Here is a 55,663-nt window from a genome sequence, read left to right as displayed (position 1 = left end):
GCCGCGTGACCCGATGGGTGACGCGGCCCGTTCGTGTGTTCTTGCGCTGAGGCGTTCTTGCGCAGAGGCGTACATCCGAGATACGGCGTACGGGGGAGCACGTACGGGAACGGACGTAGGAGAAGTGGGGCGGGAGCTGGTGGCTGAGCCGGACGCGGAGGACCGTAAGCCGCAGTCGGACGAGGCGAGGAGCGCGTTCGCGCCGCCGAGCGGGGTGGCAGCGGCGTTCGAGGACGAGTCGCATACGACGTCGGAGTTCGCGATCCCTGAAGGGCTCGCGCCGCCCGAGCCGCCGTCCGCCGAGCGGGAGGGCTCGGCGTTCAACGCCCCGCGTACGTACCGGGCCCCCGCCTTCACCCCGCCGACCGGCATCCCCGTGGTCAGGCTGACCAAGGAGGTGCCCTGGCAGGACCGAATGCGCACGATGCTGCGTATGCCGGTGTCCGACCGGCCCGTCGCCGAGCCCGCCCAGCGCACGGAGGAGGACGACGGCCCGGCCGTCCCGCGGGTGCTCGACCTGACGCTGCGTATCGGCGAACTGCTGCTCGCGGGCGGCGAGGGCGCCGAGGACGTGGAGGCGGCGATGCTCGCCGTCTGCCGTTCGTACGGCCTGGACCGCTGTGAGCCGAACGTCACCTTCACCTTGCTGTCCATGTCGTACCAGCCGTCCCTGGTGGACGACCCGATCACGGCCTCGCGGACGGTACGCCGCCGGGCCACCGACTACACGCGGCTCGCGGCCGTGTACCGCCTCGTCGACGACATCAGTGACGACGAGACCGAGGTCTCCCTGGAGGAGGCCTACCGGCGGCTCGCGGAGATACGACGCAACCGGCACCCCTATCCCGGCTGGGTACTGACCGGTGCCGCCGGGCTGCTCGCGGGCGCGGCCTCCGTGCTCGTCGGCGGTGACGCCATCGTGTTCGTCGCCGCCGCGCTCGGCGCGATGCTCGGCGACCGGCTGGCGTGGCTGTGCGCGGGGCGCGGGCTGCCCGAGTTCTACCAGTTCACGGTGGCCGCGATGCCTCCGGCCGCGATCGGCATCGCGCTGACACTGGCGAACGTCGACGTGGCGTCGTCCGCGGTGGTCACCGGTGGGCTCTTCGCGCTGCTGCCCGGGCGGGCGCTGGTCGCGGGCGTCCAGGACGGGCTGACCGGCTTCTACATCACCGCCGCCGCGCGCCTGCTGGAGGTCATGTACTTCTACGTGGGCATCGTCACCGGGGTTCTGCTGGCGCTGTACTTCGGAGTGAAGCTGGGCGCGGAGCTGGATCCGGATATCGCCGTGAGCAGCTCCCAGCAGCCCGTGGTGGCGATCGTCGCCTCGATGCTGCTGGCGCTGGCCTTCGCCGTACTGCTCCAGCAGGAACGATCCACCGTCCTGATGGTGACCCTCAACGGTGGGGTGGCCTGGTCGGTGTACGGCGCGATGCACTACCCGGGCGGGCTCTCGCCGGTCGCCTCCACGGCTGTCGCGGCGGGCGTGGTGGGCCTGTTCGGACAGTTGCTGTCCCGCTTCCGGTTCGCCTCCGCCCTGCCGTACACGACGGCGGCGATCGGGCCGCTGCTGCCCGGTTCGGCGACGTACTTCGGGCTGCTGTCCATCGCCCAGAACGACGTCGACGCCGGCCTTGTCAACCTGTCCAAGGCCGCCGCTCTCGCGATGGCCATCGCGATCGGTGTGAACCTCGGCTCGGAGATCTCCCGGCTGTTCATGCGGCTGCCGGGGGTTTCGACGGAGGGGCGGCGTGCGGCCAAGCGGACACGTGGTTTCTGAGGGCGCCTTATAGCTCGGGGCTACTGGTTCGCTGGCGGCTGCGGGTTGTTTGTGGCTGGTCGCGCCGTTCCCCGCGCCCCTTGGGGGCCTCCGGCCCCCTCGGGGTCGCGGGACTGCCCAGGCCCGCTCAGCCTTGCGGGTAGTCCTGGCCCTGGCCGTACGGGTAGCCGCCCTGGCCGCCCTGCGGGTATTGCTGGCCCTGCGGGTACTGGGCGGCGTAGGGCGGCTGGCCCTGCTGCTGTCCGTAACCCTGGTCCGAGCCGTACGGGGGCTGCTGTTGCGGTTGCTGCTGCGGGTAGCCCTGGCCGCCCTGGTGGCCGTATCCCTGGTCCTGGCGGCCCTGGTGGCCGTATGCGCCCTGGTCCTGGCCCTGGTGGCCGTACGTCTGGTCCTGGTGGGCCGGTGGCACGGCGCGCAGCTGGGTCGTCGCGTCGTCCATGGCGGGCGGTGCCTCCGGAGCCTGTTGCGGGCTCTTCTTCGACTTGCCGCGGGCTTTCAGGATCTCGATGATGATCGGCAGCACGGAGAGGAAGACGATCAGGATGAGGATCGCCTCGATGTTCTTCTTCACGAAGTCGATCTGGCCCAGCCAATGGCCGAGCAGCGTGACGCCCGCGCCCCAGAGGATGCCGCCGAGGATGTTGAACGTGAGGAACGAGCGGTACCGCATGCCGCTGACGCCCGCGATGATCGGCGTGAACGTCCGCACGATGGGCACGAAGCGGGCCAGCACAAGGGACTTGGGCCCGTACTTCTCGAAGAAGTCGTGGGCCTTGACCACGTTCTCCTGTTTGAAGAGGCGGGAGTCCGGGCGCTTGAACAGCGCGGGCCCCACTTTCTTGCCGAACATGTAGCCCGCCTGGTCGCCGAGGATCGCGGCGATACAGATCAGGATGACGGCCGCCCACAGCGGGAAGTCCAGCGTGCCCTCGGCGATCAGCAGCCCCGCCGTGAACAGCAGCGAGTCACCCGGCAGGAAGAAGCCGATGAGCAGGCCGGACTCGGCGAAGACGATGACCAGCAGTCCCCAGATGCCGAATGTGTCGAGCAGGTAGTCCGGATCCAACCAGCTTGGTCCAAGGGCAAGCGTCATGGTTCCGGGCTCCTGAGGGTGAAGTGAGGCGCAGACGATCGTCTTTTCTGCTTCGGACAACCAAAGCTATCAACGCCGAGTGACGCCTCCAGGTTCCATGGCCTCCTTGTGCGCCCCCTGTACACCGATGAGAGCCACCCTGTGAGTAACTCATCACCTCCAGTCGCTATGCAACCTTTACCCGGTTATGACACCCCTGTGATCCATCATGGAAGCCCGACCTGACCGACCGGAGGCACCATGCCGCTCCACACTGGCCCCGAGAAGCCCGACGAGCGCCCCCGGGCCGCCAACCCCTTCTACGGCGAGGCCAATCCGGTCGGAGGCATGACCGAGGCTCCACCCCAGCACCGGCTGCCGGACGGGCCGCTGCCACCGGCCACGGCCTATCAGCTCGTCCACGACGAGCTGATGCTGGACGGGAACTCTCGCCTCAACCTCGCCACCTTCGTCACCACCTGGATGGAACCGCAGGCCGACGTGCTGATGGCGGAGTGCCGGGACAAGAACATGATCGACAAGGACGAGTATCCGCGAACGGCAGAGCTGGAGCGGCGGTGCGTGGCGATGCTCGCCGACCTGTGGAACGCGCCGGATCCGTCCGCCGCCGTGGGCTGCTCGACGACCGGGTCGAGCGAGGCATGCATGCTCGCGGGCATGGCGCTCAAGCGCCGCTGGGCCAAGAAGAATGCCGACCGGTATCCCGGAGCTCGCCCGAACCTCGTCATGGGCGTCAACGTCCAGGTCTGCTGGGAGAAGTTCTGCACCTTCTGGGAGGTCGAGGCGCGCCAAGTGCCCATGGAGGGCGACCGGTTCCACCTCGATCCGCAGGCGGCTGCCGAGTTGTGCGACGAGAACACCATCGGTGTCGTCGGCATCCTGGGGTCCACCTTCGACGGGTCGTACGAGCCGATCGCCGAACTCTGCACCGCCCTGGACGAGTTGCAGGAGCGAACAGGTCTCGACATTCCCGTCCATGTCGACGGGGCGTCCGGAGCGATGGTCGCTCCCTTCCTCGACGCGGACCTGCTCTGGGACTTCCGGCTGCCGCGCGTGGCCTCCATCAACACCTCGGGGCACAAGTACGGGCTCGTGTACCCCGGTGTCGGCTGGGCCCTGTGGCGGTCCGCCGCCGAGCTGCCCGAGGAACTGGTCTTCAGGGTGAACTACCTCGGCGGCGACATGCCCACCTTCGCACTCAACTTCTCCCGGCCGGGCGCCCAGGTCGTCGCGCAGTACTACACGTTCCTGCGGCTGGGCCGCGAGGGCTTCCGGGCGGTCCAGCAGGCGACGCGGGACGTGGCCATGGGGCTCGCCGACCGCGTCGAGGGGCTGGGAGACTTCCGACTCCTCACTCGTGGCGACCAGTTGCCGGTCTTCGCCTTCACGACAGCAACCGATGTGACGGCGTACGACGTCTTCGACGTGTCCCGGAGGATGCGCGAGCGAGGCTGGCTCGTCCCCGCGTACACCTTCCCGGCGAACCGCGAGGACCTCTCCGCGCTGCGCGTCGTGTGCCGCAACGGCTTCTCGTCCGACCTCGCCGAACTGTTCATCGAGGACCTGGGGCGCCTGCTGCCCGAGCTTCGCCGCCAGCCGAATCCGCTGACGCACGACACGGAGGCGGCGACCGGGTTCCATCACTGAGCCGCGGCTACTTGCTCAGCGCCCCGAACCTCCGCACCGCCAGCGGGAAGAAGACCGTCAGCAGGGCGAGCGGCCAGATGATCGCCGCCCAGACGTGGCCGGGCTCGCCGCCGGGGCTGCCGAGCAGGTCCCGTACCGCTGTTGCCGTGTGTGACATCGGGTTCCACTCGACCACCGTGCCCAGCCAGTCCGGCATGGACTTCGGGACCGCGAACGCGTTGGACAGGAAGCCGACCGGCCAGACCAGGATCTGCACGGCCTGTACCAGCTCCGGCTTTCCGGCCACCATCGCCAGCTGGATGCCGATCCACAGCATCGCGAACCGGAACAGCAGCAGCAGCCCCACGGCCCCCAGGAAGGACCCGAACGTGCCGTGCGCCCGCCAGCCGAGCGCATACGCGACGCCGATCAGCACGGCCAGACCCACCGCCGACTGGAGCATGTCGGCGGCCGAACGACCCACCAGGACCGCCCCATTGGTCATCGGCATCGACCGGAAGCGGTCGATCACCCCCTTGTTGAGGTCCTGGGTGACGGCGATCATCGTGGCCTCCAGACCGAAGGCCATGGTCAGCGCCAGCATCCCGGGCACCAGGAAGTCGATGTAGTCGCCCTCGACGCCCCGTCCGCCGCCGACCAGATAGCCGAACATCACCAGCAGCATCACGGGGAACACGAGCCCGACGACCATCTGCACCGGCTGCCGCGCCCAGTGGGCGAGTTCGCGCCGGGTCATGGTCCAGCAGTCGGTGAGGACGTACGCCCACCCACCGTCATGGCTCGTCTCGTACGTCGCCACGCGGCTCTCTTCGTACGTCGTACTCACACGGCCTCCTTCACAGCGTGATCGCGGTGGTCGTCTCCTGTGGATCCCGTGGGGTCGCCTCCCGTGAGGTGCAGGAACACCTCGTCCAGCGTCGGCCGCCGCAGGGCGATGTCCTCCGCCTCGATCCCGGCCTCCTCCAGGGCGCGTACGGCCCCGGCGAGCGCCGCCATGCGGTCGGTGACCGGGGCGCTGAGGAGGCGGCGGTCGGCGTCCACGGAGATGTCGTCCTTGTCGAACGGCAACAGGGCTACGGCGGCACCCAGTTGGCCGCCGTCCCGCAGGACCACGTCGATCCGGTCGCCGCCCGTCTTCGTCTTCAGTTCGTCCGCCGTGCCGTCCGCGATGACCCGGCCCCGGTCGACGACCGAGATGTGGTCGGCGAGCTGGTCGGCCTCTTCCAGGTACTGCGTGGTGAGCAGTACGGTCGTGCCGCCGCCGACCAGGGAGCGCACCGCGCCCCACACCTCGGCGCGGCCACGCGGGTCGAGCCCTGTGGTCGGTTCGTCCAGGAAGAGCACCTCCGGCTCGGTGATGAGGGAGGCTGCGAGGTCCAGTCGGCGCCGCATGCCGCCGCTGTACTGCTTCACCGCCTTGCGGCCCGTGTCCGCGAGACCGAAGCGCTCCAGGAGCTCGTCGGCCCGCACGCGCGCGTGGCGGGCGCCCAGGTGGTAGAGGCGCCCGAACATCTCCAGGTTCTGCCGTCCGCCGAGTTCCTCGTCGAGCGCGGCGTGCTGGCCGAGCAGGCCGATGCGTCGCCGCACCCGGCCGGCCTCCCGCACGACGTCGTACCCGGCGACCTCCGCGCGCCCCTCGTCCGGCCGCAGCAGCGTGGTCAGCACGCGTACCGCGGTGGTCTTGCCGGCGCCGTTCGGCCCGAGCAGACCGTGCACGGTGCCGCTCCGCACCGCCAGATCCAGCCCGTTCAGGGCCGCCTTGTCCCCGTATCTCTTCCGTACGCCCTCGACGACGATCGCGTCGGTCATCCGGCTCCCTCCGGTACAGCTTAGTCAAACTTGACTAGTAGCTTGCCCGTGAAGGGTATGCCCACCGAGTCAATTAGTCAAACTTGATTAACCCCAGCCGACCGAGCGCGCTCGACCCCACACGCCCGACTCGCCGACTCAGCGCGCGTCCCCCGCATGCCGCTCCCCCGTCGCGTACGGATTCTCCTGGCCCTCCGCGAGCACCCCCACGAACGGTTCCCCCTCGCCCGCGAAGGTGTACGCCCCGCCTCGGATCCGCTCGATCAGGCCGCGGGTCCACTCGGCGCCCGTGTCGGCCGAGTGGACCCAGAAGTTCATGATCTCGCCGATGTGGCCGAGCTGTTCGGGGCCGTCCTCGGGCGTGTAGTACTCGGTGACGGCTTTGCGCCACTCCTCTATGGCGAGCACTCGCTCCTCGAGGAGTTCGAGGACCTCCTCACGGTCCAGGTCGACCATGAAGCCGAGCGCGGCCGAGAGCACGTCCGGCCTCTGGTCGTACGCGGTCAGGGATCCGCGAAGCAGCGTGAGGAACTCCTCGGTGCCCTTCTCCGTGATCTCGTACTCGGTGCGCGGCGGGCCGCCGGCCGTGGAGGGCGCGATCTCGTGCGCGTGCAGCAGGCCTTGCTTCGCCATCTGCTTGAGCGCGTGGTAGATCGAGCCCGGCTTGGCGTTGGACCACTCGTGCGCGCCCCAGTACTCCAGGTCGTTGCGCACCTGGTAGCCGTGGGCCCGGCCGTGCTGACGGACGGCACCGAGAACGAGAAGACGGATCGCTGACATGGGGCCAGCGTAGAACCGCACGGGTCAGCCCCAGCTCGTGCCCTGCTCCAGAGCGACGAGCTCGAAGGCCGTCTTCCCGTCCAGGGACTCGCGGATGATGTCGGCGTGACCGGCATGCCGGGCCGTCTCGCGGATCAGGTGCAGGCACAGCCAGCGCATGGAGAGCCATTCATCCTTCGGATTCCAGGACGTCTTCGGCAGCAAGAAGGTGTCGTCGAGGCTGGGCACCGACCGGATGAACGCTTCCGTCTCGGCCGCGACCTTCTCCCAGTACGCGAGCTGCGACTCAAGCGTCTCGTCACCCGCGAGCCGGAAACACTCGTGCCAGTTCGACTCGTCCCGGTGGACCGCGGGGGCCTCCCGCCTGGCCCGCGCGATCCACCCCTGCTCGATCTCGGCAACATGCTTGACCAGCCCCGCGAGCGACAACTCACTGACACTGGGCCGCGAAGCCGCCTGCTCCTCCGTCAACCCGAGCACCGCCCGCCGGATGCCTCCGCGCTGCTCCTCCAGAAAGGAGAGCAGCGCCCCACGCTCATCACCGTGCGCCTCAGGGGAAACGTGAGCAACCATGACCGGCCGCCTTTCGTCGGTATGCCTCTGGTCTGACACCGACGAAGCTATGGGCCATATAGGTCAGATTCTGTCCGCAAGGCCCGACGAATTTCACATGGCCTCGACAGCCCTGACGGCCAGATCACATGGGCGCACGGCCAATCTGCTCGCTCCTCCCCGCCGCTTCGAGCAGGGCGCGGCGGGCATCGCCATGCGGTACGGGGGGCTCGGTGCGACCGAGAGCGCGGTCACGCTCCAGACGGGCGAGAGCCAGCGCGTCCTCGAGGTCCTCCAGCGCAGCAGTCATGCACCCAGTGTGCACCTGGGTGCATGACTGTCGATCATCGAAGCCGGGCCTCAGAACGGAAAGAAGCTCCGCCCATGCTGCACAGAGATCCACTTCTGCGTCGTGAACGCCTCGACCGTCGCCTCGCCGTTCAGGCGGCCGATGCCGGAGGACTTCTCGCCGCCGAAGGCGACCAGCGGCTCGTCGTGGACCGTGCCGTCGTTCACGTGGAACATGCCTGTGTCGATCTGCTTGGCGAAGGAGACGCCGCGCTCGATGTTGGCGGTGTGCACGGCGCCGCTCAGGCCGTACGGGGTGTCGTTGACGAGGCGTACAGCCTCCTCCTCGCCGTCGAACGGGATGAGGAGCGCGACCGGGCCGAAGACCTCCTGCTGGAGGATCGCCGCGTCGGCGGGCAGGCCCGTCAGGACGCTCGGCTCGACGAGGTTGTCGGTGGTGGAGCCGTGCACGAGCGCGGTGGCGCCCTCGGCGATCGCCTGGTCGACGGCGCCCGAAATGGCGTCCGCCTGCGAGGAGTTGATGACCGGGCCGATGACTGTCTGCGGGTCGCGCGGGTCGCCCGCCTTCAGGGTCTTCACCTTGGCGACGAACTTCTCGGTGAACTCCGCCTCGATCGAGCGGTCCACCAGCACACGGTTGGCGGCCATGCAGACCTGGCCCTGGTGCACGTACCGGCTGAAGACGGCCGCGTCGACCGCGTAGTCGATGTCGGCGTCGTCGAGAACCACCAGCGCGCTGTTGCCGCCGAGTTCGAGGACGGCGCGCTTGAACTGCGAGGCGCAGACCGTGGCGACGTGGCGGCCCACCTTGTCGGAGCCGGTGAAGGAGATGACCTTGGGGATCGGGTGCTCGATGAATGCGTCGCCGATCTCCGCGATGTCGGTGATCACGACGTTCAGCAGGCCGGCCGGCAGCCCCGCGTCCTCGAAGATCTTCGCGACCAGGGAACCACCGCAGATCGGGGTGTTCTGGTGCGGCTTGAGGACCACGGCGTTGCCCAGCGCCAGGGCGGGCGCCACGGACTTCAGCGACAGCAGGAAGGGGAAGTTGAAGGGGCTGATCACACCGACGACGCCGACCGGAACGCGGTAGACGCGGTTCTCCTTGCCGTCGACCGGCGACGGAATGATCCGGCCCTCGGGACGCAGCGCCACATGGATCGCCTCGCGCAGGAACTCCTTGGCGAGGTGGAGTTCGAAGCCCGCCTTCAGATGCGTACCGCCGAGCTCGGCGATGATCGTCTCGGCGATCTCCTGCTCGCGGTCCTCGATGATCCGCAGGGCCTTCTCGAACACCCCGCGCCGCGCGTACGCGTTGGTCGCCGCCCACTCCTTCTGGACACGGGCGGCGGCCTTGTAGGCCTGATCCACCTCGTCGACCGTGGCTATGGTGATCGACGCCAGCTTCTCACCGTCGTACGGGTTGAAGTCGATGATGTCCCAGGACCCCGTCCCCGGACGCCACTCTCCGTCGATGTACTGCTGAGCCAGGTCCGTGAAGTAGGACGACATGTGACCCTCATATCCCTTACTGCCGGGGCGGGTCCCGCCCATGGCAGGCACCCGCAGAAACCCGATCCGTGTCAAGGTCTGATCACGCGTCATCGTACTTGTGTTTCAAAGGACTTGAAGGGACTTGGAAAACCCTCCGGGGAGAAGCTGGAGAACCTGTGAAGGCTTTCAGGACAGTTGCAGCAGACCCCGCAGCACGTCCCGGCTCTCGTTCGGCCCCGGGCTGTCGTCCTGGAGCTGCTGCATCGCCTTCCCGTACTGCGTGACGTCCTCCTGCTTGTCCAGATACAGCGCGCTGGTGAGCTGCTCCAGATAGACCACGTCGGACAGATCGGACTCGGGGAAGGTGAGCACCGTGAAGGCGCCGCTCTCGCCGGCGTGTCCGCCGAAGCTGAACGGCATGACCTGAAGCCGTACGTTCGGCCGCTCGGACACCTTGATCAGATGCTGGAGCTGTCCCCGCATCACTTCCCGGTCGCCGTACGGACGTCGCAGTGCCGCTTCGTCGAGTACGACATGGAAGTCCGGGGCGTTGTCGGACAGCAGGTACTTCTGGCGCTCCATGCGCAGCGCCACGCGCTTGTCGATGTCGGCCACGCTCGCGTTCTTCATGCCGCGCTCGACGACCGCGTGCGCGTACTCCTCGGTCTGCAGCAGGCCGTGCACGAACTGCACTTCGTACGACCGGATCAGGGACGCGGCGCCCTCCAGGCCGACGTAGGTCGGGAACCAGGTGGGCAGCACGTCCGAGTAGCTGTGCCACCAGCCCGCGACGTTGGCCTCCTTGGCGAGGGAGAGCAGTGAGTTGCGCTCCGTCTCGTCGGTGATGCCGTACAGCGTCAGCAGATCCTCGACGTCACGCGTTTTGAAGCTCACCCTCCCCAATTCCATGCGGCTGATCTTCGACTCGGAGGCCCGGATCGAGTATCCGGCTGCCTCTCGCGTGATCCCCCGCGACTCCCGCAGTCGCCTGAGTTGCGAGCCGAGCAGCATACGTCGTACCACCGATCCCGACTCTTGCGCACTCACGTTCGTCAGCCTCCCCAACTGTCTTCAGGGGCCGCAGTCTGCCACTAAAACACTCCACGGTGTACTCGTTCGGTTACACAAACGGCAAGACCTCCAGGGCAGTTGCACAGGAAATTGCAAGGAGAAGACCAGCCAGAGAGAGGTCGGAGGGAAGCCAGGGGTAAGAAAACTGCAAGAAGTTGGCGGAAAAAATGAGCAAGAAGTGGTACGTCAAGGTCCAATTCAGGCACGTGCACGTGCATCTGCCCTTGCATCTGCCGAAAGCATTCGGAACCATGGTCTCGCGCCACCGCTGCATCGCAACGACCGCGAATCCCGGGAGTGCCTCGCATGGGGACGAATGGATCGACCATGCTCGAGCCGTTACGGCAGGGGCTTCCGCCACTGGATCCCGCGGCCGTGTCCAACGCCGCTTCTTGTGCTCTGCCCGCCCGCTACGAAGCGGTGCGCGACGCACGGAAGTTCACGCGCGGAACTCTGGACGAGTGGGACATAGGCGACCGCTTCGACGACGTGTGCCTGGTCGTCTCCGAACTCGTCACCAACGCGCTGCGGCATGCGCTGCCCGCGGACACCCCACGCGGGTCCGAGTTCGGTCCGCCCGTGCGGCTGCACTTGATGCACTGGACCGGGAGACTCGTGTGCGCCGTGCGCGATCCCAGTCACGACAGTCCGGTGGCGCGCGACTCGGACGACTTCTCGGCGGAGTCGGGACGCGGCCTGTTCCTGGTGGACTCGTTCGCCGACAGCTGGGGGTGGCACCCGCTCGCGGGCACGCTCAACGGCAAGGTCGTGTGGGCGCTGTTCCGGCTCCAGTCGGCCGGCTGAGGAACCGCGGCGCTTTTTCGCGCCGCGGTTCTACGCGCGTTACGGTGCGCAAGAGGGCGATCGCCCTCAGTTGCCCACCAGGTGGTCGAACTCGCCGTCCTTGATGCCCAGGAGCATGGCCTCGATCTCGGCGCGCGTGTAGACGAGCGCGGGCCCGTCCGGGAAGCGCGAGTTGCGCACCGCCACCTCGCCTCCGGGCAGCCGGGCGAACTCCACACAGGAGCCCTGGGAATTGCTGTGCCTGCTCTTCTGCCAGGCCGCCCCATTCAGCTCCGTGGCAGCCATGCCGTTGTACACGTCGTGGTCCACAGGTCGCTCCCCAGTGGCGCAGTTGGCGTTTTGGTGCCAGTGATGCGGTGGTCAACTGACCCGGATCATAGCCCTCTTCATGTGCGGATGCATGGGCAGATGCACGTGCACGCGCGGTGGTCCTGCGGTTACAGCACTCACTCGCGCCTCACACGTTGACAGCTGTCCCAGCGCCTGCCCCGGAGATCGCATCGCATGCGGCCTCCGGCCCCGTGCCGGTCGAACCCCTCGTACGTAGGAACAGACGTATCCCGCACGGTTTGTGTTCCATTGAACGGCCGCCGAACTGACTGCCCGTCAACGACAGCGGCCCTCCACCGACGGCATGAACACCGCTGGTGGAGGGCCGATGGGGTGGCGCGTGGCTACCGTGACGCGTACGGCAACAGTGCCATCTCCCGTGCGTTCTTGATCGCGCGGGCCAGCCGCCGCTGCTGCTGGGAAGAAACCCGGGTGACGCGGCGGCTGCGGATCTTGCCCCGGTCCGAGATGAACTTCCGTAGCAGGTCGGTGTCCTTGTAGTCGATGTACGTGATCCCGGCCACGTCCAGGGGGTTGGGGCGGGACTTCTGGGGCTTGCGTTCGGGCTTGCGGGGCATGGGTCAGATCTCCAGGAGGGTGTCGAAGGCGGGCGGGAGCTGTTTCCAGGCGGTGCGGCCCGCCGCGTACTCCGCGTCGGTCAACAGGCAGGATTCGAGGAGCCGTTCAAGGCCGTCGCGGTCCAGCCCCGGAGACGTGAAGACCAGGTGCTGGCAGCAGTCGCCGTGCTCCGGGTCCCAGTCGAGGGCCGCCGCGGCGCGGCGTACCGGCGGCACCATCTCCCAGGCCGCGTCCGGCAGGGAGGCCAGCCAGGGGCCCGCGTTCTCGACGCACAGGGCGCCCCCGGCCGCGTCCCAGTGCAGCAGCGTGTCGGGCCGGTCGGCGAGCCAGAACCGGCCGCGGCTACGGGCCGCGGCGCAGGTCACGTCCTCCAGCGCCGCGTACAGCCGCTCCGGGTGGAAGGGACGCCGACGGTGCCATACGAGGGTGGAGACGCCGCACTCGTCCGCCTCGGCCGGCAGCAGTGCACAGGCCGGGTGCTGGGCGGCAGCGGCGGCTTCCACGTCGAAGCCGGCCAGTGCGGCACCCGCCAAGTCACCGTGGCCGAGCGGGACTTGGCGGGCGGTCGGATGGAGTTGCGCCAGCAGCGCCCGGTCCTCGTCGTCGGCCTCGTCGGACTCGGCGACGGCGAGCACGGGCGCGTACTCCAGCTGACGCGCGAACGTGTCGGCGATGGTGCGCTGGTCGGTGGCGGCAGCGGCGAGGCCCGCCTCCGCGAGGTCGTCGCCGTTGCCGAGATACGGCAGCACCAGCGCGGGGTCGACCGCCGTGATCACGCAGGTCAGCCGGAGCCCGGCGCCCGCGACCACCTCGGCCATCGCCTTGGGCTCGACCGACTCCCACAGCTCCACGACCGCGAGCCGCGTCGTCCCGTCCTCCGCGAGCCGCTCCAACTCCGGCACCAGGTCCTCGCGCAGCGCACAGCACGCACAGTCGTTGACGAGCGGCGCCTCACCGGTCGACACCGGGCCGCCGCTGTCGCGGATCGTGCGAACGACCGTGCCCTGCACGGCCGTCGCGAGGTCATGGTGCAGCGCGACGGCCCCCGGTACGTCCGTGAGCAGCCGGTCGACGGCCGCTCTGCGGGCATCGGCGTGCAGTCCGCCGACGATGGCGACGGACAGCATCAGCCGGCCTCGCGCTTGCCGTACCGCTTCTCGAAGCGCTCCACACGGCCCGCCGTGTCCAGCACGCGGGCCGTCCCCGTATAGAAGGGATGGCTCACGTTCGAGATCTCGACGTCGACGACCGGGTAGGTGTTGCCGTCCTCCCACTCGATCGTCTTCTCGCTCGTCATGGTCGAGCGGGTCAGAAAGGCGTAGTCGGCGGCACGGTCGCGGAAGACGACAGGGCCGTACGCCGGGTGGGTCCCCTCACGCATCGGGATCAGCGCTCCTCTCGGAAGTCGACGTGGCGGCCCACGGCGGGGTCGTACTTGCGCAGGGTCAGCCGGTCGGGGTCGTTACGCCGGTTCTTGCGCGTGACGTACGTGTAGCCGGTCCCGGCCGTGGACCGGAGCTTGATGACTGGACGGAGTTCGTTGCGTGCCATGCGACTAGTATATGAAAACGGATCCCGTTTCCAATAACGCGAGTCAGCGAGAAACCAGAGAGGTACGTCACCATGTCCGCCCACTGCATGCTGACCGGAGCCCAACCACGCTTCGGCAACACCATTTCCCACTCCCATCGGCGTACGTCCCGCCGCTTCGACCCCAACATCCAGAGCAAGCGCTACTGGCTGCCGAGCGAGGGCAGGCACGTACGGCTGAAGCTCAGCACGAAGGGGATCAAGACCGTCGACACGATCGGCGTCGAGGCGGCCGTGGCCAGGATTCGTGCCCGTGGGGTGAAGGTCTGATGGCAAAGAAGAGCAAGATCGCGAAGAACGAGAAGCGCCAGGAGATCGTCGCGCGGTACGCGGCCCGCCGTGCCGAGCTGAAGGAGATCATCCGCCGGCCGTCCTCCTCGGAGGCCGAAAAGCTCGCCGCCCGGGAGGAACTGCGCAGGCAGCCGCGCGACGCCAGCGCCACGCGCGTACGCAACCGGGACAGTGTGGACGGACGGCCGCGCGGGTACCTGCGCACCTTCGGGCTCTCGCGGGTGAATCTGCGCAAGCAGGCGCACGCGGGTTTTCTGCCCGGTGTGCGCAAATCGTCCTGGTAGACGGGCCTGCTGTACGCACTGGTAGCTTGCGGTCGACCAGCTTCTTCTGGCCCGACCCTTGGGGGCTTCAGTGACTTCGGCGACCTTCTCGCGCAGGCAGGCGCGGTTCGCGTCCGTGGCGGCGGGGCTGGCTGCCGCGCTCGTCCTGACCGGGTGCAGCGGCAGCGAGGACGGGGGTGGGGACGAGGCCTCGTCGCCTCAGCCGAGCGCTGTGGCGAGCTCGGCTGACGCCGACGGAGGCTCCGGTGGGGGTGCGGCCGGGGCCGACGGGGTGGAAGGCAGCTGGGTCACCACGAAGAACGGCAAGCTCGTCGCGTTGATGTTCGACGGTGCGAAGGTCGCGCTGTTCTCGACGGCCGGGTCCTGGTGCAGCGGGACCGCCGGGGAGACGTCGGGCACCCAGAAGATCACCCTGAAGTGCAACGACGGCAGCAAGGACCGGGCCGAGGGCGTGATCGACTCCGTCAACTCCTCGACCATGAAGGTCACATGGGAGGGGTCCGGCGAGGAGACGTACACGCGGTCGGAGGACGGGAAGTGGCCTGAGGGGTTGCCGACGGCCGGCTTGGGCTCCTGAGCCCGGGCCTTCTTCTTCCGGGCCTGCCTTCTTCCGGGTCTGCTTCCGATGTCGCTGACGGTCCGTGGAATCCGATCCTTCGGGTTCCACGGGCCGTTCGGTTTTCCGGGTGCGGTCAGGGGAGTTGCTGGTGCGGTTCGACCTGGGCCCGGTCCGCCGCCTCGGCGCCCTGGGTCCAGCCCGCCGCGTCGTTGACTCCGCGCACGCGGGTCATGGTCGTCTCCGGGAACATGCGGTCCGTTCGGTCGCTGACCGCGGCCTCGCGGGTGGCGAGGACCGGAAGGAGGTCCTCGGTCACCTGGGTCTCGGTGGCGGACGTCAGGCGGGTGGCGATGCGGTGGGCGTACGCCGCGAGGAACGACTGGCGGAAGGTCTTCGTACGGCGGCGGCCGGACGCGCGGGCGGCTGCCTCCGCCTTCGTCATCGCGGCGGTGGCCTGCACGAGCAGTGAGGTGTGGAGGAGTTCGACCGCCTCCAGATCCGGCTCGAAGCCGACCACCGTGGAGAAGCCGAGGGGTTCGTTCCATACGGCGCGGCAGCGGTTCGCGGCGGCGACCGCGTCGAGGAGGGTGGCCTTGGCCGTCTCGTACGGCGGGTCGATCCCTATCCGGCACGCGCCGGGCGCGTCCGCGGCGGGCGTACGCGCCGCGAGCAGGGCCTCGTCGATGCTGTGCCGCGCCATCAGCTCCTGCGCCTTGCCGGTGAGCGCCTCGGCCTCCTCCGGGAAGCCGGTCGCCTCCGCCTTGGCGAGCAGGGCGCGGATACGGGGGAGCATGCGGGACTCGGGCGTTTTGTGGGGCGCCTTGTGGGGTGGCTTTGCGATCGGGTCGTCGAGCGGTTCGAGGGGTGGCAGGCGGAGGAGCAGCCGGTAGAGCTCCAGTGCGGCGGTCGCGTACGAGAAGCGGTCAGTACGTTCTGTTCGTACGGTGCTGGGGTCCAGGTCTTCGAGTTGGGCCGCCCATCGGCGTCCGCGTGGCTGCTTGTGGCGGGCCTCCGCACCGAGGATCAGGCCCGACACCAGGCGTACGTGTGTCTCGTCCAGCTCGCGTCGCACGATCCGTACGACGTCTGCGGGCTGCCAGCCGCGCCGCCAAGCTGTGGTGATGAACTCCTCGCCGCGCAGGGTGAGTTCGGCGTCGGCCGAGGGGTCGGCGGCGAGCAGGGATGCGGCCGTGTCGAGGGTCGTGTCGGTGTCGGCGTAGAGGGCGGTTTTGAAGGCGCGGTCCACGGTGCCGGGTGTACTCGTACTCACGTGTTCGATCGTGTCACGGCTCTTCGGGGTGGAGGGCGCCTCGCAGGAGCAGCGCGTGTACGAGGTGGTCGCGGGTCGTCGGCCGGTAGCGCCAGGTCAGGGGCCAGGTGAGGCCGCCCAGGGCGGGGACCGGGATGTACGAGACGCGGTTCGGGCCTGCGGTGAGACGGGTGACGCCGTCGGGCCAGGAGCGGTAGGAGGTGCTGCCGATTGGCACCAGGAAGTAGACGGCGCGTCTGCCGTTGGCCTCCTCGACCACTGGGCCGGGGGTGCCGCCCGTCATCCGCGCGAGGCGGTCGGCGAGGGCTCGGCCTTCGTCGCCGTCCACGCGTACGGCGTCGAACTGGACGCCTGCTTTGCGGAGTTGGATGCCGCGGGTGGGGATCCAGTCGGGGACTTCGGGGTTGAGTGGGGGTTCGTCGAGGTTTGACTCGTCACTTTGCGTATTCATGCGGACAGTTTGCGTAGGCGCGGCTAGCGTTTTCATGACTTTGCGTTGCCGGTCGGGAGCGAGTCGTGGTGAGTCGGTACCGGTTGGGTTCGGTTGAGTGCGGAGGTGACCGCGATGGCGCGGGCGGAGAACAAGACGGAAGCGGGCGGTACGGCGCGCATGGTGGCCGCCCTGGCGAAGGCGTTGCGCGAGCAACAGGGGCTTTCGCAGGAGCAGTTGGGGAAGCTGATCGGGTACACGGCGGCGGCGATCAGCGCGATGGAGACGTGCGCGCAGCCCGCGAGTGATCAGATGCTCGTCAAGCTGGAGGAGGTGCTCGGGGGCGGGTTGGGGGTGTTCGAGAAGGCACGGGCGTTGATGCGGTTGGAGAAGTACCCGGCGCAGTTCAAGAACTTCGCGCTGATGGAGGCGGAAGCAGTGACGCTGTGCGCGTACGAGTCCTACGTGGTCAACGGGCTCTTTCAGACAGAGGGGTACGCACGGTCCCTGATCGGTGGCGGTTTTCCGAGGCTCACCGAGGACAAGGTGGAGGAGCTGGTCGAGGCACGTATGGCACGCAAGGCGCTCTTCGACCGCGACCCGACCGCGATGATCGAGTTGCTCCTCGACGAGTCGGTGCTGAAGCGGCCGTTCGGCCCCTGGGATGTGCATCGCGAGCAGCTGCACTCGCTCACAGAGGACGCCGAGCGGGACAATGTCAGCATCCAAGTGATGCCTCTGGAGCGCGGCTTGCGGGGCAGTCATGCGGGTGCCCGTGGCGACATGATCCAGGTGGAGACCAAGGAGCACCACCACGTGGTCTACATGGAGATCGAGGACGAGAGCATCCTGGTCAGCGATCTCGCCAAGGTCGCCCAACTCTCGCACCGCTATGCGAAGATCCGCTCACAGGCTCTGAGCCCGGACGACTCCCTGAGCCTCATCCAGCGGTTGGCAGGAGAAGAGCGTCAATGAACAGCACACCGCAGTGGTTCAAGTCGAGCTACAGCAATGACAGCGGCGGCGCTTGCCTCGAAGTCGCGTACGACTGGCGCAAGTCGACGCACAGCGACGGCGGCGGCGGGAACTGCGTCGAGGTCGCCACCTGCCCCCACGCCACCACCGTCCACATCCGCGACTCCAAGAACCCGGGCGGGCCCACTCTCTCCATGACCGCCGGTTCCTGGACCACCCTCCTCACCACCTTGCGCGCGAAAATGTGACACTCGCACCCCCATGTGTCACATTTTCGTGCGCACCCCCTCCCCCTCCGGGTGAGCCGCAGCCAGTCCGGGCGCGGGCCCGCCACCGTCACGGCAGGCTGCCCACATGAGCATCCACGCGCCGCCGGGAATGGGCACCGTCTACCGAGCCGTGCTCGCCACGCTGGCCGAGCACGGGCCGCGCCGTCCGCCCATCGCGGAGATCGCGCGCCGGGCCGCCACCAGCCGCCAGTACCTCTACCGGAACTGGCCGGACTTCCAGGTCCTCATCCAGAAAGCATGCAAAGCGGAGCTGGACCGTCTGCTGGATGTGGCGAGCTGCACCGGCGGCACGCTGCCGCAGCCCTGCCGCTTGCCGGCGCAACTCGTGCGCGCGGCCCGGCTGCTGCGCGAGCACCCCGTAACCCGCGCGACCGCCCGTACCAGCCCTGATCTCCTCCTCACCGCCTTGACGAGACCGACCACTGCACTGCACACACGAGCCCTGTACTGGGTGCAAGCAGGCCTCTGCATATCGCAACCCAGCGCGGATCACTCGACCACGGCCCGCACCCTGTTCACCGTGACGGCACCGTTCGCCCTCGTACCGCCCCCATGGGACGACCCTTCCGACCGGGAACTCCTCAACACCCGCCTGAGTACAGCCCTGCACGCTTGTCTGGGTCTCACCCCGGCCTGCTCGGACTGTTCCCACAAGGCCGAGCGGATCCCGTACACGCTTGGATACGCTGAGTAGCGCATGGCCTGCTTCGCAAGAAAGGCGCATCATGACGGTGATGCTGGAACGACCGACGATAAGCGGCACGGAGCCCCCCAGCTTCGAGGGCATGCTGGACGCCCTCGACGAGCTGCACGTGCCCGACGGCTACAAGGCCGAGATCATCAAGGGGAACATCGTCTTGTCGCCGTGGTCGAAGGGGTACTACCTCGACGTGATGGATCTGATCTGCGATCAGCTGCGTCCTCACCTGCCCGACGGGCATCGGATCAGCTCGTCGCCTGCGCTGTTCGTGTTCCCCGGAATCGAGCGCGCGTACGGCCCTGACATCCATGTGGCTCACCGGAAGGCCCGCCGGACCGAGAGCAACAAACTGGACGGGGAGGCCCTCTCCTTGGTCGCCGAACTGACCTCGCCCTCCACCCGAGACGACGACCTGACCGACAAGGTCGAGACCTACGGGAAGGCAGGCGTCCCTGTCTACCTGATCCTTGACATGCAGGAGAAGCAGGCCACCGTCCTGTGGGCGCCGTCCGCCAAGGGGTACGAGGGCCGCTTCACCAAGGACTTCGGCGAGAAGATCCACATCCCCGCACCGTTCGACTGCACACTCGACACGGACTTCGAGGCTCTGCTGGAGGCAGAGGAGAGCTGACCCGTGACCGCGTGAGGGGCGCCCGGTCGGGCGCCCCTCTTTTCGGTCCGCACCAGATGAACGAGTTGATCTCGCCGCAGCCGCCGGGTCGCCGGGGCCTCGGAGGTGGCGTCAACTCAAGGTTGACACCCTATTGCTGTCAACCTACGGTTGACGCATGACCGAGAACTCACCCGCCACCGCATCCGTACGTCTCGACGACCTCATCGAAGCCATCAAGAAGGTCCACACCGACGCGCTGGACCAGCTCCAGGACGCGGTGATCGCCGCGGACCACCTCGGCGACGTGGCCGATCACCTGATCGGGCACTTCGTGGACCAGGCCCGGCGTTCGGGCGCGTCCTGGACGGACATCGGCAAGAGCATGGGGGTCACCCGGCAGGCCGCCCAGAAGCGGTTCGTGCCGAAGGCCGAGTCGGACCTCGACCCCAGCCAGGGCTTCAGCCGCTACACGCCACGGGCCAGGAACGTGGTGGTCGTCTCCCAGGAGGAAGCCAGGACCGCGGGCAACGACCAGATCCGCACCGAGCACCTGGTCCTCGGCCTGATCGCCGAACCGGACGGCCTCGGGGCGAAGGCGATCACCGCGCAGGGCGTCACCCTGGACGCCGTGCGCGAGGCCGCGACCGCCGCCCTTCCGCCGCGCGCCGAGAGCATCCCCGCACTCATCCCCTTCGACGGCAGCGCCAAGAAAGTCCTCGAACTGACCTTCCGCGAGGCCCTGCGCCTCGGCCACAACTACATCGGCACGGAGCACATCCTGCTCGCACTGCTGGAGCACGAGGCCGGCACGGGCCTGCTCAGCGGGCTCGGCGTCGACAAGGCTGCGGTCGAGGCGAACATCGCGAAGGCGCTGGAGAAGATCCGCCAGTCCCTCCAGGAGGAATGACCGGCCGCGACAGGGGAAATGACCGACCGCGACCTGTGCCCGGCGCTGAATACGGCCCTGAACTTGCAGGTCAGGGCCATTGTCAGACCCTCCTGCGAGACTCGCAGTCATGACCGACCGGTGGGCTCTCGCGCCGACCGAGGACGGCGGCGCGGAGCTCGCCCCCCTCGGCCCCGACGGGGTGTCCGCCGGACCGCTCCTCAGGGAGCCGGACCTCGCGGAGTCCGTACGGTCCCGGCCGGACGTCACGCGCTGGGTGTGGCGGTCGACGGCCGAGGTCTATCCCCGGCTGCACGACGCGGGTGTCCGCGTGGAGCGGTGTTACGACATGGAGGCCGCCGAGACCCTCCTCCTCGGCCACGAGGGACGCCTCGGCGAGCCCCGCTCGGCGGCCGCCGCCCTGGCCAGGCTGCGCGGCGGCCCCGTACCGCCGGACCCACCGCAGCGTTCCGCCGAGCCGGGCTCGCAGTCCTCCCTGTTCGAGCCGCGTCCCGTGCACGTACCGCTGGAACAGCTCATAGAGGTGTATGAGCACCAGCAGCGAAGACACGACGCGACCGCGCACCCCGAGCGGATGCGGCTGCTGACGGCCGCCGAGTCGGCGGGCATGCTCGTGGCGACCGGGATGAACGCGTCCGGGCTGCCCTGGCGTGCGGACGTACACCGCGAGGTCCTGCACGAGCTGCTGGGCGAGCGGTACGCGGGCGGGGGCGAGCCACGGCGCCTTGCCGAGCTGACGGACGAGGTGTCGGCCGCGTTCGGGCGCCGGGTGCGGCCCGATCTGCCCGCGGACGTCGTCAAGGCCTTCGCGCAGGCCGGGATCAAGGTCAAGTCCACACGCCGCTGGGAGATCGAGACGGTCGACCATCCGGCCGTGAAACCGCTCGTCGAGTACAAGAAGCTGTACCGGATCTGGGTGGCGCACGGCTGGTCGTGGCTGCAGGACTGGGTGCGGGACGGGCGGTTCCGGCCGGAGTACCTGCCGGGCGGGACGGTCACCGGGCGCTGGGTGACCAATGGCGGCGGCGCGCTGCAGATCCCCAAGGTGATCCGTCGCGCCGTGATCGCCGACCCGGGCTGGCGGCTCGTCGTGGCGGACGCCGACCAGATGGAGCCGCGCGTGCTGGCCGCGATCTCGCGCGACCCGGGCCTGATGGAGGTCGCGGGGCGGGAGACCGACCTCTACCAGTCCGTCTCCGACCGCGCCTTCGCCGGCAACCGCGACCAGGCGAAGCTCGCGGTGCTCGGCGCGGTGTACGGGCAGACGTCCGGGGACGGCCTCAAGAACCTCGCCGCGCTGCGCCGCCGCTTCCCCAAAGCGGTCGCGTACGTCGACGACGCGGCGCGGGCGGGCGAGGAGGGACGGCTCGTGCGTACGTGGCTGGGGCGGACGTGCCCTCCGGCGGTGGGCGCCGCGGACTCGGCCGAGGAGGCGGGGATTCCGCAGGACGAGCCGGCTGTCGAGGCCGCCGACGCCGACGAGTGGGTGCCGGGTTACGCCTCCACCAACTCCCGCGCCCGTGGCCGCTTCGCCCGTAACTTCGTCGTCCAGGGCAGCGCCGCCGACTGGACCCTGCTCGTCCTCGCCGCCCTCCGCCGCGCCTGCCGGGACATGGCCGCCGAGCTGGTCTTCTTCCAGCACGACGAGGTGATCGTGCACTGTCCGGCCGAGGAGGCGGACGCGGTGGTCACGGCGGTACGGGAGGCGGCGGACCTGGCGGGCAGGCTGACGTTCGGCGAGACGCCGGTGCGGTTTCCGTTCACGACGGCGGTGGTCGAGTGCTACGCCGACGCCAAGTAAGCGCTCCGCTGGAAGTGCAGTGATTCGACTGCGGGCCGGTGGGGGCTGGTCGCGCCCACGCGGCGGAGCCGCAGATTGACACAGCCCCGCGCCCCTAAGAGGCCTGCGGCCTTCCTAGGGGCGCGATACCGCACCGGACCTCAGATGACCGGCGGTCGCCCCAGTCGTGCGAGATGCCACACGGTTCGCCAGCGCATCGGCCGCCGTTCGCCGCCCGGCTCCCGCAGGCCCTCCACGAAGCCGCCGAACCAGGCGCGCAGGCCGCCGACGGAGCGCGTACGCAGGAGGGTCAGCGCGATCCAGACGCCCAGGTGGACGGGGATGAGCGGGAGGGGCAGCCGGCGCCTGGTCAGCCAGACGCGGTTGCGGGCGGTGACCCGGTGGTAGATGGCGTGCCGGGCGGGGGAGGTCTTGGGGTGCTGGAGGAGCAGTTCCGGTACGTACCGGATGGTCCAGCCGGCGTCGGCGGCCCGCCACGCCAGGTCGGTCTCCTCGTGCGCGAAGAAGAACTCCGCGGGCCAGTCGCCGATCTCCGCGAGCATCTTCATGGAGAGGGCGTGCGCGCCCCCGAGGAAGCCGGTCACGAGTCCGCCGCGCAGCGGGTCCTTGGCGCCGAGCCGGGGCACATGGCGCCGCTGGGTCTCGCCGTGCTCGTCGGCGATGCGGAAGGCCACGATGCCCAGGCGCGGATCGGCGGCGTACAAGTCCCGTACTTTGCTGAGGACATCGGTGTCGACGAGCAGTCCGTCGTCGTCCAGCTCGACGACGACGTCCACGTCGCCGAACTCCCGCAGCTGCCGCAGCGCGACGTTCCGGCCGCCCGGGCAGCCGAGGTTCTCGTCGAGCTCGATGGTGGTGACCTCGCAGGGAAGTCCGGTGAACTCGGGAAGGGGGCAGCCGTTCCCCACGACCACGACTCTTGCCGGCGGGAGGTCCTGCTTGGCCACCGAGACCAGCAGCGCTTCGACCTCCGCGGGTCGATTCCCCATGGTCACCACGGCAACGGCGATCCGCGGTTCGACCGACACGATGCCCACCTCACTCCCTCGACAACGGGGACGATGCTAGCCGTTAATGCTAAGGAGGCCCTAAGTACACCCTGAGTTGAAGCTTGTGTCGGTGAACAAGAACCTCGGGGTCCCTTTCCTCGTACGTACGCCGACGAGGATGCGCTCACGGCGGGCGGTCTTCGTACGGTCTTCGGCGCATTCGTTCTACACGCGGGTCCGACTTGTCCGTTCAGTCCTGAGCGCGCACGCTGAGGACTGACAAGGACAGTACCGATATGTCTGACATGACTGGCGCGATCGAGCGAAGCGCCACGATTGAGTGAAGCGCGAAGTGAGCGACGATGGACACCGCCACAGCCACCATCAGCCCACAGGGCATCGTCACGGGCTGGAGCGAAGGAGCTCGCCGACTGCTGGGTTACAGCGCGCCTGAGATCGTGGGGCGCACCGCGGTCGATCTGCTCGCCACGGTGGGACTCTCCGGCGCCACCGGTTACGCCCTGGCCAGTTCGCGGGAGTGGAGCGGCACGGCGGCCCTCCGCCATCAGGACGGTCACCGCCTCGATCTCACCGTGCACTCCGCCCCCTCTCTGGACCGGAACGGCAAGACGCAGTCGTTCCTCGTGACCGCCACCACGGACGCGCCCGAGTCGGCGTACCACCACGAGGTGGTGGAGTGGGCGTTCACCCAGTCCTCGATCGCCATGTCCGCCCTCACCAAGGATTCGCACGGGTGGCACGTCGCCGCGTCGGGGCAGCACACCGACGAGTACCCGAACGAGGGGAACGAGGCATTTCTGCGGTCCGTCGACCGGGTCGTCGAGCAGGCGACACCGACGCGTTACGAGGGCTGTACGCCTGCACCGTCCGCCCTCCGTCAGCATGCCTGGGTCACCGAGATGTGGCCCGTCCGGGATCCCGCCACCGGCCGGGTGTGCGGGGTCGGCACCGCCACGTTCGACAGCAGCGAGCAGCACTGGGCGCGGCAGCGGCTGGCCCTGCTGAACGAGGCGGGCACCAGTATCGGCACCACCCTGGATGTGACCCGTACCGCCCAGGAACTCGCCGATCTGGTCGTGCCCCGGCTCGCCGACTTCATCAGCGTGGACCTGCTCGAATCCGTGACCCGCGGGGAGGAACCGGTCGCGGGACCGGTCGACGTGGACGTGGTGCTGCGGCGGATCGCGCACGCGTCCGGCTCCGAGGAGTCGCCCGAGGCGGCGGTCGGCCTCGGCGAGGCCGACACCTACCCCTCGTTCTCGCCTCCGGCGCGCTGTCTGGCCACCGGGCGGGCGGTGCTCAGCGGGGCGGACGATCCCGACTTCGTGCGGTGGATCGGGCAGAGCGAGGCCAGGAGCGCGAGCGTACGCGGGCAGGGTCTCCACTCGATCATGGCGGTTCCGCTGCGGGCCCGCGGGATCACGCTCGGGGTGGCCGTCTTCGCCCGGGGCCGGTCCTCGGAGCCCTTCGCCCAGGACGATCTGGTCCTCGCCGAGGAGCTGGCGGGACGGGCGGCCGTCGGCGTGGACAACGCGCGCCGTTACACCCGCGAGCGCACCAACGCGCTCACGCTGCAACGCAGCCTCCTGCCGCGCGAGTTCCCCGAGCAGGCGGCCGTCGAGGTCGCGTTCCGTTATCTGCCAGCCGGTTCGGGGGCCGGGGTGGGCGGCGACTGGTTCGACGTGGTGCCGCTTTCCGGTACGCGGGTCGCGCTGGTCGTCGGGGACGTGGTCGGCCATGGGCTGCACGCCTCGGCGACGATGGGGCGGCTGCGTACGGCCGTACGTACGCTCGCGGATGTCGATCTGCCGCCGGACGAGCTCCTCACCCATCTCGACGACCTGGTCACCCATCTCGCCTCGGACTACGACGAGCCCCTCTCCGCGGACCTGCCGGACCCCGGCGACTTCGGTGAGATCGGCGCCACCTGTCTGTACGCCGTCTACGATCCGGTCTCGCGCATGTGCACCCTCGCCAGCGCCGGCCATCCGCCGCCCGCCGTGCTGCTGCCCGACGGTACGGTCACCCTGGTCGAGCTCTCGCCCGGGCCGCTGCTGGGGGTGGGCGGGCTGCCCTTCGAGTCCACCGAGATCGAACTGCCCGAGGGTTCCCTGCTCGCCTTCTACACCGACGGACTCGTCGAGGCCCGCGACCATGACGTCGGTGCCGGTCTCGACCGGCTGTGCCAGGCCCTCGCCTCCCCCGTGCCCTCGCTCGACGTCACCTGCGACGCCATCCTCAAGGCGCTGCTGCCCGACAGCCGAGCCGACGACGTGGCCCTGCTTCTCGCGCGCACCCGCGCGCTGCACGCCGACCAGGTCGCCGCCTGGGCCCTGCCGTCCGACCCCGCGATCGTCGCCGCCGCCCGCGCCCAGACCTCCCGCCAACTGGCGACCTGGGGGCTGGAAGAGGCGGCGTTCATCACCGAGCTGGTGGTGAGCGAGCTGGTCACCAACGCCATCCGGTACGGAGCGGTCCCCATAGGCCTGCGCCTGATCCGCGACCGCGCCCTCATCTGCGAGGTCTCCGACGCCAGCAGTACGGCTCCCCATCTGCGCCGCGCCCGCATCTTCGACGAGGGCGGCCGAGGCCTGCACATGGTCGCCCAGCTCACCCAGGGCTGGGGCACCCGCCAGACCTCCACGGGCAAAACCATCTGGGCCGAACAACCCCTCCCGGCCAGCTGAAGATGAGCGGGCGAAGGGGCGAGCCGGCCCCCGGGGGTGACGAAGCCGGCTCGGGCCCCGGCAGTGGTCGTACCCACACCCTCGGACTGCTCTATCCGCCCGCCGGGCGGGACCGGCGGTACACCGGGATGCAGCTCGGCTTCATCGGCGGGGTGGCCGAGGCCGCCACGAAGTTTGGGTACGACCTGTTGCTCTCGCCCTGCGAGTCCGAGAACGAATCCTCGTTCCTGCGCTTCATCGTGGGCGGGCTCACGGCGGGGAGCATCAAGGGCTGAGGGGAGCGTCAAGGGCCGGGAGTTTGGGGAGAGTTGGCTCAGAGGCCGGGCTCCGGGACCGGTCCCGGAGGTCCTGTACGACGCTGATGGGGCCGTAAGGGCTCGGAGAGGGGTGAGTGAGCGCGATGCGGCTGTGGTCCGCCTCCTTGCTGCTGCGTCTGGATCTCGGGGAGCGGTCCCGGCTGGGCTCCTGGTCCCTGGAGACCGTGCTGCGCGCGGCGGACTCCGGCAAGCCGGCGGCCATACGCACCCTTGGACGGGCCATCAGTTCCAAGGGATACGAAGCCGTCTGGTCGGCCTGGCTGCGGCCGTCGGAGTCGGTGACCGGAACGCCGCCCCGACGCTGGGACTCCACCGTCCTGACGGAGTTGGGGGCCGATGTCCCGGAGATTCCCGGCTGGGTCGTCAACTTGGCATGGAAGACCTGGCTGAATGAGGCGGACGCCGCGCTGTGGTCCCTGCTGGAGCAATGGAAACTCCCCGCCAGGGCCGGGGCCGGTTACAGCACGCGGGTGCTCAGCCGGCTGGCACTCGGCGACGACGAGGTGTCGGTGGACGCGCGTCTGCTGGTCGACACCGCCCTGCGCTTCGACCACCCAATCGGCGAGACGGCCCGTAACCGCCTGTTCGCGCAAGACGGTCCGGAGACCGTCGACCTGTACTGCGCGGCGGCCGTGGACTCGCGCGAGGCGACGGCGTTCTGCATCGCGCACCATCTCGCCCCGGTCGACGAGGTCAAGCGCGTCGTGTTCTTCGTACGCACCGGACAGCAGGAGCAGTACGAGGCGCAGGACCCCGACGGCACACTCCTCGGCCTCGCCTACCGCGGCGCGTCGGCGGAGGAACGGGCGGAGTTGCGGCGCGCGATGACCGCCCTCAGCGGTATCGACACGCTCCGGGTGCTGGCCGGGCAGCGTTCCGAGCGGCAGGACTTCGTCACCCTCAGTGCGAGTGAACGGCGTTATCTCGTACGGGAGTTGAGGCAACGGGGCGACTGGGACCGGCTGTGGCGACTGGTCCCGCTGATGACCTTGCCCGAGGCCGTCGCCACGACACAGGCATTCGGCAGATGGCGGCCGTCCGCAGCGGAGGACGGCGAGTTGTTCGAGGCGCTGCGGACCGCGAACCCGGCGGTCGTCGACGACGGGCTGAGTGCCGTGTCCTCCATGCCTGCGCGCATCGAGCCCATTCCGGTCACGCTCGGCGGTCCCAACACGGAGTTCGCTGTGCATGATCTCGACTTCTCCTCGGACGGGAGACAACTCGCCTTCATCGGGGGCTTTGAGGCAGGAGTCGTGGACGTCCGCAGCAAGGAGGTCTCGCAGCTGCACTCCGAATTCCCGCATCGCCTGACCCACGTGGCGCATGTGGGTCGGGACACCGTCGTCGTCGCCGAGGACTATTCGAGGTCGGCCGGGCCCGCGAACGGGAAGAAGCTCTACCACGTCGATCACCACGGTGTGCGGGCGCTCGATTTCCGGGCCAACCGTTACTGCGGGCTGGAGCGCATCGTCGGGGAACGGGCGTTCATGGTGGGTACGCAGTGGCGGTCCGGCACGAACGTGGAGTTCGAGGTGTGCGTCGGCGAGGGCGACGGGCCGTTCGCCGAGAGCGGTCTGCCTCGCAGGCTGTACGGAGCCCATCCGTGGGTCACCGCTGTGCACCCCGACGGCCGGACGATCGCGGCCCTCGGTCCGGACGACGTCGTGGTCACCGACCTCGCCGACGGGAGGGTCAACAGGCTCGACTACGGCCGCCACGGCTCCGCAAGAAGGACTCGCGGCTGGGAGAACGCCGCCTTCTCGCCGTCCGCCCTTGTCCGTATCTCTCTCACCGGCGCTCTGAGCGTGTGGCACGACCCGCTCACCACGAGGCAGACACCGGCCACAGTCCAGGTCTGGGCCGGGGCCCAGGCCCTGCCCTGGTCCGACGACCGGCTCGCGACCGGCCTCGCCTGGTCGCCCTCCCTGCACCGGTTCCTGACGGTCAACGACGGGCACCTGGAGATCCTCGCCGTGCCGCCGACCGCCGACACTCCCATGCCCCGCGAGTTCATACACGAGCGGATCGAACTCGTCGGCGCCGATCGTGTACGCCCCTGTGTACGCCTGTCCCCCAAGGGCAACGTCCTCGCCGTGGCGGGCGAGGGCACCACCGTCAACCTGTACGACCTCACGCCCCAGGACTGGGTCCCCTCCAGGACCATGGGTTCCCTGCGACGCCACGACCTGGCGGAGGTGACCAGGCTCCAGCAGTACCCGGACCTCGGCCACACGGCCCGACAGGCACTGGATCTGCTGTCGGCCTGCCTGGTCCACCGCTTCCAGCACGACATCGGCATCGGGGACGAGGCGGATACGGCCGTACTGTTCGACCACGACATCGCGCTCGGCGGGGACGGATACCTTTCCCTCGGCGGGGACGGGACGGAGTGAGGCCGATGCGGGTACGGATCGCCGTGCTGGTGGGGCGAGCGTCCAGGTGGCGCCTCAGGTCTCTGGTGACGGTGCTGCGCGCGGCCGACTCCGGTGCGCCGACGGCTGTACGCGCTGTCGCTGACGCCCTCGACTCCCTCGGCCCTGAGACGGTTTGGCGGGCCTGGGCGGAGCCGCCGGTGTCCGGGCCGAACCGGCGGCGGTGGGACTCCCCGCTCGTGGCGGAGCTGCCGACTGGCTCAACACCGGTTCCCGACATCCTCGTTGACGCTGCTTGGCACGACTGGCTCGACGACCACGAGGCCGGGTTGTGGTCACTGCTGCGGCGTTGGAACCGCTCCGCAACGACCACCGAGAGCCAGAAGGTGCGCGTCCTCAGCCGTCTCGCGCTCGGCGACGAAAGCGTGGCTGTCGAGGCCCAGTTGCTCGTCGATGCCGCCACCCGCTTCGGCCACCCTCTCGGTGAACGGGCCCGAGTCCGGTTCCTGGCACTGAGCGATCCCGAGGTCATCGACCTGTACTGCACGGCGGCGCTCAACTCGCCCGAGGCGGCGGCGTTCTGCGCCGAGCACCACCTCGCCCCCACGGACGAGGTACAGCGCGCCGTCTTCTTCGTACGGACCGGTCAGCACGAGCAGTACCGGGCACTGGATCCTGAGGGGGCGCTGCTGGCGCTCGGGTATCGGGGCGCCTCCGCCGAGGAGCGCTCGGCGTTGCGGGAGGCGATGACCGCATTCGGCGGCATCGACGCGCTGCGGGTGCTGGCGGGGCAGCGTTCCGCGCAGGGCGACTTCGCGTCGCTCACCGAGCAGGAACGCGCGTACTTGGTACGGCAGTTGAAAGAGCAGCGGGACTGGGACCGATTGTGGTCGTTCACCCTGCTGATGCCGCTGGCGGAAGCTGTCCGTACGGTTCGCGCTTTCGAGGGCTGGCGCCCCGCCGGAGAGGAGGACCGCGACGCGTTCGAGGCACTGCGCGCCGCGGATCCACAGGCTGTGGACGGCTCCGTGAGCATCCTGTCGGGAGCGGCCGAGTCTTCGCCCGCCCCGCACACCCGGATCAGGCTCGCCGACCTCGACGAGCGGCTCGCTGGTATCACCGACCTCGATTTCTCGCCGGACGGTACCCAACTCGCCTTCGTGGGCGACGGACCCCCTGCCGAGGAACCGATCCTCGCCCGGGCGGGGATCGTGGACCTTGGCAGCGGAACGCTGTCGCGGCTGCATTGCGACTTCACAGATCCGCTGGACCGAGTCGCGCATCTGGGCTCCGGAACCATGGTCGTCGCGGAGGCCGATCCGTACTACATGGATTACCGCGCGGAGGGGGGAAATCACCGCAGGCCGAAGATCCACCATGTGGACGGCAGCGGCGTACGGGCACTCGACCCGGGAGTCGACGAAATCACGGGCCTGAAGCGCATTGCCGGAGACCGTGCCTTCGCTGTGTCCGCACTGCTCAGCAAGGCGGATCTTTCCGATCATCCGGTGTTGTTCATCGGCGGGCCCCATGGTGACCTCGCCGCCAGCGGAGTACTGAACGGCCTGGGCGAAGACTTCGAACCGCTGATCGCCGCGGTGGATCCCGACGGTCGGCTCATCGCCATAGTCGACGTCTTTGAAGCTGCCGTGGTCGCCGACCTCGGCAGCTTCGTGGTGAACAAGCTCGACGACGGCTCGGGAACACTGGAGAACATCCCCGTCGCCCTGTCGCCGTCCACCCTCGTCAGCTGCACCAATACGGGCGAACTGAAAGTGTGGCACGAGCCGCTCACCTCCGCCGAACCCTCGATGACCATCCCCGCCTGGTCACCTTCGGTCGATCTGACGGCCCTCGCCTGGTCGCCCGCGCTGAACCGGTTCGTCGCGGTCGACCTCACCTACGAGCTGCACCTGGAACTCCTTGATGTGCCGCCGACCCGCGACGCTCCCGTGCCCGACGCGCTCATATCCGAGCGAATAGCGCTCAACGACAACGTAAGCATGACCCTCATCACGCGGCTGTCGCCGAGGGGCGATGTGCTGGCCGTGGGAAGTGCGGACGGCACGATCGACCTTTACGTCCTGACCACTCTCACCCTGCGCCCGTTCATCGCCCGGCCCATGGGCCTGATGACCCATCAAGAACTGGCCCAAGTGGTCGAGGCGCAGAAGCAGCCCCTGCTCGACGAGGCGTCCCACACGACGCTGACGCTGCTACGGGCCTGTCTGGAGCACCGGTTCCGGCACGACGTGGGTATCGGGGAGGCGGCGGGTACGGCGGTCGCGGGGGGCTTCGAGATCGAGTTGGGCGAGCTTCAGGAACGTAAGGGAGACGCAGACGCATGACCACCCGTATAGGCATCGACTTCGGCACCGCCAACACCGTCGTGGCGGGCTGGGACCACGAGGCGGGCCGCGGCGTCCCCATCCCGTTGCCCGGTGTCGACGTGCTGCGCGAGGCCGGGCCGGGCCCCACCCAGCGGGTCGTGCCCTCGCTCATCGCCTACTTCGACGACGGCGGTACGCGGCGCCTGGGCGCGCAGGTCACTCCGGATCTGTACGAGGCGGCCGGGGTCACCGTCTTCGCCTCCACGAAGATCAATGTCGCGGGGCACGTCTATGACGCGGCCCGCCCGGTCGGCGATCGCAAGATCACCGGGCGGGAGGCGGCCACGCAGTTCCTGAGCGACATCATGGCTCTGGCCCTGCTCACCGTGGAGGACGACGACCTGGAGATCGTGGCCACCGCGCCCGTCGAGTCCTTCGACGGCTACCGCGACTGGCTGGTGCGGGAGGTACGCGAAGGGCTGCCCACCGCCCGGCTGCGGGTGGTCGACGAGGCCACCGCCGCCGCCGTCGGCTACAGCGCCCGGCTCAACCCCGGAGACGCCTTCGCGGTGTTCGACTTCGGCGCGGGCACTCTCGACATCTCGGTCGTACGCGTACAGGAGCCCGACGCGGCGGGGTCCGGCGCCGGCGTACGCACCCTCGCCAAGAAGGGCCTGGACCTGGGCGGCAACACCATCGACGCGCTCCTCGCCGAGCACGCCATGGCCCAGCTGTCCCTGCCGCAGGGCGACCAGATCGGTCGCAACCAGGTGTTCCGCCGCCTCCTGGCCTCCGCCGAGCAGGCCAAACGTGCCCTGGCCACCGCCGAGCACGCCACCATCACGGCGCGCGCCGCACGCACCGACACGGAGCACCAAGTCACCGTCACCCGCGGCGAGTTCGACGCGTTGCTGCGCGACAAGGGCGTGCTGCGCCGGGTGAACCAGGCGCTGCGCTCATGCCTGGACGCCGCCTCGTCCCGCGGTTACGGCATCGACGACATCCGGCAGGTGTTCCTGGTGGGCGGCAGCTGCCTCATCCCCGCCGTGCAGGATGTGGTGCATCTGCACTTCGACCCCGAAGTCGTACGTCTCGACCGCCCGTTGGAGGCGGTGGCGGCGGGCGCGGCCGGTATCGCGGGCGGCAGCGAACTGTACGACCACATCCAGCACGACTACGCCATCCGGCACGTCAACCGCGACACCGGCGCCTACGAGTTCGAGGTCCTGGTGGAGGCGGGCACCGCCTATCCCACCGAGGACCCGGTGAAAACCCTCACGGTCAAGGCGGTGCACGAGGGCCAGCGCCGCCTGGGCCTGGCCGTCTACGAACTAGCCCACGCCACCTACCGCGACGCCGGCGCCGACCTGGAGATCACCTTCGACGCGGGCGGCGGCGCCCGCACCGTGGCGGTCACCCCTCAGCAACGCCAGCAGCGCTCCATGCTCTGGCTCAACGAGGACAGCCCCACGTTCCTGGAGGCCAACCCTCCGGCCACCGCGGGCGAGGACCGCTTCCGCCTCGAGTTCCGCATCGACACCCACAAGCGGCTGACGGTGACGGCGTACGACTTGCGACGCCACACCGTGGTCCTGGACCGGCAGCCGGTGATCCGGCTGGCTTGACCGCAGCAGGACCCGGACTTCCTACCCTTGGTAGGATCTGAACCATGAGTGGTAGTAAGAAGTATTCCATCAGCCTTCCTGAAGACCTCGCGGAAACCGTACGCACCCATGTGGGCCCTGGCGGCTTCTCCGCCTACGTGGCCGAGGCGCTGGAGCAGCGTGTGGCCATGGACAAGCTTCGTGAGATCGTCGCCGACTTCGAGACCGACAACGACCCGTTGTCCCGGGCAGAGATCGACGCGGCCCGCGCCGTACTGCGCCACGACCAGCGCGACTCGGACGGTGCCGCAGCCTGATGCCCGGCACGCTCCTGCTGGACAGCGAGGGCCTGTCCAAGCTCTACCTCAAGGACCGCACTGTCCTGGCCCTCGTCCAGGCAGCCTCAGAAGAAGGCATCCGGGTGGCCACGACCGCCATGACCACCCTCGAGGCGCACTACGAACGCATCCACCCCGCCCGCATCCGGTGGGTACTCTCCCGTATCGACGTCCATGACGTCACCAAGAACGTCACCGACCAAGCCGCAGCACTCTTGCGCGGCCACCGGCTCAGCGGCCACAAGTACGCCATCGACGCAGTCCTCGCCGCCATCGCACGCTCCGCACCAGGACCAGTCACCGTCCTCACCTCTGACCCCGAAGACATCAACCTGCTCTGCGGACCGGGCGTCGAGATCATCAAGGTCTGACAACACGGCACGATCCAGGTGGGCCGATCAGCGGGAGTCAGACCGGGGTCGCCCGCGCCGGCGGACAGCAGCCGGCGTCGGGCGCATCAGGGCTGATCAGGCCCGCGTCGGGCCCGCCGTCGGTCAGGCCCGCAACGGGTTGGAGCGTGCCGCCGCCAGCAAGTACCAGGCGGTCGCCCCCGTGTGCCGGTACGGGTAGTAGCCGAAGCCGAAACCCGTGTCGAGCGGGCTGCTCGCCGAGACGACCCCGGCCCGCGCGGGAAGCGCCCCGCCGCCGACGGTCTGGCCGGCGCCGAGCAGGTCCTGGGCCCGCTCGATGGAGGCGATCAGTCGGCCGGCGCGCGCCTCGTCACCACAGCCGTGCCGGTCCCGCAGGGCGAGCGCGAGATGGGCCGTTCCCTCGAACCACACGCCGTTACGGTCGGGCTTGGGCTGGAACTCGGCGATCGGGGCGTCCTCGTCCGCCAGGAGACTGGCGGAACTGAAGGTGACTCCCTCGTACGTCTGGCCCGCGGACACCGTGCTGTTGGGCCGGTCGGCGTGGTCGAGGACGGCCAGCTCGGCCGCGGCCCAGTCCACCGACCGGGAGTACGAGCGCGAGTCGAGCGCGAGGTGGGTCCAGGTCTGGGTGTCCGCCGGGATCGGGGACTTGTTGACTGTCACACCGTCGTTGGTGCCGGTGTAGAAGAAGCCACCGGACGGCTCCCACATCTTCCTGACGAAGGCCTCGGCACGCGCGCGCCGCTCCAGCCACACCCGGTCGCCGGTGAGCCGGGCGAGCCGTCCGAAGAGGCAGACCAGGTCGGTGTTGTGCTCGGTCGAGGTGAACGGCAGTTTCTCGTTCGCCCCGTCGACCCCGAACTTGTAGCCGCCGAGGGGTTCGTCGGTACGGCCGGTCCGCTCGATCCACGTACCGATCCGCACGGCACCGTCGAGGAAGCGACGGGCCCCGGTCCGGCGGGCCAGTGCGCTCAGCGCGATACCCGCCCAGGCCATGTCACCCACGGCCGTACCCGTGAACCCGAACTGGGTGCCGACGTTGGCGGTGCCGTCCGCCCGTACGAAGCCGTCCGGCTGCGGCGAACCGTCGAAGAAGGTGTACGGCCCGACGTTGTAGGCCTGGCGCAGCCTGCCGTCGTCGTACGCCGGGTCGTGGGCCTGGGCATAGAGCAGCGCGTCACCGAGCGCCCCGGCTCTGGCCCGGCCGTCGGCGGTACGCGCCGCGAGGTGGGCCAGGATCGCGAGGGCGTTGTCGTAGGTGAACGCGGTGCTGAACAGGCCCGCCTGGTCGGTGTAGCTCTGGGTCAGGCGGATGCTGCCGTGCTCGGGATAGGCGTCCATGGCGGCGGCGAGAAAGGCGTACCCCCGGCGCTGGGCGGAACTCCCGGCGCCGGCTGCGGATCCGGCCGCGTGGGCCGCGCCGGAGCCGACCGCCGCGGTGAGCACCGCGGCGCCGACACCGAGGCCGGTCCCGATGAGCGTACGGCGGCTGGGCCCTGGGCCTTGTCTGCCGGTCATGGGTCTCCCTTGCGGAGTGTGAGAGCGCTCTCATGAGTGCGGGCTCATTGTGCTGGTACGCCTGGGACAGGTCAACGCACTTGGCATGCACGCTGGTTGGCGAGGGCGAAGGGGATGGGACAGAGGAGGGAAACGCGGAGGGCTCCCCCCCCACCGGCGTTGCCGTGACCGCCCTGACGTCGGACCCCCAGGACCTGGTCATGCTGTGCGGCCCCGGCGTCCACGTCATCAAGATCTGATGCAGTGGGACCCTGAACCCTGGGCCGACCACGGTCTCTGGCTCCCCAACGCCTGGAGGCCATAGAGCCCCGGCAGTCCGCTCTCACCAGTCGAACTCGTCGTCATAGCAGGAGAAGCGGGCGGTGTGGCAGGCATCGCAGTGTGTGTACCAGGGGGCGCACGGTTTGTCGCAGGAGACGCAACTGCCATACGTCGCCAGTGGCCGGGAAGCGGCCACCAACTGGTTGATGCGTTCGGCGGCCGTCTGCTCACAGGCCACCACCTCCTCCGCGCTCAGGCCGCCGCATTCACGGCCGAAGGCCAGGACGGCAGTACCCACGTCTCGCATGGTCGCGGCGTACTCCTCGGCTTGGGGCAAGGCCATGCGTTCGATGCGGGCGCGCGGGCGGATCAGGTGGTGCAGGGCCGCGCCGTGCAGGACCGCCTGGCAGACGGCCGGGTAGGCCGGACGGTCCGCGTCGATGGGCAGGGTGATCAGACGCCAGACGGTGTGGCCGTCGCGCGGCCAGCGAGCGTCGATGTCCAGGGGTGCCCCGGCGGTCTGGCGTGCCGTCTGCAGCTTGGCGAGGATCTCGGCCGTGGGCATCGGACTCAGCCATGAGCGCTCCTGGGCGGCCTTACGGGCGGCAGCGGTCCAGCCGGCCAGCGCGTGCGGGATCTCTCCGGGCTCCGGTCGTCCGAGGTCGGTCCAGGTGGGGCGTAGCCGGGCCGTCGTGACGCGCAGGTCACCGGGCCGCGCTCCATTGGCTGCCTGGACGGCCCGGTCCAGAAGCCGGGCGCCAGCAGTGAGGCCGGGCAATCGGCTGCGGTAGGCACCCACGAGCCCTTCCCCCGCGTCATGGCCCCGCCGGCCGGCCCGGCCGGCGATCTGGGCGGCCTCCCAGATGAGCAACTCCCGGCGGGATCTGCCGTCGTACTTGCCCGTTTCGGCGAACGCCACGGTACGCAGCGGAAGGTTGACCCCGTGACCGATCACATCCGTGGTGACGATCACGTCGACCTCGCCCGCGGACAGGCGCCGGATCTGCTCGCGACGGGCCGCGGGTGGCATCGCGCCGTAGAGGACCGTCGCTGACCGGCCCGCCTCAAGCAGTTCACGGTGCAGAGCGAGAACGGCTTTGCGGGAGAAGGCCACCACCGCGCTGGCCGGCGGGAGGGTCGCGGCCTGGAATTCCCGCATACGGCTGAGCGTGCCGTGCCGGGTGTGGCGGACCACCGTGATGTCCGCGCCGGGGGCGAAGAGTTTGCGCAGCAGGTCTTCGGCTTCCGGTGCCGCACAGACATGCACGTCGGTGTGGGCCCCGCTCAGTAGCAGACGAGTCCAGGCGTGGCCGCGGTCTTCGTCGGCCAGCCAGTGTGCTTCGTCGACGACCAGGAAATCGCCGGCGGTGGGCGCCACTTCGGCCGTGCAGCACAGCACCGGCGCGTCCGTGTTGAGGCGTTCCTCGCCCGTGTGGAGACCGACCCGCTCCGCACCGAGCCGGGTGCGCAGCCGTTCGTAGACCTCGAAGGCGAGCATGCGCAGCGGCGCCGCGTAGACGCCGGTCCGCCCGGCCTCGGCGCGGGCGGCCAGCAGGGCGATGGCGTCGTGTGTCTTGCCGGAGTTGGTGGGGCCCAGGTGGAAGGTGACCCTGGGGTCGGCTGTCCGTTCCGGGACGTGGGCGCGGGCACGCGCGGCGGCTGCGTGCTCGCGCCCCTCTCGCAGCCGCTTGGCGGCCTGTTCTGCTTCCCGGGCCGCCTGCCGCTCGCCCTTCCGGCGCTGCGCGTCCCGCTGTTTACGCACCGCCGCGACCCGCGCCGGGGCAGGCACCGTGGCCAGGTCATCAGCCACGCTCTGCTCGATGAGATCCACCGGGACGCCGCGGTCGCGGTACTCGTCCGGGATCTTCTCCACAGCGCAACCGAGTCGCTCCGCCGCCTCGGACGGGGCGACCAGCTCGGGCGCCGGGCGGCTGCGCCGGGCCCTGCGCAGCGCAGCCTTGAACTGCCGGACAGCCTCTGCCTGCTCCTCGGAAGTGACGGGATCCGCGTGCGAGCCCAGCACTTCGGTCAGTCCCTCCTCCGCGGCACGCCTTGCGAGATGGACGGCCTCGGCCTGGCTGAGCTGCCCACGGTCGAGGGGCGGCTGTGCGGAATCCAACCAGTACGACCACGCGGCGGCTTTCGTCCAGGGGTCACGCAGCATCAGCAGCGCCTGGGTACGAAGCCGCGAGCGGTGGCCCTCGGCCCGGCGGTCGGCGCCGGAGGCCAGTTCGGCCAGGCAGGGGCCGGGCAGCCGGGCCCCGAGCAGCTCGGGACGGCGCTCGGGCAACCGGCGGGCGTCAGCGGCCGAGTACTGCCAGACCTCGGCGTGATAGCGGTTGGTGTACGACCGGACCGGCCGGATGGCCCCGGCGCGCGCCAACTGGTCGAAGCGGTGCCTGCTGATCCCCGCGAGCCCGGCAGCCTCCGTCGCGTGCACCAGGCGGGTGAGCTCCGCGAGTTCACCCAGGTCCGTGCGCCATCGGACGACCTCGCCTGCTCTGACGTACAGCTCGCCCCCGCTCCAGCACGTACGGATCACGCCGTGCTCGATGCCCAGAGCGAACTCCTCCCGCCTGAGGCCGAGTTCCCTGCGTGCCGCTTCGAGCGTGAGGCGCTGTGCTGTCGTACCGGCCATGATGTCCCTCCCCCGTGATCACCGTGCTCCCCACTGTGACACCTGGGTCTGACAATCGGTGACCGCTCCGTCACTGGAGGCGAGCTGGGCCCGGGAACAACCAGGTCACCCGGCGCCGCGGGCCCAGCCCGTGTGCCCCCGCTCACCGGCGTCGCTTGCGGCGCTCCTTGCCCGCGGTGCGGCGGCCGTTGCGGGCGCGGCGCCCCGATGCGGCCCGTGCCCGGGCGGCCAGTTGCCTGGGCGTCGAGGGGCTCAGCGGGTGGGAGGGACAAACTCGGGCTGGTCGAGCAGGCGCAGCCAGCTTCCGTCGGGCGGGCGCCGGGCGACTTGTGCCCGGGCGCCGGCCCCGTCCTTCGGCGGGGTCGAGGTGAGGGCGATGTCGCCGCTGACCAGCGTCGGCAGCGGTTGTTCCGGCTCGAAGCGGGGACGGTTGGCCAGCAGACCCGCGTTGTGCAGCGGGTCGATCACTGCGCGGACGGCCGGCTTCGGGTAGCGGGCGAGGGCGGACCTGTCGATGAGGAAGCGGTCGCTCATGCGGCCTGATGCGGATTGTCAGCCGCCTCGACCGGGCCGGTCAGGTCGGGCAACCCGCCCTCCGCGAGCCAGCCCAGGAACGACGCACGCTTCCGCCGCTTGATCGCGTCCTCCAAGGCCGCGTTCACCGTCGCGGCTTTGGTCGTGGTGCCGAAGATCTCAGCCGCCTCGGCGAGCATTTCATCGTCGATGTCGATGACGGTTCGCGTCATGCGTCCTCCTTGGTCCGGGCGTCCGACAAGACCACTCGCGATATCAAAATAACTTGGCGGTGATATCGATTACCGCGGGCGGGCTGCATCCTCCCGGCCTGCGACAGTCAGGGTTCCTGTACGGGGAACCTCGGGCAATAGCCCTCCTCTGCCAGCCAGGCGCGGGCCCGGCCGCGCTGTCGCTCATCGCAGAACCGGTGGTACCGGCGCCAGGAGCGCTCGTCGCGGGCGAGGACGTCCTTGAAGCGCCGGAAGGCGCCCCGCCCGCTGATGGCGATCCGCAGCCGGTCGGCGAGGGCGGCGTCGCCGAGCCCGTCGATGAACAGCTCCATGTCCCGGTAGCCGGCCTGGGAGCCCCGAGACGGCACATGTAGCCATCGCTCGGGATCGTCCGCCTCTTCAGCCTCGGGGCCGAGCTCCAGCTCGTCGGTGAACGCCGGCCAGCACTCCCCGGTGGACAGATCGAGCCGACCGCCGGACTCAGCAGGATCGCCCTCCAGCAGCATGGCGAGCATCTCCAAATCGACCGCCAGCGGGCGCAGGAGCGGGATGGCCGCTTCTCCCGTGGCCGAGCGCAACCGGTCCGCCAGCTCCTCATCACCCCGGAAGCCGCGCTCCTGGAGTGCGCCGAGAAACGAGGCCGCCGTCTCCGCAGCCCCCGGCACCCCCCTCGCCGCAGCCCCGGCCACACCATCGCCGGCCAGCTGCAACACCTCACGCTCGGGTCCACGGCGCAACGCGGCAAGCAGTGCCGCCCCGTCCTGGGCGTAGAGCGAGCCGCGTACGGCCATCAGCGCGTCCTCGCCCCACTCCTCAGCCACGACCCCGACGGTAGCGCGCCACCGAGGACGTACGAAGCCGGGCCACGTCCGTTCCCACCGTGCCGGTGCAGGGCACACCCGGCGCCGCAGGCCCGGGCGGTGTGGCCCGGTCAGCTGCGCCGCGGGCCCACCCCGTGTGTCCCGCTCACCGGCGTCGCTTGCGGCGCTTCTTGCCCGCGGTGCGCCGGGCGTTGCGGGCGCGGCGCCCTGATGCGACCCGTGCCCGGGCCGCCAGCCGCCTGAGCTCTTCGAGCCCGGCCCGGTCCGGGTGCGCGGAGTCCAGTGCTGCGGCAATCGCGTCCCTGGCCTCGAAGCCCTGGGCGCGCAGCGTCTCCTCGGCGCCGTCCCGGCCGCCCGCCAGCTCCACGAGCTGGAGCAGGCTCTCAGCGAGCACGAGCAGATGCTCGGCGTCGGTCATGTCCTCGGGGGACAGCAGCTCCTGGTGCGCCAATGTGCTCAGTACGAGCGGCGCCAGCTGGGCATCGCCACGCAGCCCGCGCAGCAGCCGCTCGCCCTCGCCGTCCGGCAGAGACGTCAGCAGCACGGTGAGCATCGCCTGTGCACGCACACGGAAGGGCATGGACCGTACGGCTTCGACGAGTTGCCGCAGTGCGGCATCCCGCTCGCCGTCGCCGTGGGCCGCGAGCCAGCCGGCCAGCTCCGCGTGGGCGGCATCCGGGTCGTAGTCGTCGGCCAGCACGCCCAGCAGGCCGGCCGCCGGGGCCTGGGCCAGCTCGCCGATCAGCGGTGCGTCCCGGCCGACCGCCAGCAGTCGCTGCCGTACGGCCCGGGTGCCCAGCTCGGTGAGACGGAGCAGCTCGACCGGTCCGGCAGTCAGTTCCTCACGCTGGGCGCGGGCACGCTCCTGCGCCACCGGGTCCGCTGCCGTCCCCGCGACCCCCAGGAGCTCCGCAAGCTCCGGCGGCATGTCCGCGGGCAGCTCGGGCCCGGAGTCGGAGAGGTCGACCTCGAGGAACACCGGATCGGCCATCCCCCGGTCACGCTCGATCGCACCCAGGTCCACCAGCGCGTCGAGCACCGTGCGCAGGTCCCGGTCCGCGTGCTCGAACCACATCCGATGCTGGAAGTCCGACCCGCCGTCCAGTTGGGAGCCTGCCCGGTAGCCCAGGTGTACGGAGTCACGCAGCCGCGGCCAGGGCATCGGGTACGGCAGGCTGTAGAGGGTGTTCAGCACGTCCTCCAGCATGTCCTCGTACACATCGAACAGCATCGACTCCATATGCCAGCCGCTGCGCGCCCCGATCAGGGCCTGCCGCAGCTCGAAGCACGCGTCGAAGGCGCGCAGCCACAGCTGAAGCGGATCGGCCAGCACCGGCCGGGCCTTGGCCACCGCGTACAGCCGCCCCTTGGCCACCCGGACCAGCCGCGCCTTCTTCGCCCACTCCACCAGCAGCCCCAGCCGCGGCAGGTCCGCCGAGGAGCGCACCCCCTCGACCTTGTCGCCGGTGCCCAGCATGTCCACCAGCTCGCGGGCATCGGCCATGCGCAGCCGTCCCGCCGCCGTCACCGTACGGCCGTCGCGCCCCGCCCACTCGGCGAGCCCGCGCAACTGCGCCACGATCGCCGACGCCTCGGCCTGTCGGCGCAGTTCGCCGTCCGGGGGAAGCACCACGGGCAGTTGCGGCTCGGCGCGAGCCGCGTCGGACAGCAGGCGGCCGGTCAGCCGCCGTTCCATGATCGCGTCGAGGGCGTCCTCGTCGTAGGCGACCTCCTCGCGCTGCGCCCGCTCCGCGAACCGCTGCAACGCCGCCTCGTCCAGGACGTCCACGCCCTGCTCGGCAGCCGTCGTCATCCAGAACTTCGCCAGACCCCAGCGGCTACGGTCCGCCATCGCCGCCCCGTACTGCTCGGCCGCCGTGTCGACCGCCGCGAGGGAGTCCTCAAGTGCGGGGCCGCGCGGGTCCGCCAGCTGCGCGGCGTGCAGATAGCGCAGCAGCGTACGCAACGTGCCCGGGGCGTCGCCGCGTTCCTCCCCGGGGAGTTCGGTGATCGTCTGCGGCAGCCAGTGCAGCAGCAGTTCGTCCACATGCCGCGGCTCCCACAGCCCCAGTCGGCCGTCGATGGTGGCCCGGTGCCGGTACTCCAGCGCCGCCTCGGCCAGGAACCCGTCGACCGGCAGCCCTTGCTCCCCGGCCCGCCGCACCAGCCGGTCGACCAACAGCCCGCACGCCGCCTCGAACTCGTCCTCGGCCCCGGCTTCGAACCGCATCCGCATGAACCCGCCCAACGTGTCCGCAGCACTTCTTGCCACACCACGCTATCGCCGAGCCGCGACGTGCACGGCAGTTGAGGAGGAGCACCCGGCCACTCCATGAACAGCACGCATGAGCAGCACGTTGACCGACTCCGGCGGCACTCATGCCTTCGCCGACAACGCAGAGTCCCCGTCAGCGAACTGACGGGGACTCATGAACGATCGAACGATCGAGGTCAATCGCCGAATTCATCCGATACGCGCCCAGGGGTCAGGGCCCCGATGTAATGGGCGGGAAGATGGTCCTCCAGTGAGTACACGACTGGAAGAGCCCGCAGGATCTGGGATTTCCGTGCGGCCAGCGTCGTCGCGCCCAGCGCGAATCCGAGGAAGCTCGACATCTGTGACGTGTACGTATCCGTTTCGCGCCATGCCCCTGTCTGCGGCTGGTACGAGGATCCCAGGTATCTCAACCAGCCGGACACGCTCTGCTGAAGGTGCGAGATCCGGTACCGGTACTCGCGCCCGAAGTGCTCGTACGGCCCCGCTGTCACCGGCGGGAAATGCGGAACGACATCGTCGCCGTGAACGTACCGGATGATCTTCCTGCTGAATTCCCGGTCATTCTCGCAGGCTCTGGCGAGACTCGGATCGCCGATCATCGGCTGACCGAACGTGTATACCCCTTTGAGGAGTTCGGCGACAGCCGCGTATTTCTTCTCGTGCCGCAGCATCACCGCCAGCATCGAGGCCATGGCCCCTCCGAGACTGTGCCCGGTGATGTACAGCGCCTCGAGCTTCCCCGGCATCCTGTCGGATTCACCCTCCACTTCGCCCTCCACCGGTTTACGCACCGATCGCCCCGCCACGGCGCGCCGCAACGCCTCCATGACCTCGTGGCGCGTTGCCCGGACATTGCGGTAGAAGCCGGCGTGCACGCTGGCACAGGGATCTTCGAACTGGTAGTTGATCCTCTCCGGTTCCACGTCGACGTCGGTCAGCCCATTGGCCAGATTCGTCGGTTCGGTGCCTCTGTAGCAGAGGATGACCACCTTCCCGTCGCCGCTCTGGATCAGAAATGCCCTGGAGCAGATGAACATGGCGTCGACGGTTGCCGAGATCAGGCGGCAGTGGTTCTTCTCGAGCCCCAGTCTCGCCATGATCATCGAGACGGTTTCCGCCCCCGAATACGCGTAGCCGGAACAGACGGCCATGACATGGGCGGCTACCGGATCTGGATGCTCCTCGATACCCGCCAGATGCGTCGACAGGCCTTTGTGGACCGGGAAGCCGTCGGTCTCCCAGTACGCGGCGCTCTCTTCGTCGGCTTCCGGGAGCTGGGAGTACCGCGCCCCGTCCGGCTGATTGAACGGCCGGAGCTGCCGGTACGACGGAGCCCGAGTGTCGACGGTCCACAGCCCGCCGGTTTCCAGTACGGATCGCATCATCTGCGCGTCATGCCCATCGGGGGACAGCACGTCGGTCGCTGTCGGGGGACTCTGCGTCAAGGTGCCCACCTCTTGGGTCGGGGGAATTCGGGAAACGGCTGATGTGTCGGCACTTCTCGCGGGCCGGGTCCTTGGGACCCCTTGCGGCGAGGAGCGGAATCAGTACCGGGCATACGTCGGTCTACGCTTTCCGTGTGCGGGCGGCCCCGAATCCCGGATTCGCAGGCGACCACCCATTTGGCCTCATCGGCCACCCATAGAGCCCCGCCCATGAGGCGCCATCCGTAAGACGCCTCATAAGGCCTGTACAAATGTCCTCGTATTGCACGCGGCCATCCCTGCGATGAAGCTCGGACAGGGCGGAGCCCATGACGAAAGGAAGCTGGTACGAATGCGCCGAAGCTACGACGCACTTGTGATCGGCACCGGTTTCGGCGGCGCGGTCTCCGCCTGCCGACTGGCTCAGGCGGGCCTGCGGGTCGGTGTTCTGGAGCGCGGGCGGCGCTACCCGCTGGGGGGCTTCCCCCGGGATTGGGACAACCCGCTGAACGGCTGGCTGTGGTCGAAGGACCAGGGGCTTTTCGACGTACGGCCCTTCAGTGAGATGACCGTGGTCCAGGGCGCGTCCTACGGCGGCGGCTCCCACCTGTACGCCAATGTCCACCTCCGAGTGCCCGAGGACGGGTTCGAGCGGGGCTGGCCCAGCGGTTACGGCCGCGCCGCGCTCGATCCGTACTACGACCTCGTCGCCTGGATGCTGGACCTCACGCCGGTCAGCGAGCGGCAGCCGCTCGGGTTGCCGCCGAAGACGATGGCGATGCGGGAGGCGGCGCGGGCGATGGGTCGCGAGGGACAGTTCGCGCTGCTCCCGCTCGCGGTGGACTTCGGGGAACCGGAGGTCATGCGGCCCAACAAGTTCGGCGTGCCCCAGTCGGGCTGCCGTCACTGCGGTGAGTGCGACATCGGCTGCAACTTCCAGGCGAAGAACACCCTGGATCTCAACTACCTGGCTGTCGCGGAGCATCACGGCGCCGAGGTGGGTACGCGCTGCGAGGTGACCCGGATCGAACCGCTGTCCGGCGTCACCGGCTACCGGCTCACGTACACCGATCACACGACCGGGGTCAGTCAGACGGTCAGCGCGCCGGTCGTGATTCTGGCGGCGGGCGCGGTGAACAGTACGGAGCTGCTGCTGCGCTGTCGTGACGAGTACGGGACGCTGCCGGAGCTGTCCGAGCGGCTCGGCCACCGCTATTCGGGCAACGGCGACTACCTCGGGTTCGCCTTCGGCACCGACAAGGCCCTGGAGCCGTCCCGGGGGCCGGTGATCACCTCGGGCATCGTGCACGACCGTGGCACCGGCAGCGGCCGCCGCTGGTTCGTCTTCCAGGAGGGCGCCTTCCCACGCGAGATCGCCGGACTGATCCGACTCCTCGACGAGGGCGATCCGCGCTTCGCCGGTCTGCTGCGCTCACAGGACGAGGCGTTGGCGGCGATCCGCAGCGCCGGGCGGGAGCGGATCGGCACCCGGCCGGAGCGTACGGACGGTATGGACGTTCCGGATGAACACACCGCGGTGTTCCTGGCGATGGGCCGGGACACCGCCGACGGCCGGATCTCGCTGCTCCCGGTCAGCCGCGAGCTGCGGATCTCGTGGAACCTCGGCGACAACCTCGGGCTCTACGAGACCGAGGAACGGTTCTGCGCCGATGTCGCCGCGGCGCTGGGCGGCCGGTCCGGAACCAATCCGCTGTGGCGGTCGCTTCACATTCCGGTCTCGGTCCACAACCTGGGCGGCTGTGTGATGGCCGACGACCCGGCGGACGGAGTCACCGACGCCGGGGGCGAGGTGTTCGGTTACCCGAACCTGTTCGTGCTGGACGGCGGCTGCCTGCCGGAGGCGACGGGTGTCAATCCGTCCTTCACCATCGCGGCGGTGGCCGAGCGGAACATCGAGGCGGCCATCCGCCGGATCACCGACCGGGCCGAGTGGCGGGCGCCCGAGCGGGAGTTCGCCGTGCCCGTGCCCGATCCGCTGGACGAGGTGCGGATCCCGGTGGGCGGCACCCCGGCGCCGAGCGCCCCGGGAACCGGGCTGACGTTCACCGAGACCATGCACGGCACCGTGCGAGGCGGTGCACCGCGCGAGGAGGCGGCGCCCGCCCGGTTCCGGGTGACGGTGACCGCCCCGGTACTGGCCGACACCCTCGACGACCCGGCCCACCCGATGGCCGCGACGGGCACGGTGCACGTCCGGGGAGTCACCGGGCCGCAGGGAGCGAAGGTGTCCGGCGGGGTGGTGAACCTGCTGACCGCCTCAGACGCTCCGGCGGCCCGGCGGATGCTGTACACGCTGCCCTTCTTCGGGGCGGACGGGCAGCCGTATCTGCTGGACGGCGTCAAGGACGTGCGGGACCACGGGCGGATCGACGTCTGGGATGACATCTGGGACGCGACCACGACACTGCACACGACGGTCCGCCACGGCCACACACCCGACGGCGCGGCACTGTCCTCCGGAGTGCTGCGGCTCGACGCTCTGGACTTCCTGCGGCAGCTGACGACCGTACGGATCACGGGGACCCGGAATCCGGTGCGCCAGGCCGAAGCCCTGGCCCGGTTCGGGATCTTCTTCGCCGGGTCGGTGTGGGACGTCTTCGTACGCCCCCGCATTCCGCACGTTCCCATTCCGTGCGTTCCGTCGACCGGCCCTCTTTCCCGTCTTCCCCGTCTCTTCCGCACCGAAGGAGCGTCCGATGACCGATAAGGCGCCTGAGACCGCACCCCCACGTGCCACCAAGCGGTCCCTGATCCTCGCCGGCGGCGGGATCAAAGTGGCGTTCCAGGCGGGCGTGCTGCAGGTGTGGCTCGACGAGGCGGGACTGGTCTTCGACCATGTCGACGGCGCGAGCGGCGGCACGTTCAACCTCGCGATGATGTGCCAGGGCATGTCCGGGACCGAGATCGCCGACGCCTGGCGCCGGACCGAGCCGAAGGCCGGGGTGTCGGTCAACGTCCGCCAGCTGGCGCGGCTGGCCTATGCCGAGTCACTGTTCACCCTCGACGCGTACCGCAGAAACGTCTTCCCGATGTGGGGGCTGGACTGGCGGAAGATCCGGTCATCGGCCCTCGACGCGACCTTCAACGTCTACAACGTGACCCGCCAGGAGCTTGAGGTACTGCCCCCCGCCCGGATGTCCGAGGACTTCCTGGCGGCGTGCGTGTCGCTGCCGATGTGGTTCCCGCCGGTACGGATCGACGGCGACACCTACATCGACCCGGTGTACGTGACCGACGCGAACCTGGAGGAGGCGATCGACCGCGGCGCCGACGAGATCTGGGTGATCTGGACGGTGAGCGAACGGGGCGAGTGGCGTCCCGGCTTCGTGGCCGAGTACTTCCAGATCATCGAGGCGGCGGCCAACGGCACTTTCCGCCGCGTGGTGGACCGCGTCGAGCGGAACAACGCCGCCGTCGCGGCAGGCCTGCCGGGCGAGTTCGGCCGGCACATCGAACTGCACGTTCTGCGTGCGGAAGTACCGCTCCACTACCTGATCAACTTCAGCGGTGACCGGCAGCACGAGGCGGTCGACCGCGGGGTCGAGACCGCTCGTTCGTGGTGCGCGGAGCGGAAGATCCCGCTGGCCGACCCTCTCCCCCAGCCGCTCCTCGAGACCCCGGTGTCGCTGCGGTTCAGCGAGGACATGCGCGGCGGGGTCACCCTCGGGGTGGGCGAGGAGTCCGTACACCTCTCGGTGCACCTCACGATCGCCACCGACAACGTCGAACGCTTCGCCGGCGACCCGCGGCACACCGCGTCGGTCACCGGGCAGGTGCGCTGCCCGGCCTTCGGCGGCGTACGGGAACTGACCGGCGGGACCTTCCAGTTGCTCGTCGACGACGGCGATCCCACACGCAAGGAGATGCGCTACCGGCTGCACTTCACCGACGACCAGGACAAGCCGCTCACCCTCGTCGGAGTGAAGACCGTCGACAGCGGCAACCCGCTGCGGATGTGGAGCGAGACCACCACCCTTCACACACGGGTACTGCGCGGACATGTACCGGAGGGCGAGGAGGCCATCGGCGAGGTGACGGCAGAGGGAGTGCTCCGGCTGGGCGTACCGGACTTCCTGAGGGAACTCACCACCTTCCGGGTGGAGGGCCCCTCCCCCGCCGCCCGCGCCGCGGGGCTGGCCAGGTTCGGCATGCTGTTCCTCGGCAAACTGTGGGATGTGTACGCCCGCCCGGTCCTCCACCCCGGCCCGGTCTGACGCTCCGCCATGAGCGCTTCAGGAGTTCTCTAGGGGCGGAGAGTGGTGCGCCGGCCGAGGATCGCAAAAGTGCAGCTCAACAGCGCTAGGGGACTGGCCATGGCGTTGCTGGAGTTCTCCGACCGGCTACCGCAGTGTTTAAGTCGTCGGTCGTAGCCCTCTGAAGTTCTGCCAGGTCCCCGCCCTGCAATCGACCGACTTGGTGCCCCGATGATCGTCTCAGGGCCAGATCCAGAGCGACTATTAGGTCATACGTTCGCCCAGGCTCTGGCTTGGGAAAACGTCCGCGAAATCGAGCTGGCCAGGACACTCCCGCTTAGCTGCGTCGGCCGTGATCACGGCGGTGGTCAGTGCGGTGACGTCGTTGGCGCAGAACGCGGCCACCGGTCAGGACCGGTGGCCGGGTCCGCTCGACCAGGTTCTGCGACACGCGTGGATCGTCCTGGGCGTGGGTCTGGCGCTAGCCCTGCTGCTGGCCTTGTATGCGCTGTTCCACGAGGTCAAGTCTTCGCCGACGGCCGAGGACCCACCACCGCCAGCGGCTCCGGAGATGCCGCGGTGGGTAGTCAACCGTGCACAGGTCCGGCAGGTGGCGGCTGAGCTGGGCCGTCGACGGCGGTTGCGGTCGGTGGGGATCACCGCTGCGGCCGGACTGCACGGTGCGGGGGGGCTTCGGGAAGACCACGCTCGCGGCGATGGTCTGGGCCGAAGAGGACCCCGGCCGTGTGACGGCCGGGGTCCCTCTGCCTCGTGCAGGTGTCGGCTCAGCCGCAGCAGTCGCAGCCGGGGCGGCAGCCGCAGGCGTCTGTCTCCCCGCCGGCGGCCGGAACCGCCGCGGTGGGTCGGTGTCCGGACCCGGTCAGGAGTTCCGGTTCCACCTCTTCTTCCGCGATGTTCTGGACTCAGGTCCAGGCGTCGACCGAGAAGCTGCCGCCCGCGGAGCCCCGGACAACTGTGGCGGTCAGTTCCCTCACGCGGTCGGCGGGTACCGGAACGCCCGGGGTCTGGAAGATCCATTCCATCGTCTTGTCCAAGCTCACGTCCTTGGGCACTTCCCCGTAGTAGGGCTTGCCGTAGACGGGCGTGCCCGGTTCGCTGCGCCAGCTGTCGGCGAGCGTGCCGATGTCCACCGCGTCGTAGCCGAGGATGTCGAGCAACTCCACGACCTCCGCCTTGGCGGCGGCATCGTCGCCGGCGATCGGCATGGCACTGCGGTCCGGCGCACCCGAGGGGCGGGCAAGGCTGAGCAGCTGGCTGGAGACGATGTTGCTGGCCGCCTTGACCACACGGGAGTCGGCCAGGTGGCGCTGTACCAGCTCGCTGCTCGTCAGCTCGTTCGCGTCCAGCTCGGCGATGCGGCCGTCGCGCTCCGGGTAATAGTTCAGCGTGTCGATCACGATCTTGCCCGCCAGCGGCTCTGCCGGGATCTTCTCGTAGGCGCCCAGCGGGATGGACACCACCACCAGGTCCCCGGCCTCGGCGGCCTCGGCGGGAGTGGCCGCCCGGGCGTGGGGGCCGAGTTCGGCGACGAGATCGGCGAGGGACTCGGGGCCGCGGGAGTTGCTCAGGACGACGTCCAGGCCTGCGGCGACAGCAAGGCGGGCCAAGATGCCGCCGACGTTGCCACTGCCGATGAAGCCGAGTGTCTTGCTCATGGTGCTCTGTTCTCCAATGGGATGAGGAAACGCCGGACCGGCCACAGCCACGAACCGTAACCGGACCGGCTGGTCATGTTAACTACCGTACCACCTAACCGGACCGCTCGGTCATGTTGCGTAGAGTGGACCCATGAGCACTGAAGAAGAAGCCGTTGCAGCGCCGCCCGCGCGACGGATGAGAGCCGACGCGGTGCGGACGCGCAAGGCGCTGTTGAAGGCTGCCGCGGAGGTGTTCGCCGAGCACGGCGCGGAAGCGTCCACTGCGCAGATCGCGGCACGGGCGGGTATCGGAAAGGGAACCGTCTTCCGGCATTTCCCCACCAAGGAGGACCTGTTCGCCGCGATCATCAGCGAGGAAATCGACGGGCTGGTGACAGTGGGCCGCCGGCAGGCCGAGCAGGCCGACGCCGACACCGCCCTGCTGCAGTTCATGAGCGCGGGCGTCGATCTCTACGCAAACAACCGGGCGCTCGCGGAGGCACTCCGCATGGTGTCGGATGTTCGGCACCCGGAGATACAGGCCGGACAGGAGCAGCTGATCGCAACAGCCGAGTCACTGGCGCGGCGGGCGCAACGCGACGGCTCACTCCGTGCGGACCTGAACGGGCAGGACGTGATGCTGCTGATCTGCGGCGTGTACTACACCGCCGCACCCTTGCTGGCTGCCGATCCGTCGGCCTGGCGGCGCTACCTGCGGCTCACCTTCGACGGCATGTGCGCCACCGGCACCGGGCCCCTACCCCCGGCACTCGTCCACAACTCCTTGCTGCCGACGGTCCGGTAGGGCCGACCGGCATGCGCCAGAAGGTCACCGACGCGCGGCTGCCGACACAACCGAATCCGGCTCCTACAGGCCTCCGCGCTGCGGTCTTCGGTCGGCACCCCCGACCGACGCTCCAGCTCGGGCCTCGTGGATCGGGACCTGATCGCGTTGCGGCGGACGAAGGCCACCAGCTGGGATTCGCGGTGCAGATGTGCACCGTGCGGTATGTCGGCCGGTTCCTGGTGGACGATCCGCTGGACGTGCCGTGGTCGGTGGTCGAGCACTTGGCCGCGCAGTTGGGGATCGAGGACCCGTCGTGCGTGAAGCGGTACACCGAGCGGCTGAAGACGGCGTACGAGCACGCAGGGGAAGATCCGGAACGCCTACGGCTACCACCCCTTCGAGGATGCCGAGGGGGGGCCGGAAGTTCCGGACGTTCCTCCGCGGCCGGTCGTGGACAGGCGCCGAGGGGCCGGTGTCGCTGTTCAACCAGGCGGTGGGGTGGCTGCGGCGCAACCGGGTACTGCTGCCGGGTGTCTCGGTGCTGGCCAAGCAGGTCGCCGCGGTGCGGTCGCGGAGAAGCGGCTGTACGCCACGGTCGCGGGTGCCGCACGGCGGGCGGACGCGTCGTTGCCGGCGGATCTGGTGGCGCTGCTCGGGGTACCGCAGGGGCGCAAGCTCTCGGAGCTGGAGCGGCTGCGCCGGCCGCCGATACGCACGACGGGCACGGGCTTGGCGAAGGCCCTGGAGCGGGTGGACCAGACACTCCCGGGTCCGCAGCTCCTTCTTGCGCACGATCTCCATGGTGGCCGGCTGGGGAGGATCGTCGGTCCATGGATATGTGATCCTCTCCCGCCCCCGCCGATACACCCCCATAGTCGAGAGTGCCGGGCGCGCCCGGCCCCTGCGGCGAGGGAGGGAATCGCCGAGGTCAACGGCGCCTACGACCAGGTGCTGGCCATGCTGAGCGGCGCCAAGGCCTGATCCAGCAACGCACAAAATGGAGAGCCGAACGTGAAACCCACGAATGAGGACACTGTCGAAATCAGCAGGGCCCTGGCGCTGTGGGCGCACATCATGGACGACCACGAACTGGACCGTCTCGGCGAATGCCTCACCGAGGACGCGGTGTGGGACGGCAGCGTCTTCGGCGGCGACCCGGTCGTCGGGCTGGACGCGATCGCGGCCTTCATGAACGCCCCCGGACACGCGAAAGCCCACCACACGACGAACATCGTCGTGTCGGAAGGCCCGGGCGACGAGGCGCGGGCCCGATCCAAAGGTCTGAGCCTGCTGGAGGGCGGCACTGTCGCCAGCGTCGTCTACGCCGACGACCTGCGACGCACCGATGACGGCTGGCGCATTTCCCGGCGGGTCATCCATCTCACGTGGCCACATCGCTTCTAGGGGTGCTTTCAATAAGCCGGGTGCTTGCGGGCGAGTGTCATGCAGTGGGCGAGTTGCAGGAAGACGTCGTGCATGTCGTCGCGTACTCCCCACCGGCTCCGCAGGCGGCGAGGGCCATGGAGCCAGGGGATGGCGGACTCGGCGTCCCAGCGGACCTTGCCCAGGCCCGAGCCGTGCGGCCGGCTCCGTCGAGCGATCTTCCATGTGATGCCGCGCTCGCGCAGTCGGCGGCGATAGAGGTCGTAGTCGTAGCCGCGGTCGGCATACAGCACCCGGGGTGTGCGCCGGGGCGGCCCCGCTTGCCCCGCACCGGCCCAAGGCTGTCGATCAGCGGCAGAAGCCGGGGGACATCGTGGCAGTGACCGCCGGTCAGCGACACCCACAGCGGAGTGCCGCGGGCATCGGTCAGCACGTGATGCTTCGAGCCCGGCCGCCCGCGGTCAACCGGCTCGGACCGACTTTCGGGCTGCGTCGCCCCGCTTGGCCTGCACATGAGAGGCGTCGATGGTGGCGCGGGAGAAGTCGAGACGGTCCGCCGCCCGCAACCCGTCCAGCAGCACCCGCTGGAGCTCCTCCCACACCCCGGCCTCCTGCCGCTCGGCCAGCCGCCGCCAGCAGGTAGGACCGGAACCGAACCCCAACTCCTGCGGCAGGAACTCCCACTGGACACCTGTGTACAGGCTGGACACCTGTGTACAGGACGAACAGCACACCCTGGAGCGTCCTGCGGTCATCGATCCGCTTACGCCCCGGGTACCGGAACCGCCGCTCATGCTTCGGCAACAGCGGCTCGATCACCACCCACAACCCGTCACTGACCTCCCACGGCTTCCGCCGCGCCATGGTCACACCCCACAGAAAACACGGGACACGGGATTACGTACATCTCCACCGTGCCACAACACGATCTTTCTGAAGGACCCCTAAAAAAGGACGTAACACCGCCATGAACGCTTTCACCACCGCCGCAGCCGTCGAGTCGGAGGAGCCGCTCAGCCCCGGCTACGACACGGCGACCAAGGACGACGCCGAGTTCAACAAGCACTTCCGGCACGGCTTCACCACCATCGACGACGTACAGATGCACTACGTCATCGGAGGCGACGGCCCGCAGGTCCTGGTGCTGCTGCACGGCTGGCCGCAGAGCTGGTACGAGTACCGCCCGATCATGCCCTCGCTGCTGCCCGGCCGCACCGTCATCGCCATCGACCTGCCGGGCCTGGGCGACTCGACCGGAAACCCGCCCTCCATGACCAAGACGGTCCTGGCCACCTACGTCCACAAGCTGCTCAACCACCTCGGCCACCACGAGAACGTACACGTCGTCGCCCACGACCACGGCCTCAACGTCGCCTACCCACTGGCCGCCCAGCACCGCGACCAGGTGGCGGGCCTGTTCCTCATAGACGCCGCCCTCGTCGGCAAGAACCTGAAGTTCGCCACCCTCGCATCGGTATCTTGGCACTTCTCCTTCTTCATGCAGAATCCGCTCGCCGAGGAACTGGTCACCGGCCGGGTCGAAACCTTCCTCACCCGCTTCTTCCAGAGTATGAAGACCGCCGGCGAGAACGTCTCCGACGACGAACTCGCCGAGTTCGTCCGGGTGTTCTCCCGCCCCCAGGTCCTGCACGCCGGCTTCGGGCTCTACCGGACCCTGACCCAGGACGAGGCCGACAACACCAAACTCCAGGACACCCCGCTGACCATCCCGGTCCACATGATCACCCAGGCCGCCCTCGCCGACCTGTTCCTGCCGACCATCCAGGGCGCCGCCCCCCAGGCCACCTCCGCCGTCGTCCCCGGCGCCGGACACTTCCTCGTCCACGAAGCACCCGACCGCGTCCTGGCCGAGATCAACGCCTTCTACCCCACCTCCACCCCCACCCCCTGACCAAAAAGCCGAACCACGGTTCGAACATGGCAGGTTCGGGTCGGCGGCCGCCGTGGCGGGGCCGATCTTTCCGGAGGAGAGCGCCAGGACGTGCAGGGTGCGGACGTTGGCGCCGGGGACCTTCTCGGCCGCCGCGATCAGCTGCGGTGCGCTCCAGCGCAGCTTCGTGCCGTACGCCGACGCATCGGGGGCGACGTCCAGGCGGCCGGTGTCCGCGTCGAACGCCACGGCCTGGACGTGACTGGCGAGCTCGGGCGCGGCTGCGGCGAGGACGCTGCCGGCGGCGGCCGGTACGTGTCGTGCGCAGCTGCGCAGCACGTGGACCTGCTCCTCCGGTGCGAGGCCGACCTCGGTGATGGCGCCCAGTGCGGAGCGGATGCTCTCCAGAGCCGCCGGTGACTGCGTGGGGCGGGTGCAGACCAGCTGAAACGCCTTGGGGTGCTGCTTGGCGGCTGTGCGGAAGGCGACGGCGTGCGCCCGGATGCGGTCCTGCCAGGTGCCGGTGTCCGCTCCGGAGAAGTCGATCCGGGCGAGCAGCATCTCGGCCACGCCGTCCAGGAGGGCGTCCTTGTTCGGGACGAGGGCATCTGGTCGCTGCTACGGCGCGGCCCGCTGGCCAATGTCGCCTTCACCGACGACGACCACCTCGAACGCACCCTCCGCCGGGGCCTGCGCCACATCCAGCACCGCCCCGACCTCATCGACGGCTGCCTCAGCGGCACCAGACTCACCCTCACCCGCCATCCGACAACAAACCGAAGAGATCAGTAACAGGATTCCATCCTGTGCATACGGCTTCGAAGGCCCTGGCTCCTGAGCGTTCCAGGAGCTCAGGACTCCGTGGCGCTTGCCCGCGAATAGTCCACGCCGGGAGCGACGCTGCCGCGAGTGCCCGCCGCGTGGCGAAGACCCTTCCGAGGACTCCGGTCAGGCGTGCTCCGCCGTGCGCTCGATCCGGTCGAGGAGTCGGTGGTGTCGGGCTGCGTGGGCGAAGTCGGGCACCTCGGAGCCGCCCTCCGTCAGGTCGCGCTGGATCTGGGCGTAGGCGGCGCCGACGTTGTATGCGGGGGTGCCGCGCAGCCCTTGGAGCGCGGGGTCGAAGTACCGCTCGGGTACGGTGAGGCGGCTGAGCTCGGCGTCGGATCCGTGCGCCCCGGCGATGCTGAACTCGCCCACCTGGAGGTGTCCGGTGTCGCCGGTGATGACCAGGTCCCCGTCCGTTCCGTTGATCTCCCAGTGGAAGTTGGTGCCCCGGGACTGGCCGCCCCGGTAGTGCACGGAGGCCACCGCGCCGGAGGAGAGCCCGCCGCCGAACACCACCTGGTCGGCGACGTTCGGCCGGAAGACCCGGCTGGTCTGCGGGTCCCTGACTTCTCGGTGGCGAGTGGCGGTGACAGTGGTGACCTTCCCGACATCGCCGAGCACCATGGTCAGTGCGTCCAGGGTGTGCCCGAACGGGATGGTCAGCATGGTTGCGCCGTTGGCGCGGTCCAGTAGGTAGGCACCGTCCTCGGAGAAGACCGCTCCCCAACTCCCGCCGGACGCTACCAGGCTGGTCGAGAGCACCTCGCCGACGTATCCGTCGGCGACCAGGTCGCGCAGATAGCGCACAAGGGGGGCGGACCGTGCCTGCAGCCCGGTGAAGGTGCGCAGTTTGCGTTCGGCAGCGGCGGTCGCCAGCTCCTCGGCCTCCGCGGTGCCGTTGCCCAGCGGCCACTCGGAGAGCACCATCTTCCCTGCGGCCAGGGCGGATTGGATGATCTCCCGATGGTGCGGCACCTTCACGGTGACCACCACCAGGTCGACCCCGTCGGCCGCCGCCAGCTCTCCGGCCGTCCCGAAAAACTGCGCGACTCCGTACTTCTCCGAAGCCTGCCGCGCGGACTCGGCGCTGCTCGCCGAAAGTGCGCGCAGTTCGAAGCCGTCCAGCTGTTGCAGCGCGGGAAGGTGGGCCTGAGAAGCCCAGCCGCGCCTGGCGGAAAGACCGACGATGCCCACGCCAATGGGCGTCTGGTGGGGGGATGACATGGTGAGACTCCTACACAGAGCGGCCCCGTCCCTGCTCACATGCAAATTGCGCGGTTCAGGCGGACAAGGTATTCCGCGTCTGGTTGCACGCCTGCCCCGAAGCGTTCCTGGACCACGGCGAACCCGAGGTCGCGCCGCTTCGGTGATCGCGCCGGGTCCGCCGCCGCCAGTGCGTCCGGCAGCTCCTGCCGGGTGAGATCCGTGCAGTAGGCGGGCGTGCCGGGCTGCTGCCGCCAGGATTCCGCGAGCGGCCCCGCATCAAAGGCGTCGAACCCGGTGTCCTCGACGAGTGCGATGGCCAGGTCACGCTCTCGCGGACTGTCGGCCGCGACGGGGAGCGAGATGCGGTCCGCGCTTCCGGCCGGCTTGTTCCTGTACGCGAACGACTCGGCTCCGATCGAGTTCCATGCCTTGACGATGGGCCGGCCCAGCTGCTGGGCAGCCCACACGCTCTCCGCCTGGCCGGCCTCGATCGCCGCGATTCCGTTGTCCCGATGCGGGATGTAGTTCGACGTGTCGATGACCACCGTGTCAGCCGGCACGTTGGCGATCAGCGGTGCGACCTGCGAAATGCGGTCGAAGGGGATGGAGAGGATCACGGCGTCGACGTCCACTACGGCTTCCGCCGCGGTCACCGCGCGTCCGCCCGAGGCCAGCACGTCCGCCTCGATCGTCTCCGGGCCGCGCGAATTGGCCACCTTCACCTCATGCCCGGCCGCGCTCAACCGCCTGGTCAACGTCTTGCCGATGTTCCCGGTGCCGAGAATGCCGATCTTAATGGTGAACTCCTTGTCCGGAACGGAACCCAGGTGTCGGTGACCGAGGTTCCGGGGCTTGGTCCCTGCGGCGGACCGGGACTGCGGCCGACCGCGGACACGGTGGTGTAGGTGAGTGATGGCGGCCGTGCCGAAGTGAGCCCCGCTCTTCGTGTTCGTCTTGTGTTTTCGCGGGCTGTCGGCGCTGCCGCTCTCGTGTCGTTGCGTGGACGAGAGCCGTGTCGGGTGTCTCAGC

51 protein-coding genes and 4 pseudogenes are annotated in these 55,663 nt (G+C 69.4%); 28 read left to right on the top strand and 27 right to left on the bottom strand.

Features of this window, described 5'->3' with window-relative positions; all coding sequences use genetic code 11:
- The first annotated feature begins 136 nt into the window (after positions 1 to 136).
- Positions 137 to 1,777 carry a threonine/serine exporter family protein gene (locus tag IEZ21_RS38985; RefSeq protein ID WP_373302357.1) on the top strand — a complete coding sequence of 547 codons (1,641 nt, stop codon included), beginning with the start codon at positions 137 to 139 and terminating at the stop codon, positions 1,775 to 1,777.
- A 127-nt stretch (positions 1,778 to 1,904) separates the two neighbouring features.
- Here the strand turns inward: IEZ21_RS38985 and IEZ21_RS38980 are convergent, their stop codons facing one another.
- A complete protein-coding gene (locus IEZ21_RS38980; RefSeq protein ID WP_189326561.1) occupies positions 1,905 to 2,870 on the bottom strand; it encodes a DedA family protein in 966 nt (321 codons plus the stop codon).
- A gap of 240 nt (positions 2,871 to 3,110) precedes the next feature.
- Here IEZ21_RS38980 and gad point away from each other — a divergent pair, with 240 nt between their 5' ends.
- Positions 3,111 to 4,517 carry a glutamate decarboxylase gene (gene gad / locus IEZ21_RS38975; RefSeq protein WP_189326560.1) on the top strand — a complete coding sequence of 469 codons (1,407 nt, stop codon included), beginning with the start codon at positions 3,111 to 3,113 and terminating at the stop codon, positions 4,515 to 4,517.
- 7 nt (positions 4,518 to 4,524) lie between these two features.
- Here gad and IEZ21_RS38970 read toward each other — a convergent pair whose 3' ends face one another.
- The 4 genes from IEZ21_RS38970 to IEZ21_RS38955 form a co-directional block, all read right to left on the bottom strand.
- A complete protein-coding gene (locus IEZ21_RS38970) occupies positions 4,525 to 5,253 on the bottom strand; it encodes an ABC transporter permease (protein WP_189326593.1) in 729 nt (242 codons plus the stop codon).
- Positions 5,254 to 5,339: 86 nt separating this feature from the next.
- Entirely contained in the window at positions 5,340 to 6,326 is a 987-nt protein-coding gene (locus IEZ21_RS38965; protein WP_189326559.1) for an ATP-binding cassette domain-containing protein, read from the bottom strand.
- A gap of 138 nt (positions 6,327 to 6,464) precedes the next feature.
- Positions 6,465 to 7,106: a PadR family transcriptional regulator gene (locus tag IEZ21_RS38960; RefSeq protein WP_189326558.1), complete on the bottom strand. Its 642-nt coding sequence runs from the start codon at positions 7,104 to 7,106 to the stop codon at positions 6,465 to 6,467.
- A gap of 24 nt (positions 7,107 to 7,130) precedes the next feature.
- Positions 7,131 to 7,679 (bottom strand): DinB family protein, encoded by a 549-nt coding sequence (locus IEZ21_RS38955; RefSeq protein ID WP_189326557.1) that lies wholly within the window; start codon positions 7,677 to 7,679, stop codon positions 7,131 to 7,133.
- 97 nt (positions 7,680 to 7,776) lie between these two features.
- Between IEZ21_RS38955 and IEZ21_RS38950 the strand changes: the two genes are divergently transcribed.
- On the top strand, positions 7,777 to 7,995 hold the full coding sequence (locus IEZ21_RS38950; RefSeq protein ID WP_189326556.1) for a hypothetical protein: 219 nt from the start codon (positions 7,777 to 7,779) through the stop codon (positions 7,993 to 7,995).
- 23 nt (positions 7,996 to 8,018) lie between these two features.
- Here IEZ21_RS38950 and IEZ21_RS38945 read toward each other — a convergent pair whose 3' ends face one another.
- Together IEZ21_RS38945 and IEZ21_RS38940 are read right to left on the bottom strand one after the other, a co-directional pair.
- On the bottom strand, positions 8,019 to 9,479 hold the full coding sequence (locus tag IEZ21_RS38945) for an aldehyde dehydrogenase family protein (RefSeq protein WP_033321685.1): 1,461 nt from the start codon (positions 9,477 to 9,479) through the stop codon (positions 8,019 to 8,021).
- Positions 9,480 to 9,647: 168 nt separating this feature from the next.
- Positions 9,648 to 10,484, bottom strand: a complete 837-nt coding sequence (locus IEZ21_RS38940) for a Sco1979 family transcriptional regulator (RefSeq protein ID WP_506004892.1) — start codon at positions 10,482 to 10,484, stop codon at positions 9,648 to 9,650.
- A 375-nt stretch (positions 10,485 to 10,859) separates the two neighbouring features.
- Between IEZ21_RS38940 and IEZ21_RS38935 the strand changes: the two genes are divergently transcribed.
- On the top strand, positions 10,860 to 11,336 hold the full coding sequence (locus IEZ21_RS38935) for an ATP-binding protein (RefSeq protein ID WP_189326555.1): 477 nt from the start codon (positions 10,860 to 10,862) through the stop codon (positions 11,334 to 11,336).
- Positions 11,337 to 11,402: 66 nt separating this feature from the next.
- Here IEZ21_RS38935 and IEZ21_RS38930 read toward each other — a convergent pair whose 3' ends face one another.
- From IEZ21_RS38930 to rpmG, 5 genes are all read right to left on the bottom strand, one after another.
- Positions 11,403 to 11,621 (bottom strand): DUF397 domain-containing protein, encoded by a 219-nt coding sequence (locus tag IEZ21_RS38930; RefSeq protein WP_051744783.1) that lies wholly within the window; start codon positions 11,619 to 11,621, stop codon positions 11,403 to 11,405.
- A gap of 389 nt (positions 11,622 to 12,010) precedes the next feature.
- A complete protein-coding gene (gene rpsR, locus IEZ21_RS38925; RefSeq protein ID WP_033321689.1) occupies positions 12,011 to 12,244 on the bottom strand; it encodes a 30S ribosomal protein S18 in 234 nt (77 codons plus the stop codon).
- 3 nt (positions 12,245 to 12,247) lie between these two features.
- Positions 12,248 to 13,372 (bottom strand): CobW family GTP-binding protein, encoded by a 1,125-nt coding sequence (locus IEZ21_RS38920; RefSeq protein ID WP_189326554.1) that lies wholly within the window; start codon positions 13,370 to 13,372, stop codon positions 12,248 to 12,250.
- Entirely contained in the window at positions 13,372 to 13,626 is a 255-nt protein-coding gene (locus tag IEZ21_RS38915) for a type B 50S ribosomal protein L31 (RefSeq protein ID WP_189326553.1), read from the bottom strand. The genes IEZ21_RS38920 and IEZ21_RS38915 overlap by 1 nt, the downstream gene beginning before the upstream one ends.
- A gap of 5 nt (positions 13,627 to 13,631) precedes the next feature.
- On the bottom strand, positions 13,632 to 13,796 hold the full coding sequence (rpmG, locus tag IEZ21_RS38910) for a 50S ribosomal protein L33 (protein ID WP_189326552.1): 165 nt from the start codon (positions 13,794 to 13,796) through the stop codon (positions 13,632 to 13,634).
- A gap of 72 nt (positions 13,797 to 13,868) precedes the next feature.
- Here rpmG and rpmB point away from each other — a divergent pair, with 72 nt between their 5' ends.
- The 3 genes from rpmB (at position 13,869) to IEZ21_RS38895 (ending at position 14,987) form a co-directional block, all read left to right on the top strand.
- Positions 13,869 to 14,105 (top strand): 50S ribosomal protein L28, encoded by a 237-nt coding sequence (gene rpmB, locus IEZ21_RS38905; protein WP_033321693.1) that lies wholly within the window; start codon positions 13,869 to 13,871, stop codon positions 14,103 to 14,105.
- Positions 14,105 to 14,410, top strand: a complete 306-nt coding sequence (gene rpsN / locus IEZ21_RS38900) for a 30S ribosomal protein S14 (RefSeq protein WP_033321694.1) — start codon at positions 14,105 to 14,107, stop codon at positions 14,408 to 14,410. Before rpmB ends, rpsN begins: the two co-directional genes overlap by 1 nt.
- 70 nt (positions 14,411 to 14,480) lie before the next feature.
- The gene (locus IEZ21_RS38895; RefSeq protein WP_189326551.1) at positions 14,481 to 14,987 is read left to right on the top strand and encodes a hypothetical protein; all 507 of its coding nucleotides are present in this window, start codon (positions 14,481 to 14,483) and stop codon (positions 14,985 to 14,987) included.
- A gap of 115 nt (positions 14,988 to 15,102) precedes the next feature.
- On the opposite strand, the gene IEZ21_RS38890 is transcribed toward IEZ21_RS38895, so the two are convergent.
- Together IEZ21_RS38890 and IEZ21_RS38885 are read right to left on the bottom strand one after the other, a co-directional pair.
- Positions 15,103 to 16,239, bottom strand: a complete 1,137-nt coding sequence (locus IEZ21_RS38890) for a DUF2786 domain-containing protein (RefSeq protein ID WP_246568609.1) — start codon at positions 16,237 to 16,239, stop codon at positions 15,103 to 15,105.
- Between the two features lie 13 nt (positions 16,240 to 16,252).
- Positions 16,253 to 16,690, bottom strand: coding sequence for a hypothetical protein (locus tag IEZ21_RS38885; protein ID WP_189326550.1), 438 nt, complete (start codon positions 16,688 to 16,690; stop codon positions 16,253 to 16,255).
- 114 nt (positions 16,691 to 16,804) lie between these two features.
- Between IEZ21_RS38885 and IEZ21_RS38880 the strand changes: the two genes are divergently transcribed.
- From IEZ21_RS38880 to IEZ21_RS38855, 6 genes are all read left to right on the top strand, one after another.
- Positions 16,805 to 17,644 carry a helix-turn-helix domain-containing protein gene (locus tag IEZ21_RS38880; RefSeq protein ID WP_189326590.1) on the top strand — a complete coding sequence of 280 codons (840 nt, stop codon included), beginning with the start codon at positions 16,805 to 16,807 and terminating at the stop codon, positions 17,642 to 17,644.
- Positions 17,641 to 17,892, top strand: a complete 252-nt coding sequence (locus IEZ21_RS38875; RefSeq protein WP_189326549.1) for a DUF397 domain-containing protein — start codon at positions 17,641 to 17,643, stop codon at positions 17,890 to 17,892. Before IEZ21_RS38880 ends, IEZ21_RS38875 begins: the two co-directional genes overlap by 4 nt.
- Before the next feature lie 106 nt (positions 17,893 to 17,998).
- A complete protein-coding gene (locus IEZ21_RS38870; RefSeq protein WP_189326548.1) occupies positions 17,999 to 18,628 on the top strand; it encodes a TetR/AcrR family transcriptional regulator in 630 nt (209 codons plus the stop codon).
- Between the two features lie 31 nt (positions 18,629 to 18,659).
- Entirely contained in the window at positions 18,660 to 19,265 is a 606-nt protein-coding gene (locus IEZ21_RS38865; protein ID WP_189326547.1) for a Uma2 family endonuclease, read from the top strand.
- Between the two features lie 157 nt (positions 19,266 to 19,422).
- Positions 19,423 to 20,154 carry a Clp protease N-terminal domain-containing protein gene (locus IEZ21_RS38860; RefSeq protein ID WP_189326546.1) on the top strand — a complete coding sequence of 244 codons (732 nt, stop codon included), beginning with the start codon at positions 19,423 to 19,425 and terminating at the stop codon, positions 20,152 to 20,154.
- A 109-nt stretch (positions 20,155 to 20,263) separates the two neighbouring features.
- Positions 20,264 to 21,955, top strand: a complete 1,692-nt coding sequence (locus IEZ21_RS38855; RefSeq protein ID WP_189326545.1) for a bifunctional 3'-5' exonuclease/DNA polymerase — start codon at positions 20,264 to 20,266, stop codon at positions 21,953 to 21,955.
- Between the two features lie 140 nt (positions 21,956 to 22,095).
- Here the strand turns inward: IEZ21_RS38855 and IEZ21_RS38850 are convergent, their stop codons facing one another.
- Positions 22,096 to 22,944, bottom strand: a complete 849-nt coding sequence (locus tag IEZ21_RS38850; RefSeq protein WP_220450463.1) for a glycosyltransferase family 2 protein — start codon at positions 22,942 to 22,944, stop codon at positions 22,096 to 22,098.
- Between the two features lie 362 nt (positions 22,945 to 23,306).
- Between IEZ21_RS38850 and IEZ21_RS38845 the strand changes: the two genes are divergently transcribed.
- The 7 genes from IEZ21_RS38845 to IEZ21_RS38815 all read left to right on the top strand — a co-directional run bounded on the left by IEZ21_RS38845 (position 23,307) and on the right by IEZ21_RS38815 (position 32,984).
- On the top strand, positions 23,307 to 25,652 hold the full coding sequence (locus IEZ21_RS38845) for an ATP-binding SpoIIE family protein phosphatase (RefSeq protein WP_189326543.1): 2,346 nt from the start codon (positions 23,307 to 23,309) through the stop codon (positions 25,650 to 25,652).
- A gap of 2 nt (positions 25,653 to 25,654) precedes the next feature.
- Positions 25,655 to 25,927, top strand: coding sequence for a hypothetical protein (locus IEZ21_RS38840; protein WP_189326542.1), 273 nt, complete (start codon positions 25,655 to 25,657; stop codon positions 25,925 to 25,927).
- Between the two features lie 116 nt (positions 25,928 to 26,043).
- Complete coding sequence (locus IEZ21_RS38835; protein WP_189326541.1) at positions 26,044 to 28,362, top strand: WD40 repeat domain-containing protein; 2,319 nt, start codon at positions 26,044 to 26,046, stop codon at positions 28,360 to 28,362.
- A gap of 5 nt (positions 28,363 to 28,367) precedes the next feature.
- On the top strand, positions 28,368 to 30,689 hold the full coding sequence (locus tag IEZ21_RS38830; protein ID WP_189326540.1) for a WD40 repeat domain-containing protein: 2,322 nt from the start codon (positions 28,368 to 28,370) through the stop codon (positions 30,687 to 30,689).
- Entirely contained in the window at positions 30,686 to 32,296 is a 1,611-nt protein-coding gene (locus tag IEZ21_RS38825; protein WP_189326539.1) for an Hsp70 family protein, read from the top strand. The genes IEZ21_RS38830 and IEZ21_RS38825 overlap by 4 nt, the downstream gene beginning before the upstream one ends.
- A gap of 44 nt (positions 32,297 to 32,340) precedes the next feature.
- Positions 32,341 to 32,592 carry a hypothetical protein gene (locus IEZ21_RS38820; protein WP_189326538.1) on the top strand — a complete coding sequence of 84 codons (252 nt, stop codon included), beginning with the start codon at positions 32,341 to 32,343 and terminating at the stop codon, positions 32,590 to 32,592.
- A complete protein-coding gene (locus IEZ21_RS38815) occupies positions 32,592 to 32,984 on the top strand; it encodes a type II toxin-antitoxin system VapC family toxin (RefSeq protein ID WP_189326537.1) in 393 nt (130 codons plus the stop codon). The genes IEZ21_RS38820 and IEZ21_RS38815 overlap by 1 nt, the downstream gene beginning before the upstream one ends.
- Before the next feature lie 123 nt (positions 32,985 to 33,107).
- Here the strand turns inward: IEZ21_RS38815 and IEZ21_RS38810 are convergent, their stop codons facing one another.
- The 7 genes from IEZ21_RS38810 to IEZ21_RS38780 all read right to left on the bottom strand — a co-directional run bounded on the left by IEZ21_RS38810 (position 33,108) and on the right by IEZ21_RS38780 (position 42,691).
- Positions 33,108 to 34,502 (bottom strand): Tat pathway signal sequence domain protein, encoded by a 1,395-nt coding sequence (locus tag IEZ21_RS38810; RefSeq protein ID WP_189326536.1) that lies wholly within the window; start codon positions 34,500 to 34,502, stop codon positions 33,108 to 33,110.
- A 322-nt stretch (positions 34,503 to 34,824) separates the two neighbouring features.
- The gene (locus IEZ21_RS38805) at positions 34,825 to 37,401 is read right to left on the bottom strand and encodes a DUF6397 family protein (protein ID WP_189326535.1); all 2,577 of its coding nucleotides are present in this window, start codon (positions 37,399 to 37,401) and stop codon (positions 34,825 to 34,827) included.
- 252 nt (positions 37,402 to 37,653) lie between these two features.
- Positions 37,654 to 37,935 carry a PIN domain-containing protein gene (locus IEZ21_RS38800; protein ID WP_373302356.1) on the bottom strand — a complete coding sequence of 94 codons (282 nt, stop codon included), beginning with the start codon at positions 37,933 to 37,935 and terminating at the stop codon, positions 37,654 to 37,656.
- Entirely contained in the window at positions 37,932 to 38,147 is a 216-nt protein-coding gene (locus IEZ21_RS38795; protein ID WP_189326534.1) for a type II toxin-antitoxin system VapB family antitoxin, read from the bottom strand. The genes IEZ21_RS38800 and IEZ21_RS38795 overlap by 4 nt, the downstream gene beginning before the upstream one ends.
- Positions 38,148 to 38,254: 107 nt before the next feature.
- Positions 38,255 to 38,968 (bottom strand): UPF0158 family protein, encoded by a 714-nt coding sequence (locus IEZ21_RS38790; RefSeq protein WP_246568607.1) that lies wholly within the window; start codon positions 38,966 to 38,968, stop codon positions 38,255 to 38,257.
- Between the two features lie 145 nt (positions 38,969 to 39,113).
- Positions 39,114 to 41,198: a hypothetical protein gene (locus IEZ21_RS38785; protein WP_189326533.1), complete on the bottom strand. Its 2,085-nt coding sequence runs from the start codon at positions 41,196 to 41,198 to the stop codon at positions 39,114 to 39,116.
- Between the two features lie 221 nt (positions 41,199 to 41,419).
- Positions 41,420 to 42,691, bottom strand: coding sequence for a lipase family protein (locus tag IEZ21_RS38780; protein ID WP_189326532.1), 1,272 nt, complete (start codon positions 42,689 to 42,691; stop codon positions 41,420 to 41,422).
- Positions 42,692 to 43,022: 331 nt separating this feature from the next.
- Here IEZ21_RS38780 and IEZ21_RS38775 point away from each other — a divergent pair, with 331 nt between their 5' ends.
- Both IEZ21_RS38775 and IEZ21_RS38770 read left to right on the top strand, forming a co-directional pair.
- Positions 43,023 to 45,398 (top strand): GMC oxidoreductase, encoded by a 2,376-nt coding sequence (locus IEZ21_RS38775; RefSeq protein WP_189326531.1) that lies wholly within the window; start codon positions 43,023 to 43,025, stop codon positions 45,396 to 45,398.
- Positions 45,388 to 46,905: a patatin-like phospholipase family protein gene (locus IEZ21_RS38770; protein ID WP_189326530.1), complete on the top strand. Its 1,518-nt coding sequence runs from the start codon at positions 45,388 to 45,390 to the stop codon at positions 46,903 to 46,905. The genes IEZ21_RS38775 and IEZ21_RS38770 overlap by 11 nt, the downstream gene beginning before the upstream one ends.
- A 902-nt stretch (positions 46,906 to 47,807) precedes the next feature.
- On the opposite strand, the gene IEZ21_RS38765 is transcribed toward IEZ21_RS38770, so the two are convergent.
- Positions 47,808 to 48,560, bottom strand: coding sequence for an NADPH-dependent F420 reductase (locus IEZ21_RS38765; protein WP_189326529.1), 753 nt, complete (start codon positions 48,558 to 48,560; stop codon positions 47,808 to 47,810).
- A gap of 133 nt (positions 48,561 to 48,693) precedes the next feature.
- Here IEZ21_RS38765 and IEZ21_RS38760 point away from each other — a divergent pair, with 133 nt between their 5' ends.
- From IEZ21_RS38760 to IEZ21_RS38750, 3 genes and pseudogenes are all read left to right on the top strand, one after another.
- Entirely contained in the window at positions 48,694 to 49,347 is a 654-nt protein-coding gene (locus tag IEZ21_RS38760) for a TetR/AcrR family transcriptional regulator (RefSeq protein WP_189326528.1), read from the top strand.
- A 126-nt stretch (positions 49,348 to 49,473) separates the two neighbouring features.
- Positions 49,474 to 50,088, top strand: a pseudogene (locus IEZ21_RS48985) (DUF4158 domain-containing protein); the annotation flags it as partial.
- A 252-nt stretch (positions 50,089 to 50,340) separates the two neighbouring features.
- Complete coding sequence (locus IEZ21_RS38750) at positions 50,341 to 50,733, top strand: nuclear transport factor 2 family protein (protein ID WP_189326527.1); 393 nt, start codon at positions 50,341 to 50,343, stop codon at positions 50,731 to 50,733.
- An 8-nt stretch (positions 50,734 to 50,741) separates the two neighbouring features.
- On the opposite strand, the pseudogene IEZ21_RS38745 reads toward IEZ21_RS38750, so the two are convergent.
- A pseudogene (locus IEZ21_RS38745) lies at positions 50,742 to 51,576 on the bottom strand (IS5 family transposase).
- Between the two features lie 103 nt (positions 51,577 to 51,679).
- Here IEZ21_RS38745 and IEZ21_RS38740 point away from each other — a divergent pair.
- The gene (locus tag IEZ21_RS38740) at positions 51,680 to 52,624 is read left to right on the top strand and encodes an alpha/beta fold hydrolase (RefSeq protein ID WP_189326526.1); all 945 of its coding nucleotides are present in this window, start codon (positions 51,680 to 51,682) and stop codon (positions 52,622 to 52,624) included.
- Positions 52,625 to 52,721: 97 nt separating this feature from the next.
- On the top strand, positions 52,722 to 52,865 hold the full coding sequence (locus tag IEZ21_RS38735) for a hypothetical protein (RefSeq protein WP_189326525.1): 144 nt from the start codon (positions 52,722 to 52,724) through the stop codon (positions 52,863 to 52,865).
- Between the two features lie 98 nt (positions 52,866 to 52,963).
- On the opposite strand, the pseudogene IEZ21_RS48980 reads toward IEZ21_RS38735, so the two are convergent.
- A pseudogene (locus tag IEZ21_RS48980) lies at positions 52,964 to 53,164 on the bottom strand (TetR/AcrR family transcriptional regulator C-terminal domain-containing protein); the annotation flags it as partial.
- 39 nt (positions 53,165 to 53,203) lie between these two features.
- Here IEZ21_RS48980 and IEZ21_RS38725 point away from each other — a divergent pair.
- Positions 53,204 to 53,395: pseudogene (locus IEZ21_RS38725) on the top strand (IS630 family transposase); the annotation flags it as partial.
- A gap of 156 nt (positions 53,396 to 53,551) precedes the next feature.
- On the opposite strand, the gene IEZ21_RS38720 reads toward IEZ21_RS38725, so the two are convergent.
- Together IEZ21_RS38720 and IEZ21_RS38715 are read right to left on the bottom strand one after the other, a co-directional pair.
- Positions 53,552 to 54,652 (bottom strand): Gfo/Idh/MocA family protein, encoded by a 1,101-nt coding sequence (locus tag IEZ21_RS38720; protein WP_189326524.1) that lies wholly within the window; start codon positions 54,650 to 54,652, stop codon positions 53,552 to 53,554.
- A 35-nt stretch (positions 54,653 to 54,687) separates the two neighbouring features.
- Complete coding sequence (locus IEZ21_RS38715) at positions 54,688 to 55,419, bottom strand: NADPH-dependent F420 reductase (protein WP_281399661.1); 732 nt, start codon at positions 55,417 to 55,419, stop codon at positions 54,688 to 54,690.
- Positions 55,420 to 55,663: the final 244 nt, after the last annotated feature.

Origin of the sequence: Streptomyces flaveus, from assembly GCF_014647675.1 — a bacterium.
Classification (GTDB): domain Bacteria; phylum Actinomycetota; class Actinomycetes; order Streptomycetales; family Streptomycetaceae; genus Streptomyces; species Streptomyces flaveus.
This window is presented reverse-complemented; position numbering and strand designations above follow the sequence as displayed.

Excerpts from the sequence above, each read along its gene's own strand:
- IEZ21_RS38980 (WP_189326561.1), bottom strand. The coding sequence starts at position 2,870 with ATGACGCTTGCCCTTGGACCAAGCTGGTTGGATCCGGACTACCTGCTC.
- gad (WP_189326560.1), top strand. The coding sequence starts at position 3,111 with ATGCCGCTCCACACTGGCCCCGAGAAGCCCGACGAGCGCCCCCGGGCC.
- IEZ21_RS38970 (WP_189326593.1), bottom strand. The coding sequence starts at position 5,253 with ATGACCCGGCGCGAACTCGCCCACTGGGCGCGGCAGCCGGTGCAGATG.
- IEZ21_RS38965 (WP_189326559.1), bottom strand. The coding sequence starts at position 6,326 with ATGACCGACGCGATCGTCGTCGAGGGCGTACGGAAGAGATACGGGGAC.
- IEZ21_RS38960 (WP_189326558.1), bottom strand. The coding sequence starts at position 7,106 with ATGTCAGCGATCCGTCTTCTCGTTCTCGGTGCCGTCCGTCAGCACGGC.
- IEZ21_RS38955 (WP_189326557.1), bottom strand. The coding sequence starts at position 7,679 with ATGGTTGCTCACGTTTCCCCTGAGGCGCACGGTGATGAGCGTGGGGCG.
- IEZ21_RS38950 (WP_189326556.1), top strand. The coding sequence starts at position 7,777 with ATGGCCTCGACAGCCCTGACGGCCAGATCACATGGGCGCACGGCCAAT.
- IEZ21_RS38945 (WP_033321685.1), bottom strand. The coding sequence starts at position 9,479 with ATGTCGTCCTACTTCACGGACCTGGCTCAGCAGTACATCGACGGAGAG.
- IEZ21_RS38935 (WP_189326555.1), top strand. The coding sequence starts at position 10,860 with ATGCTCGAGCCGTTACGGCAGGGGCTTCCGCCACTGGATCCCGCGGCC.
- IEZ21_RS38930 (WP_051744783.1), bottom strand. The coding sequence starts at position 11,621 with ATGGCTGCCACGGAGCTGAATGGGGCGGCCTGGCAGAAGAGCAGGCAC.
- rpsR (WP_033321689.1), bottom strand. The coding sequence starts at position 12,244 with ATGCCCCGCAAGCCCGAACGCAAGCCCCAGAAGTCCCGCCCCAACCCC.
- IEZ21_RS38920 (WP_189326554.1), bottom strand. The coding sequence starts at position 13,372 with ATGCTGTCCGTCGCCATCGTCGGCGGACTGCACGCCGATGCCCGCAGA.
- IEZ21_RS38915 (WP_189326553.1), bottom strand. The coding sequence starts at position 13,626 with ATGCGTGAGGGGACCCACCCGGCGTACGGCCCTGTCGTCTTCCGCGAC.
- rpmG (WP_189326552.1), bottom strand. The coding sequence starts at position 13,796 with ATGGCACGCAACGAACTCCGTCCAGTCATCAAGCTCCGGTCCACGGCC.
- rpmB (WP_033321693.1), top strand. The coding sequence starts at position 13,869 with ATGTCCGCCCACTGCATGCTGACCGGAGCCCAACCACGCTTCGGCAAC.
- rpsN (WP_033321694.1), top strand. The coding sequence starts at position 14,105 with ATGGCAAAGAAGAGCAAGATCGCGAAGAACGAGAAGCGCCAGGAGATC.
- IEZ21_RS38885 (WP_189326550.1), bottom strand. The coding sequence starts at position 16,690 with ATGAATACGCAAAGTGACGAGTCAAACCTCGACGAACCCCCACTCAAC.
- IEZ21_RS38880 (WP_189326590.1), top strand. The coding sequence starts at position 16,805 with ATGGCGCGGGCGGAGAACAAGACGGAAGCGGGCGGTACGGCGCGCATG.
- IEZ21_RS38875 (WP_189326549.1), top strand. The coding sequence starts at position 17,641 with ATGAACAGCACACCGCAGTGGTTCAAGTCGAGCTACAGCAATGACAGC.
- IEZ21_RS38870 (WP_189326548.1), top strand. The coding sequence starts at position 17,999 with ATGAGCATCCACGCGCCGCCGGGAATGGGCACCGTCTACCGAGCCGTG.
- IEZ21_RS38865 (WP_189326547.1), top strand. The coding sequence starts at position 18,660 with ATGACGGTGATGCTGGAACGACCGACGATAAGCGGCACGGAGCCCCCC.
- IEZ21_RS38860 (WP_189326546.1), top strand. The coding sequence starts at position 19,423 with ATGACCGAGAACTCACCCGCCACCGCATCCGTACGTCTCGACGACCTC.
- IEZ21_RS38855 (WP_189326545.1), top strand. The coding sequence starts at position 20,264 with ATGACCGACCGGTGGGCTCTCGCGCCGACCGAGGACGGCGGCGCGGAG.
- IEZ21_RS38850 (WP_220450463.1), bottom strand. The coding sequence starts at position 22,944 with ATGGGGAATCGACCCGCGGAGGTCGAAGCGCTGCTGGTCTCGGTGGCC.
- IEZ21_RS38845 (WP_189326543.1), top strand. The coding sequence starts at position 23,307 with ATGGACACCGCCACAGCCACCATCAGCCCACAGGGCATCGTCACGGGC.
- IEZ21_RS38840 (WP_189326542.1), top strand. The coding sequence starts at position 25,655 with ATGAGCGGGCGAAGGGGCGAGCCGGCCCCCGGGGGTGACGAAGCCGGC.
- IEZ21_RS38830 (WP_189326540.1), top strand. The coding sequence starts at position 28,368 with ATGCGGGTACGGATCGCCGTGCTGGTGGGGCGAGCGTCCAGGTGGCGC.
- IEZ21_RS38825 (WP_189326539.1), top strand. The coding sequence starts at position 30,686 with ATGACCACCCGTATAGGCATCGACTTCGGCACCGCCAACACCGTCGTG.
- IEZ21_RS38820 (WP_189326538.1), top strand. The coding sequence starts at position 32,341 with ATGAGTGGTAGTAAGAAGTATTCCATCAGCCTTCCTGAAGACCTCGCG.
- IEZ21_RS38815 (WP_189326537.1), top strand. The coding sequence starts at position 32,592 with ATGCCCGGCACGCTCCTGCTGGACAGCGAGGGCCTGTCCAAGCTCTAC.
- IEZ21_RS38810 (WP_189326536.1), bottom strand. The coding sequence starts at position 34,502 with ATGACCGGCAGACAAGGCCCAGGGCCCAGCCGCCGTACGCTCATCGGG.
- IEZ21_RS38805 (WP_189326535.1), bottom strand. The coding sequence starts at position 37,401 with ATGGCCGGTACGACAGCACAGCGCCTCACGCTCGAAGCGGCACGCAGG.
- IEZ21_RS38800 (WP_373302356.1), bottom strand. The coding sequence starts at position 37,935 with ATGAGCGACCGCTTCCTCATCGACAGGTCCGCCCTCGCCCGCTACCCG.
- IEZ21_RS38795 (WP_189326534.1), bottom strand. The coding sequence starts at position 38,147 with ATGACGCGAACCGTCATCGACATCGACGATGAAATGCTCGCCGAGGCG.
- IEZ21_RS38785 (WP_189326533.1), bottom strand. The coding sequence starts at position 41,198 with ATGCGGTTCGAAGCCGGGGCCGAGGACGAGTTCGAGGCGGCGTGCGGG.
- IEZ21_RS38775 (WP_189326531.1), top strand. The coding sequence starts at position 43,023 with ATGCGCCGAAGCTACGACGCACTTGTGATCGGCACCGGTTTCGGCGGC.
- IEZ21_RS38770 (WP_189326530.1), top strand. The coding sequence starts at position 45,388 with ATGACCGATAAGGCGCCTGAGACCGCACCCCCACGTGCCACCAAGCGG.
- IEZ21_RS38765 (WP_189326529.1), bottom strand. The coding sequence starts at position 48,560 with ATGAGCAAGACACTCGGCTTCATCGGCAGTGGCAACGTCGGCGGCATC.
- IEZ21_RS38760 (WP_189326528.1), top strand. The coding sequence starts at position 48,694 with ATGAGCACTGAAGAAGAAGCCGTTGCAGCGCCGCCCGCGCGACGGATG.
- IEZ21_RS38740 (WP_189326526.1), top strand. The coding sequence starts at position 51,680 with ATGAACGCTTTCACCACCGCCGCAGCCGTCGAGTCGGAGGAGCCGCTC.
- IEZ21_RS38720 (WP_189326524.1), bottom strand. The coding sequence starts at position 54,652 with ATGTCATCCCCCCACCAGACGCCCATTGGCGTGGGCATCGTCGGTCTT.